The sequence below is a fragment of the Ruegeria sp. YTSC192 genome (assembly GCF_059609705.1).
Window position 1 is genome coordinate 1 of record NZ_JBXWMG010000017.1, and the last position, 50,586, is coordinate 50,586.

Annotated in this window: 42 protein-coding genes, 1 tRNA gene and 2 pseudogenes; 24 read left to right on the top strand and 21 right to left on the bottom strand. The window is 56.6% G+C overall.

From position 1 onward, the window contains the following. Both AC2FD8_RS18960 and AC2FD8_RS18965 read right to left on the bottom strand, forming a co-directional pair. Positions 1–200: formate--tetrahydrofolate ligase (locus AC2FD8_RS18960; RefSeq protein WP_496857132.1), on the bottom strand; the 200-nt coding region annotated here is incomplete at its 3' end. Positions 201–373: 173 nt separating this feature from the next. Further along, positions 374–1,309 (bottom strand): LysR substrate-binding domain-containing protein, encoded by a 936-nt coding sequence (locus AC2FD8_RS18965; RefSeq protein WP_496858795.1) that lies wholly within the window; start codon positions 1,307–1,309, stop codon positions 374–376. Between the two features lie 236 nt (positions 1,310–1,545). On the opposite strand from AC2FD8_RS18965, the gene AC2FD8_RS18970 reads away from it, so the two are divergent. The 7 genes and pseudogenes from AC2FD8_RS18970 to AC2FD8_RS19000 all read left to right on the top strand — a co-directional run. After that, on the top strand, positions 1,546–2,499 hold the full coding sequence (locus AC2FD8_RS18970; RefSeq protein WP_496858794.1) for an ABC transporter substrate-binding protein: 954 nt from the start codon (positions 1,546–1,548) through the stop codon (positions 2,497–2,499). An 81-nt stretch (positions 2,500–2,580) separates the two neighbouring features. After that, the gene (locus AC2FD8_RS18975; protein WP_496821223.1) at positions 2,581–3,609 is read left to right on the top strand and encodes a quaternary amine ABC transporter ATP-binding protein; all 1,029 of its coding nucleotides are present in this window, start codon (positions 2,581–2,583) and stop codon (positions 3,607–3,609) included. Next, entirely contained in the window at positions 3,609–5,591 is a 1,983-nt protein-coding gene (locus AC2FD8_RS18980; RefSeq protein WP_496858792.1) for an ABC transporter permease, read from the top strand. Before AC2FD8_RS18975 ends, AC2FD8_RS18980 begins: the two co-directional genes overlap by 1 nt. A gap of 1 nt (position 5,592) precedes the next feature. Beyond that, the gene (locus AC2FD8_RS18985; protein WP_496858790.1) at positions 5,593–5,964 is read left to right on the top strand and encodes a cupin domain-containing protein; all 372 of its coding nucleotides are present in this window, start codon (positions 5,593–5,595) and stop codon (positions 5,962–5,964) included. Continuing rightward, positions 5,961–8,360 carry a trimethylamine N-oxide demethylase gene (locus AC2FD8_RS18990; protein WP_496858788.1) on the top strand — a complete coding sequence of 800 codons (2,400 nt, stop codon included), beginning with the start codon at positions 5,961–5,963 and terminating at the stop codon, positions 8,358–8,360. The genes AC2FD8_RS18985 and AC2FD8_RS18990 overlap by 4 nt, the downstream gene beginning before the upstream one ends. Before the next feature lie 33 nt (positions 8,361–8,393). After that, positions 8,394–8,885: a hypothetical protein gene (locus AC2FD8_RS18995; protein WP_496858786.1), complete on the top strand. Its 492-nt coding sequence runs from the start codon at positions 8,394–8,396 to the stop codon at positions 8,883–8,885. A 90-nt stretch (positions 8,886–8,975) separates the two neighbouring features. Continuing rightward, a pseudogene (locus AC2FD8_RS19000) lies at positions 8,976–9,071 on the top strand (IS6 family transposase); the annotation flags it as partial. 249 nt (positions 9,072–9,320) lie between these two features. Here the strand turns inward: AC2FD8_RS19000 and AC2FD8_RS19005 are convergent. Next, positions 9,321–10,334 (bottom strand): AraC family transcriptional regulator, encoded by a 1,014-nt coding sequence (locus tag AC2FD8_RS19005; RefSeq protein ID WP_496858784.1) that lies wholly within the window; start codon positions 10,332–10,334, stop codon positions 9,321–9,323. A gap of 186 nt (positions 10,335–10,520) precedes the next feature. Between AC2FD8_RS19005 and AC2FD8_RS19010 the strand changes: the two genes are divergently transcribed. From AC2FD8_RS19010 to AC2FD8_RS19030, 5 genes are all read left to right on the top strand, one after another. Continuing rightward, positions 10,521–11,879: an amidohydrolase family protein gene (locus AC2FD8_RS19010; protein WP_496858782.1), complete on the top strand. Its 1,359-nt coding sequence runs from the start codon at positions 10,521–10,523 to the stop codon at positions 11,877–11,879. Between the two features lie 86 nt (positions 11,880–11,965). Then, the gene (locus tag AC2FD8_RS19015) at positions 11,966–12,670 is read left to right on the top strand and encodes a DUF3299 domain-containing protein (RefSeq protein WP_496858781.1); all 705 of its coding nucleotides are present in this window, start codon (positions 11,966–11,968) and stop codon (positions 12,668–12,670) included. Next, on the top strand, positions 12,667–13,845 hold the full coding sequence (locus AC2FD8_RS19020; RefSeq protein WP_496858779.1) for a carbohydrate porin: 1,179 nt from the start codon (positions 12,667–12,669) through the stop codon (positions 13,843–13,845). The genes AC2FD8_RS19015 and AC2FD8_RS19020 overlap by 4 nt, the downstream gene beginning before the upstream one ends. Positions 13,846–14,150: 305 nt before the next feature. Next, positions 14,151–14,408, top strand: coding sequence for a DUF3302 domain-containing protein (locus tag AC2FD8_RS19025; RefSeq protein WP_496858777.1), 258 nt, complete (start codon positions 14,151–14,153; stop codon positions 14,406–14,408). Next, a complete protein-coding gene (locus AC2FD8_RS19030) occupies positions 14,405–15,328 on the top strand; it encodes an HlyD family secretion protein (protein ID WP_496858775.1) in 924 nt (307 codons plus the stop codon). The genes AC2FD8_RS19025 and AC2FD8_RS19030 overlap by 4 nt, the downstream gene beginning before the upstream one ends. A 419-nt stretch (positions 15,329–15,747) precedes the next feature. Here AC2FD8_RS19030 and AC2FD8_RS19035 read toward each other — a convergent pair whose 3' ends face one another. From AC2FD8_RS19035 to AC2FD8_RS19075, 9 genes are all read right to left on the bottom strand, one after another. Beyond that, the gene (locus tag AC2FD8_RS19035; protein ID WP_496858773.1) at positions 15,748–17,229 is read right to left on the bottom strand and encodes a M81 family metallopeptidase; all 1,482 of its coding nucleotides are present in this window, start codon (positions 17,227–17,229) and stop codon (positions 15,748–15,750) included. A 1-nt stretch (position 17,230) separates the two neighbouring features. Next, positions 17,231–18,859: an amidohydrolase gene (locus tag AC2FD8_RS19040; protein WP_496858771.1), complete on the bottom strand. Its 1,629-nt coding sequence runs from the start codon at positions 18,857–18,859 to the stop codon at positions 17,231–17,233. A 48-nt stretch (positions 18,860–18,907) separates the two neighbouring features. Beyond that, the gene (locus AC2FD8_RS19045; protein WP_496858769.1) at positions 18,908–19,828 is read right to left on the bottom strand and encodes an oligopeptide/dipeptide ABC transporter ATP-binding protein; all 921 of its coding nucleotides are present in this window, start codon (positions 19,826–19,828) and stop codon (positions 18,908–18,910) included. Further along, complete coding sequence (locus tag AC2FD8_RS19050; RefSeq protein ID WP_496858767.1) at positions 19,825–20,805, bottom strand: ABC transporter ATP-binding protein; 981 nt, start codon at positions 20,803–20,805, stop codon at positions 19,825–19,827. Before AC2FD8_RS19050 ends, AC2FD8_RS19045 begins: the two co-directional genes overlap by 4 nt. After that, complete coding sequence (locus AC2FD8_RS19055; RefSeq protein ID WP_496858766.1) at positions 20,802–21,659, bottom strand: ABC transporter permease; 858 nt, start codon at positions 21,657–21,659, stop codon at positions 20,802–20,804. The genes AC2FD8_RS19050 and AC2FD8_RS19055 overlap by 4 nt, the downstream gene beginning before the upstream one ends. A 12-nt stretch (positions 21,660–21,671) precedes the next feature. Continuing rightward, complete coding sequence (locus AC2FD8_RS19060; protein WP_496858764.1) at positions 21,672–22,610, bottom strand: ABC transporter permease; 939 nt, start codon at positions 22,608–22,610, stop codon at positions 21,672–21,674. Positions 22,611–22,702: 92 nt separating this feature from the next. Further along, positions 22,703–24,265, bottom strand: a complete 1,563-nt coding sequence (locus tag AC2FD8_RS19065) for an ABC transporter substrate-binding protein (protein WP_496858762.1) — start codon at positions 24,263–24,265, stop codon at positions 22,703–22,705. 24 nt (positions 24,266–24,289) lie between these two features. Continuing rightward, complete coding sequence (locus AC2FD8_RS19070) at positions 24,290–26,272, bottom strand: CocE/NonD family hydrolase (RefSeq protein ID WP_496858760.1); 1,983 nt, start codon at positions 26,270–26,272, stop codon at positions 24,290–24,292. A 93-nt stretch (positions 26,273–26,365) separates the two neighbouring features. Next, entirely contained in the window at positions 26,366–26,509 is a 144-nt protein-coding gene (locus AC2FD8_RS19075) for a hypothetical protein (protein WP_496858799.1), read from the bottom strand. Between AC2FD8_RS19075 and AC2FD8_RS19080 the strand changes: the two genes are divergently transcribed. Then, a complete protein-coding gene (locus tag AC2FD8_RS19080; RefSeq protein ID WP_496874331.1) occupies positions 26,498–27,175 on the top strand; it encodes an XRE family transcriptional regulator in 678 nt (225 codons plus the stop codon). The two genes, AC2FD8_RS19075 and AC2FD8_RS19080, sit on opposite strands and share 12 nt — an antisense overlap. Positions 27,176–27,198: 23 nt before the next feature. On the opposite strand, the gene AC2FD8_RS19085 is transcribed toward AC2FD8_RS19080, so the two are convergent. After that, entirely contained in the window at positions 27,199–29,190 is a 1,992-nt protein-coding gene (locus AC2FD8_RS19085) for a CocE/NonD family hydrolase (RefSeq protein ID WP_496858758.1), read from the bottom strand. A gap of 214 nt (positions 29,191–29,404) precedes the next feature. Between AC2FD8_RS19085 and AC2FD8_RS19090 the strand changes: the two genes are divergently transcribed. The 6 genes and pseudogenes from AC2FD8_RS19090 (at position 29,405) to AC2FD8_RS19115 (ending at position 37,584) form a co-directional block, all read left to right on the top strand. After that, the gene (locus AC2FD8_RS19090; protein ID WP_496858756.1) at positions 29,405–31,450 is read left to right on the top strand and encodes an FAD-dependent oxidoreductase; all 2,046 of its coding nucleotides are present in this window, start codon (positions 29,405–29,407) and stop codon (positions 31,448–31,450) included. A gap of 519 nt (positions 31,451–31,969) precedes the next feature. After that, positions 31,970–32,135, top strand: a pseudogene (locus tag AC2FD8_RS19095) (integrase core domain-containing protein); the annotation flags it as partial. 279 nt (positions 32,136–32,414) lie between these two features. Continuing rightward, positions 32,415–33,497 (top strand): hypothetical protein, encoded by a 1,083-nt coding sequence (locus tag AC2FD8_RS19100; protein WP_496858755.1) that lies wholly within the window; start codon positions 32,415–32,417, stop codon positions 33,495–33,497. Between the two features lie 241 nt (positions 33,498–33,738). Continuing rightward, positions 33,739–35,607 carry a DUF3604 domain-containing protein gene (locus AC2FD8_RS19105; RefSeq protein WP_496858753.1) on the top strand — a complete coding sequence of 623 codons (1,869 nt, stop codon included), beginning with the start codon at positions 33,739–33,741 and terminating at the stop codon, positions 35,605–35,607. Positions 35,608–35,812: 205 nt separating this feature from the next. Continuing rightward, on the top strand, positions 35,813–36,598 hold the full coding sequence (locus tag AC2FD8_RS19110) for a peptidyl-prolyl cis-trans isomerase (RefSeq protein WP_496858751.1): 786 nt from the start codon (positions 35,813–35,815) through the stop codon (positions 36,596–36,598). A 155-nt stretch (positions 36,599–36,753) separates the two neighbouring features. Next, the gene (locus tag AC2FD8_RS19115) at positions 36,754–37,584 is read left to right on the top strand and encodes a HupE/UreJ family protein (RefSeq protein ID WP_496874330.1); all 831 of its coding nucleotides are present in this window, start codon (positions 36,754–36,756) and stop codon (positions 37,582–37,584) included. Between the two features lie 344 nt (positions 37,585–37,928). On the opposite strand, the gene AC2FD8_RS19120 is transcribed toward AC2FD8_RS19115, so the two are convergent. The 3 genes from AC2FD8_RS19120 to AC2FD8_RS19130 all read right to left on the bottom strand — a co-directional run bounded on the left by AC2FD8_RS19120 (position 37,929) and on the right by AC2FD8_RS19130 (position 39,439). After that, the gene (locus AC2FD8_RS19120) at positions 37,929–38,945 is read right to left on the bottom strand and encodes a Fe(3+) ABC transporter substrate-binding protein (protein ID WP_496858747.1); all 1,017 of its coding nucleotides are present in this window, start codon (positions 38,943–38,945) and stop codon (positions 37,929–37,931) included. Positions 38,946–39,147: 202 nt separating this feature from the next. Further along, positions 39,148–39,273 carry a type B 50S ribosomal protein L36 gene (ykgO, locus tag AC2FD8_RS19125; protein ID WP_008755722.1) on the bottom strand — a complete coding sequence of 42 codons (126 nt, stop codon included), beginning with the start codon at positions 39,271–39,273 and terminating at the stop codon, positions 39,148–39,150. 91 nt (positions 39,274–39,364) lie between these two features. Then, a tRNA-Val gene (locus AC2FD8_RS19130) sits at positions 39,365–39,439 on the bottom strand. 147 nt (positions 39,440–39,586) lie between these two features. Here AC2FD8_RS19130 and AC2FD8_RS19135 point away from each other — a divergent pair. Beyond that, on the top strand, positions 39,587–40,447 hold the full coding sequence (locus AC2FD8_RS19135) for an N-formylglutamate amidohydrolase (protein WP_496858745.1): 861 nt from the start codon (positions 39,587–39,589) through the stop codon (positions 40,445–40,447). 3 nt (positions 40,448–40,450) lie between these two features. Here AC2FD8_RS19135 and AC2FD8_RS19140 read toward each other — a convergent pair whose 3' ends face one another. Continuing rightward, a complete protein-coding gene (locus AC2FD8_RS19140) occupies positions 40,451–41,704 on the bottom strand; it encodes a DNA polymerase IV (RefSeq protein WP_496858743.1) in 1,254 nt (417 codons plus the stop codon). Between the two features lie 388 nt (positions 41,705–42,092). Then, positions 42,093–42,797, bottom strand: coding sequence for an orotidine-5'-phosphate decarboxylase (gene pyrF / locus AC2FD8_RS19145; RefSeq protein ID WP_496858741.1), 705 nt, complete (start codon positions 42,795–42,797; stop codon positions 42,093–42,095). Between the two features lie 139 nt (positions 42,798–42,936). Between pyrF and AC2FD8_RS19150 the strand changes: the two genes are divergently transcribed. Then, positions 42,937–43,254 carry a hypothetical protein gene (locus tag AC2FD8_RS19150; protein ID WP_496858739.1) on the top strand — a complete coding sequence of 106 codons (318 nt, stop codon included), beginning with the start codon at positions 42,937–42,939 and terminating at the stop codon, positions 43,252–43,254. Here AC2FD8_RS19150 and AC2FD8_RS19155 read toward each other — a convergent pair. Continuing rightward, positions 43,224–43,808, bottom strand: coding sequence for an isopropylmalate isomerase (locus AC2FD8_RS19155; protein ID WP_496858737.1), 585 nt, complete (start codon positions 43,806–43,808; stop codon positions 43,224–43,226). The genes AC2FD8_RS19150 and AC2FD8_RS19155 overlap by 31 nt on opposite strands. Before the next feature lie 194 nt (positions 43,809–44,002). Between AC2FD8_RS19155 and clpB the strand changes: the two genes are divergently transcribed. Continuing rightward, positions 44,003–46,621: an ATP-dependent chaperone ClpB gene (gene clpB / locus AC2FD8_RS19160; protein ID WP_496858736.1), complete on the top strand. Its 2,619-nt coding sequence runs from the start codon at positions 44,003–44,005 to the stop codon at positions 46,619–46,621. A 99-nt stretch (positions 46,622–46,720) separates the two neighbouring features. Here clpB and AC2FD8_RS19165 read toward each other — a convergent pair whose 3' ends face one another. Further along, the gene (locus tag AC2FD8_RS19165) at positions 46,721–47,536 is read right to left on the bottom strand and encodes a cyclase family protein (RefSeq protein ID WP_496858734.1); all 816 of its coding nucleotides are present in this window, start codon (positions 47,534–47,536) and stop codon (positions 46,721–46,723) included. Between the two features lie 129 nt (positions 47,537–47,665). Next, entirely contained in the window at positions 47,666–48,625 is a 960-nt protein-coding gene (locus tag AC2FD8_RS19170; protein ID WP_496858732.1) for a hypothetical protein, read from the bottom strand. 199 nt (positions 48,626–48,824) lie between these two features. Here AC2FD8_RS19170 and msrP point away from each other — a divergent pair, with 199 nt between their 5' ends. Both msrP and msrQ read left to right on the top strand, forming a co-directional pair. Beyond that, on the top strand, positions 48,825–49,727 hold the full coding sequence (gene msrP, locus AC2FD8_RS19175; protein WP_496858730.1) for a protein-methionine-sulfoxide reductase catalytic subunit MsrP: 903 nt from the start codon (positions 48,825–48,827) through the stop codon (positions 49,725–49,727). A 3-nt stretch (positions 49,728–49,730) separates the two neighbouring features. Next, positions 49,731–50,345, top strand: coding sequence for a protein-methionine-sulfoxide reductase heme-binding subunit MsrQ (msrQ, locus tag AC2FD8_RS19180; RefSeq protein WP_496858728.1), 615 nt, complete (start codon positions 49,731–49,733; stop codon positions 50,343–50,345). Positions 50,346–50,586: the final 241 nt, after the last annotated feature.

Sequence of the window (50,586 nt, forward strand, 5' to 3'; positions counted from 1 at the left end):
GTCGGGTTGATCGCAGTCACAAGGATCAGCTTGCCATCCTCACGGCCCTGAACCGAGTTGATGAAGTCCTGGCTGACCTTCGCCTTGTCGTGGCCATACGGCAGCAGATCCGCTGACTCGATGCCAATCTTTGCACCGATCTCCTGAATCGGCTTCTTATTCGCCTCACGCGCGATTTCGATGTCAGATTTATAGCTCATTGGGTTCTGGGCTCCGTGCAAAGTAGGTCGAACGAACTCAAACCCGCCGGTATTTGCGACCGGGGGTGGAATCGGATACTTTCTTTACGGTAAATAATTTTTCCCACTGGTCAATATCTGAATTGCAGAGACTTTGACGGAAAGGACATTTTGGGCGCGATGGCACAAAGGGCTCACGCGTAGCGTTTGCGCCCTGCGCTAAGCCCCAGCAACCAATCCTCGACGATGCGGCGTTCCGGAAATGTTTTATGTGTTGGGCTCTTCAGAAGATAATACCCCGACTGTGTTCGCACCGATATGTCCTGGATTGGTCTAACCAACGCACCGCTTTCAAGCAGCGGGTCAACAAGATGGGCCCAACCCAATGCGACGCCCAAACCATCTACTGCCGCTTGTATAGACAGCGGATAGGTGTTGAAGGCCACTGCGCGTTCCATCGATGCGGTGGGAATTCCATTGCCACTAAGCCAAGTATGCCATGTCATCCATTCCGCATGGCTGCTCGTCACTTCAATCAGATCCAACTCCGGCAGCGCAGATAGAGTTGCCGCCTCTGGATTACTTAATAGGTACTCTGGGCTACAGATCGGGAACACCGTTTCTCCGAACAAAAGCTGAGCGTCATATCCGGGCCAATCCCCATCCCCACGCAAGATTGTCAGATCCATCGAGTCAGCCAGACACTCAGCATCGCTGTCGGAAGACACCAGTGAAATACGGATGCGGCCATTGGATTTGTTGAACTTGCGCAACTGCGGCATCAACCACAGAGACGCAACAGAATTGGTCGCAGAGATCGAGACCGTGTTGGCCTGATGCTTGGCCAGCATATCGCGACTGACATCCCGCATCAGGTCCAGCGATTTTTCCACCGTGGCCAACAATATGGCACCTTGCTGCGTCAGTGAAACCGATCGATGGCCTCTGACAAACAAGGGTACGTCATAGTGTTGTTCCAACAGACGTACTTTGCGACTGATAGCGGTTTCAGATATATTCAGCACCTTGCTGGCCTGCGCAAAACTCTGCGCCTTCGCCGCGGCCTCAAAAGCCAGAAAGTAGTCGAGTGGCGGCAGAATCTTACCGGTAACTGGAGCTTTCTTAGGCATACGCGAGCTAATTCCCACTTTGGACGTCTTCACAACCAAAAACATCTACCCGCATCAGTTTGCTTCCGATCAGGCAACTGATTGTTAAAGTAGCGAAAAGTTGAATTAGCCTCAAGAAATTATAGCCAAAGCCCCGCAAATCTCTGTTCTGTGTTCGGCGCATTTCTAGGCAGAATGCACAAATTCGGGGCCGGAAGAGCCCCAAGATCAAAATGAACGTCACTCAGGGAGCAAACATGAAACTTACAAACCTACTTTCTGCTGCAACCTTGGCAGCGATAGCGGGCACCGGAGCCAATGCAGAAGACAGCAGCGATCCGATCGTCATCCCAATTCATAACTGGTCCAGCCAGATCGTGATGTCGAATGTTGTCGGCCTGATCTTCGAAGAGATGGGCAACAATGTCGAATACGTCACCACCGACAGCCAAGCGGTCTACGAGTCGGTACGACTTGGCGATGTGGCACTGGAAATGGAAGTCTGGGAAGGCGCGTTTGGTGCATCCTACCGTGCAGCACTTGAAAAGGGAGGTCTGCATGATGCGGGTGATCATGACGCGGTCACGCGCGAAGATTGGTGGTATCCAATGTGGACCAAGGAGGCCTGCCCGGGCCTGCCTGATTGGCAAGCCCTGAACGATTGTGCTCACCTGTTCGCGACAGCCGAAACAGGTGACAAGGGCCGGTATCTGGATGGTCCAGTTGACTGGTTGAAGCATGGCAAAGAAAGAGCCGAAGCCCTTGATCTGAACTTCACCGTAATCAACGCTGGCTCTGCCGCAGCCCTGTGGGCCGAGATTGGCGCAGCTGAGGCCGATAAAAAGCCGGTACTCGTATTTAACTGGACGCCAAACTTTGCCGAAGCCGTCTGGCCCGGTGAGTTTGTTGAGTTCCCGAAGTGGGAAGACGGATGCGACAAAGATCCGTCCAAGGGTCCGAATCCGGATGCCCTGTACGATTGTGGTAACCCGGCTTCCGGCTACCTGAAAAAGGCGGCTTGGGATGGCATGAAAGAAAAATGGCCAGCCGCATATTGCGCCCTGACCGAGATCTCTTTCACCAACCCTCAGATTGCTGAGATGGCGAAGCTGGTCGACACGGATGAGCTGGAGCCTGAAGAGGCAGCCGAAGAATGGCTAGACGCCAACCGTAGTGTCGTTGATCCCTGGATCAGCGCCTGCAGCTCGTAACTCGTCCAAATTCGACAATACTGGTGCGGCCTTGACCAATCCGCGATGCGAGGCCGCACTCAACAAGGAAGAAAAACAGCCATGTCAGCCACAGCGCCTGTGATATCAGCCAAAAATGTCTGGAAATTGTTCGGACCCTCGCCCGTGAGCTACCTGAACTCCCTGCCAGCAGGCCGTAGCTTTGATGAGATTCGTGCAGATGGGTACATTGCTGGGGTCAAGGACGTCTCAATCGAGGTTGGCCGTGGCGAAATGCTGGTCATCATGGGGCTTTCAGGATCAGGGAAGTCTACTTTGGTGCGGTGCTTTTCGCGCCTGCACGACATTACTGGCGGCACCATCGAAGTCGACGGGCAGGATATCATGAGCCTTAGCGAACGCGACTTGATCGAGCTACGGCGCAACAAGATGGGTATGGTGTTTCAATCCTTCGGCCTGCTGCCACATCGTACAGTTTTGGACAACGTTGCATTTCCGTTAGAGATGCGTGGTCAGGATCGTCATGACAGGCGCGAACGCGCGCTGGAGGTTGTAAAGCTGGTTGGGCTTGAGGGTCGTGAAGAATATTTCCCGCGTGAACTCAGCGGCGGGCAACAGCAGCGTGTTGGTATCGCCCGATCCCTGGCGATTGAACCGGATATCTGGTTTCTTGACGAGCCGTTCTCGGCTTTGGACCCGTTGATCCGGCGCGAAATGCAGGACGAGTTTCTGCGTCTGCAAGAAATGCTGGGAAAGACCATTGTCTTTATCACACATGATTTTGACGAAGCGCTGCGCCTGGCGGACCGGATTGCGATCATGCGAAACGGTGCGGTGGAACAGTGTGATACGCCGGATCAGATCGTCATGAACCCTGCCACGAAATACGTGGCGAAATTCACCGAGGACATCGACAAAGCCCGCGTGGTGCACGCGAAGGGACTCGCAAAGCCGGTCAATGGACACGCCTTGGAAGGCGCGCCAATCAATGGCGGTTCGACTATCCACGAATTGGCGCGGGTTCTGGTCAATGACAACCGCATCCTGTTGCCGGTCGCCGACGACAAAGGCGTTGTCACCGGCGTTCTGGAACGCGATGCCGCGTTGAACGTTCTGCTCGGGGCCGAGTGATGGCGACGCTGTCCACTGAACTGCCGGAAACTTCGGACAGACCGTGGGGACGTACCCGCGTGCTTACTGTTCTGCTGATTGCGGCATTTGCGCTAATTCTTGCCAAGGCTTTTGGTGTTCTGCCTGAATGGCTGAACCGCATCCCAGAGGCAGCAATACCGCCGACGGCAGAGGTTTTGGACTCCATTTTTAGCTTCATTCAAACCGACCTTGGCTTGATTTACGTTACCCGTTTTATCGCTGAAGGCCCGCTTGAGTTTTTGCTGGACACATCCGCAAACCTTTTGGAGGGCAAGCGTCGCTGGCCCTATCTGGGGCCAATCCCATGGTCAGCCGTCGCCGCTGTTGCAGCTGTCGTCGGATATGCTGTTGGCGGTTGGAGGTTGGCCGCTTTGGGGGCCGGAACCTTCATCTGGACCGCAGCGATCGGACAGTGGAAGATGGCCATGCAGACAATGTCCGTCATTGTGGTTGCTGCACCCCTGGCCTTTCTGCTGGGTTTGACCCTGGGTATCGCTGCTTGGAAATACGGCAGGTTCGAGCGGATGCTGAAACCTATCTTGTCCGTTCTGCAAACACTGCCGTTTTTTACATATCTATTGCCCGCCGTGATTTTCTTCAAAGTCGGGCCAACAGCCGGGGCTGTCGCGACGATTACCTTTGCCATCCCGCCGATGATTCTGATGACCACTCTGGGCCTGAAGAAAGTCAGCCCCGAAGTGATAGAAGCAGGCAAGATGTCCGGATGCACCCGCTGGCAGATGCTGCGACATGTCTATGTTCCCGCCGCGCGCACCGAGATTCTGGTTGGCGTCAACCAGGTGATCATGTTGTGCCTGGCCATGGTGGTGCTGACCGCTTTCATCGGCATGCCCGGCCTTGGTGCCAAACTGTTGGCGATGATGGGCAGTTTCAAACTCGGGCGTTCTTTTGAGATTGGTGTGACCATCGTTCTTCTGGCGGTCATGCTCGATCGGATGTCAAAGGCTTGGGTCGTCAAACAGCCCGTTCATTTCGAACGTGGTACGCCGTGGTGGAAACGGCACCAGATCTCACTGATCGCGCTGGGTCTGTTTGTTGGGTTCACTCTGCTGTCGCAGGTCTTCCCGATCCTGGCCGAAGTCGGCCGCAAGCAACATCTGAGCCAGGGCAAGGAAATCGACGTGGTGATCAAGTCGGTCCTGGCCATCGATGCTATCAAAGGGACAACCGAATGGTTGCGCTGGTTCCTGAACGTCAAGGTTCTGATCCCGTTCCGGAACACGCTGCTTGCCATTCCGACACCCGCTTTCATACTGCTGGTGGTTTCCTTTGCCTATTGGGTCGGTGGCCGCAGACCGGGCATCTATGCCGCAGTCTTCTTTACGATCGTGGCTTTCTCGGGTTGGTGGGATCGCTCCGTTATCACGCTCTACACCGTGATTTCGGCGGTTGCGCTGGCGACATTGATCGGTATCCCCCTGGGAGTTGTCGCGGCCCGATCCACCCGCTGGTCCAATAGCATTCTGCTGGCCTGCGACACCGCGCAGACCTTCCCAAGCTTCATCTACCTGATTCCTGCGATCATGTTGTTCGGCGTCAATGATGTGGCTGTTGTGTTCTCGATCCTGATCTTCGCCGCTGTACCGTTGATCCGGTACACGATTATCGGCCTCAGCAGCGTACCGCCGGAAATGACCGAAGCGGCCGACATGTCCGGCTCGACCCGCCGACAAAAGCTGATGTCGGTGCAGTTCCCACTGGCGCTGCCAACAATGGCGGTCGGGTTTAACCAGGCAATCATGTTCTCGTTCTTCATGGTCATCATCGCGGCGTTCATCGGCACGCAGGATCTGGGACAGGAATTGCAGCGGACACTGGCGGGCACCGAGTTGGGCAAGAACTTTGTCCTTGGGATGAACGTGTCGCTGATGGCGCTGACCTTTGACATGGCCATCAGCAGCTGGGCGGAACAGCGTAAAAAGCGACTAGGGCTAGACTGAGATGGCACAGCTACAAGACAGACGCAGTGTTGCCCGTTTCGACGATACAGGATTCATCCGGATGCGGATGAAGGGTCTGCCGGACGAGCAGGTTTGGTGGAAGAACGTCAGCTTTGATGAGGAAACCGGGCAAGGCAGCTATCTTATGAAGATGGCGCCGGGCACACGCTCGAACCCCCACATCCATCACGGACCAGAGGAGTTCTTTGTCCTTGAAGGCGATCTGACCGATCATGATGGGTTTTGCTATCGCAGCGGGGATTTCGTCAGCCTTGCCGCAGGATCCAGCCATTGCTCGCACACTGAGGCGGGTTGTCTTTTGGTGGTCACGCACCGCGGTGCGACGGAATCCATTCAGGAAGGTGCATTATGAATGTGAAGCCGGTTTTCGAAGTTCCATTCGAACGGAGCGGGGTACTGGCCCCTGGCCTTCCGATCCTGCCCCACGGGACAGAGCGTCACCCGGTTCCAGGAATGGGGTCGCGCGCTGTTCCGATATCCAAAGGCGATACCATCACGCTGTTGGACCGCGATGGAATGCAACCGGCCGAAATGGTCTTTTTTGCTCCTGACCGGAGTTCCGACGCAGCCATGCTGGGCGCGCAGGGGCATGGGCGACCCGAAGGGTTGATTGCAACGCTGGCAAATGGCTCCGCTTCAGGGAAAAAGGTACTGCGAGCTCTGGAAACCGCTGGTTTCGAAGTCGGAAAAGGTGACGCAATTCGTGCTTTCACAGATGGGTCTCGCCCCGGCGACATGGCGCATTACGTGGCGGAAAACGATGGCCTTTTGATCGTCGCCGCACCCGGCAAGGCGATGCGCCCCGAGGACCACAATCCGCCCACGGATATCATCTTGTATATTCAGCGCTCTGCACCTGGATTGGAAAAGCCCGATGTAGGCCCGCCTGATCCGCTGGCTGATCCTTTGAAGGACATCAACATTCAGCCCGGCAATGCCAAGTCCTATGAGGTCAAAGCCGGAGAATTCATACAGATCGTGGATATTCGCGGACGCGAGTGTTCTGATTTCCAGGCCTTCAGCCGCCGTGCGCTGGATCAAGGGGTCGAGCGCGAAATTGACCCAACAACAACCCGAAGTCTGATGGGCAGCTTGTATCCTAAACCGGGGATCTTCTCGAAATACTGGTCGGTCGATCAAGAGCCTTTGGTCGAAATCGTACAGGACACCTGCGGTCGGCATGACACGTTCGGCCTTGCCTGTACCGCGCGGTACTACGAAGACCTTGGCTATCCCGGTCACGTGAATTGTTCGGACAATATCAACAAGGATCTGGATCAGTATGGCATCAAGCCCCGCGGAGGCTGGCCGGCAATCAATTTCTTTTTCAATACAATGCTGGACGAGACCAACGCCATTGGAATGGACGATCCGTGGTCAAGACCGGGCGACTTCGTCCTGCTGCGTGCTCTGACTGATTTGGTCTGCGTCAGCACTGGATGTCCCTGCGATATCGATCCGGCGAATGGCTGGAACCCAACCGACATTCAGGTGCGAACTTACAAAGCGACCGAAGATTTCAAACGGTCCTATGGCTACAGAAAATCTGCGGAGGCGGATGTGGAAGAAACCAAAAAAACCGCGTTTCACGACTGCTTTGCGCGGCATACCCGTGATTTCGTCGAATACAATGGCTATTGGTTACCCAACACGATGACCAATCACGGCACCATTGCCGAGTACTGGGCCTGTCGAGACAAGGTTGCCGTCATGGACTTGAGTCCATTGCGGAAATACGAGGTTGTCGGACCCGACGCAGAAGAGTTGATGCAGCTTTGTGTGACCCGCAACATGAAAAAGCTGAGTGTTGGTCAGGTCGTCTATACGGCCATGTGCTATGAGCACGGCGGTATGATCGACGATGGTACAGTTTATCGTCTGGGTGAAACAAACTTCCGCTGGATTGGCGGGAATGACACCAGCGGATTGTGGCTGCAGGAGCAGGCACTCAAACGCCATATGAATGTCTGGGTGCGCAATTCGACAGACCAGTTACACAACATCGCGGTGCAAGGGCGGCACAGCCGCGACATTCTTTCCAAGATATTCTGGACGCCACCTCAACAACCGACGATCGAAGAACTGCCATGGTTCCGGCTTACCGTCGCACGTGTGGGCGATGTGCAGGGGACGTCAGTGGTTATTTCCCGGACCGGTTATTCGGGTGAACTTGGATACGAAATCTTCTGCCACCCGAAAGATGCGGTAGAAATCTTTGACCGCGTTTGGGAAGCCGGTGAGGAATATGGCATCGCACCACTCGGGCTTGCGGCACTCGACATGTTGCGGATCGAAGGTGGATTGATCTTTGCCGGGTCGGAATTCGACGATCAGACGGACCCGTTTGAAGCAGGCATCGGCTTTACTGTGCCGTTGAAAACAAAAGCCGACGATTTCATCGGACGGGCCGCGATCGAAGAACGCAAGGCACACCCGCACCGCAAATTGGTTGGTTTCGAGGTCGAAGGCGGCACGGTCCCCTCGCCGGGCGATTGCGTGCGCATTGGAAAGGCGCAGGTTGGCGAGATTACCAGCGCAATGAAATCACCAGTTCTTGGCAAAGTAATCGCATTGGGCCGGGTTTCTGTTACCCATGCTACCATTGGGTCGGACATTGAAATCGGGCAGTTGGACGGGCAGCAAAAACGGTTGAAAGCCAAGATCGTTCCATTCCCGCATTTTGATCCGACAAAGGAACGTGTGAAAGGGATATACGCAGAAGTGACGGTTTCGGACGCTGCAGAGTAGCAGCTAGGAAAGGTGACGATATTCGAGTTCATCATGACCGATCGTTGCCAAGCCTCAAGAAAGCGCTCGTCATTCGACTGTGGGATTCTGTCTAAAACGGGCATTTTCAGATTGTCGCTCTTTCAAATCACCATGGTCGCTTTACTGGCGTTGTGTTCAATACCTGGTTTAGCGGACGAATGTGATCGGATTACTATGCTGGAAAGCTACGAAACCACTGCTGTCGCTCCCGAAGGCGCAATCTGCGAAACCTTTATGGGCTTAGCTGGCACCAAGGGCATTTCATGCTTTTGGTCATTTTCGTATCGAAGCGATAACGCAGAGCTATTTTTTCGCGACGCTTGGCTTGAAGTCGTAAGTTGTCGCGAAGGTAGCAGCCCATCAGTTTCCGACCCTGTGAACCACCCCGACAGCTACAATTTGCGGGAACTGATCACAGAGCTGGGCACATACCGCGTGTCGAAGAAGGACAAGAGTCAGCAAAACCAAACTTTAGTTGTAATGGGTTTTGTAAACTACAAATAAGAAGTCCCTCTGCACGAAACGCAGTTGCGATGCCAAAAATGACCGCGGGGATGTGTCGCAAATGATTCTTTTGCCAATTTTGGATGGCGAACCCTCGACGGAATCGAAGTGGCGCACATGATCCGCAAAGGTCAAATCACGCCCGGACTCTGTCCATTTCTACAGTTCGCAGAACTGGCGGCCTAACCCATCGGCCCAAAGACGGGTTTCCGGACACCGCAAACTTTGCAACGGAACCCTGGAATGCTGCCACACAGGCCGCTTGAAGTCCGAAAACCAGGATCTCTATGTGGGTCGTGGGTTAACGTGACAACACCAAATTTCTAGTGCGCAGCCTAATCTGGCCGCTTATCATTAGTTGAAAAAATCAGTAGATTCCCATCCAATGCCGCAAATACGTTAGCGAGCCAATTCGAATTGATGCCAGAGCCACTATCAATCCTGGATATCTGCCCTACGTCGGTACTCACTGGGGCTGATGCCAGTCTGCGACCGAAAAAACCGAGTGAAATGAGCGCTATCAGAGTAGCCGAGCGAATTGCCAATCTCCGAAATTTTTCTTTCGCTCGTCGACAACGCGTCTTTGGCCTGTTCGATCTTCAAACGCTTTAATTCCTTGGAAAGCGACGTACCATTTTGTTTCAAAGCTTTCAAAAGGGGCTCAGCCTCAAGTCCCAGCAAAGCGGCGACTGCATTGGGGCTAAGGTCATCTTGCTGCAGATTACTTCGGAGTACTGATCTGAGGGCGGTCACGACACTGACAGCGGGTAAGGCTTCGGACGTTCGACCCTCGGAAACACGAGTATTGAGGTCCAGGTCGTTGAAAAGCCAATCAACGGGATAGGAAATCTGAATCCCCGGATCGCGCGAATAGGCAATTTCAACGTCCTGATAGTTTTCTGGTATGCCGCCAAGGTACTTGGATTTAAACGAAACTTTACTCGGGTCCCAGAATTGTCCAGTTACTGCTCGGATTACTCTTATGTACTGAGCGCAGCCAAATCCCGTCACTTGCGTTGGAGCGACGCCCGGGTCGCTTGTACGTGTTACTTGGTAAGTGGCTCGACCGGCTTCTACCAAAAGACTGTGCCGAACCGAGCTTGCTTCGGTGGGAACCATCTGGATGTACCGTGTTAGGAATTCGAATAGAGACTGTGAGTTTGCGGCCGCGTTCGCGAATGGCGGCCAATCGGAAAATGCGAACCCTTCGCCTACATGTAGACCCAGCAGCCGATCATTTGCCAAATCAGCGAATGCATTTGTAAGGCTGTAAAACACGTCCGCGTGAACGAAGAGGTTTTCGTCCTCAATCGCAGCTGCGTTCAAACCGTGGGATTTGAAAGCAGAATCCGGTGAGATACCACGTTCGCGCAGGAAACTCGAAAACACGGTGGCGTTCGTAAGTCGGATAAAACCGAGCGAAGGATTCGAGGTGCGATCTACAGTCAAGTGTAGCCAGTTCTGTTATGTTGTAACCATAGGAGGCTTCAATTTGCCTCTTTTGGTCAAAAAAAGTCAAATATGAAATCCAAAGTGGCAGTGCTTTTTTATTGAGACGCGCTAAAGTTTTTCAGGTGAAATGGGAGGTCGATCAAAATGTATGGACTAAACAAACAAAAACTCATTGCCAGTACGATGGCCTTCGTTCTTGCGGGTGCCCTGCCTTTATTAGCTCAGGATCAGGAAGAACCTCAAACGCTGTTTACCAACGTGCATGTCTTCGACGGTGTGAATGAACAGCGTATCGAAAATGCCAGCGTTCTGGTCGAGGGCAACCTGATCAAGGCCGTCTCAACCGATGCGATCGATGCTCCCAATGCGACGGTCATTGACGGAGAGGGGCGCACACTGTCCCCCGGGTTTATCGAATTGCACGCGCACCTCATGTTGATGGGGCCGACATTGCCCGCGATGGAGGCCAACACAACGTGGGAGGATTTTGCAATACACGGTGCGCGGATGGCCGAGATGTATTTGATGCAGGGCTTCACCACAGTCAGGGACGCAGGTGGTGCCAATGGCGGGCTGCGCCGCGCAATTGACTCAGGCCAAATTGAAGGACCGCGTTACTTTCCGTCCGGTGCATTTATCGGAACGCGCGGCGGTCACGCTGACTTCGCGAATTTCACAGCTCCACCGGGTTCAGAGACCAACATGAGCCGTCTGAATTTGGCGCAGGAGGTCAGCGGTGTCGACGACGTCTACAAGTTTGCACGCAATAATTTCCGCATGGGAGCGACGCAGTTGAAGTTCATGCAATCTGGTGGCGTCGTTTCAGCCTTCGATCCGTGGCAGTTGCTGGCTGGATCGCCCGAGGAAATCAAAGCCGCGGTACAGGTGGCAAATGAGTATGGCAGCTATGTCATGGCGCACTCTTATCGCAAAGAAGCTATCCTGAGTGCGCTTGATGCAGGTGTCATGTCCATCGAACATGGCTTCTCGTTTGATTGTGAAATTGCCCAAGTCATGAACGAAAAAGGGGCGTATATCACCACCAATCTGACGGCCTTCGATCCCGGCTTGCTTGATATTCCGGCGGTGGCCAGCGTGCCCGCAAGCCTTGCCAAAGCCAAATCTGCCTCGGCCACATTTGCAGGCTATATCGACAATATGAAAGAATGCCCGGTCAAGCGAGGGTTCCAGACCGACTGTGTTGGCTCGGTCGAGGCTTGCAATATCCAGATTGCCTACGAGAAACACCTGAACAATGAATTTTTCGGGCCCTATACGTCCATGGTCACGCTGACATCGACAGGTGGCGAGGTGGTTGCTTTGTCCGGTGACTTTATGAACCCGTATACCGCCGGAAAACTGGGCGTCATCGAGGAAGGAGCTTATGCGGATATCCTGCTGATCGACGGCAACCCACTTGAAGAGTTCTCGGTTGTTGGCACGGGTGATCAGTGGTTTGGTGCCGACCCGAGACCTGAAAGCCCAGATACGATCCGACTGATCATGAAGGACGGCGTAATTTACAAGAACACACTGGATTGACCTGACTAAACAGCCGGAGGGTAATTATGCGACATTGCTTCCGCTCCTTGGTATTCGCAGGGTTGGTTTGGTGTGCTCATCCTGCCATGGCAACGCCAGGAACCGCGTTGGACTGGTCTGAGCTGCCTGACCCGTCCGCGCAGGTCTTTGAAGACCCCTATCGCGAACTTAGCGCCGAACAATTCGACGATGTCCTTTACGTCGTACGGCTGCGCGGCAGGCTACAGCAGGATAGTGGCAGCGAAGAAGAGAGACAAAAATGGCAAGCGCTTCTGAACGAGACTGAGGATGCCTTGGCGGCTGATGGGATTGATGTCGACTGGCTACTCGACCAGCGAGAGGTCGTGACGGAACGTCGAAGAAAGGCTGGAACAAACGGAAATCCGCAATTCGATGGTCAATCAGTCACCCTGGCGGGCTTTGCCATTCCTGCTCCGAATGATCCAGACGGTCGGCCTGTCGCGTATCTAGTGCCGGAACGCGGGATGTGCAGTCACATGCCTCCACCTCCGCCCAACCAGATGATCCGTGTGCGGTTGAACGGGGACTGGGCGCCCAGCTATTTCCATGAACCCGTTCGGCTGACGGGTATGCTGACTATCGATCCTACTGTTCAGAATATGATGGTTGTGGATGGCCTCATGCCTATGAATGCGACTTTCCAGTTGGAAACGGAACGTGTCGAAACGCTGGAAACCGAGGCAGACAGGCTGGAATGGAAGCAGCGCGCGGCTGATCGCATCCGCGCGGCAGGCAACCGCAAGACCGGCGGGACAAAGGCGTCTGAATGATAAGACTTCTGGCTGCCACATTGAGTATCGCTGTTGCTGGCGCTGCCTCGGCGCAAGGACTGTCGGGGCCCTCTTCGGTCGAAGCTGATCTTCGGCCCGGAGATGGGCTCACCGACCCACAATATCGTTCCGATTTTCCACGCAACATCGCACCCGGTTGGTTTCAGTGGAAAGATCGGCTGGCTGAGGGTGGGTTTCGGTTCAATATTGATTACCTGGCGCTCGGCCAAACCACGAATGCTGATCTGGGAACCGGCGAAGCGGCCAGCGGAATTGCGCGCTTCTACGGTAGTTGGCAGGCAACTGAACGTGGTTCTCTGACATTCAAGATTGAAGACCGGCACAGCTATACGGATGTTGCCCCTCAGTTTCTTGGGCTGGATGGCGGAGCCCTTTCGATCACGGGAACAGCCTTCAACGATAACGGTTTGCTGCTGACCAACCTGTTCTGGACCCAAAGGGCCGAAAACGGTTCGTGGACGCTGCAAGTTGGCCAGATTGATGTAACGGACTTTGTGGACATTTATGGGTTGGTAAGCCCATACAGTGGTTTCCAAAACCTGTCTTTCAATACCAACCCGACACTAAACGCACCCAACCCGGGCCTTGGCATTGCGGGTGGAATCAAGCTGAGCGAGAACTTATACGCTGTTGCGAGCGTTGCAGACGCAAATGCCGATCCGTCTGATCCAAACTTTGATGTGTTCAGCGACGGCAATCTCTTCAAATCACTCGAACTTGGGTACACGTCCGGCTTTGATCGCATCTATTTCGACAATGTCCATCTGACCCTCTGGCACGCGGATGCAGCCGAAGATGGTAGCCGAGCAGAAGACTACGGCGCTGCGTTTTCTGCGGCATGGTTTATCGACAACAAATGGATGCCGTTCTTTCGGGCAGGGGCGTCAAAAGGGACCGCGGCGCTTTATGACCGGTCGGTTTCTGCCGGTCTGGGTTACTTTGGCCGCAATACCGATCTGGCCGGTCTGGGCCTAAACTGGGCCGAGGCACGAGGCATAGACGGCGACCAGTTTACGCTGGAAGCCTTCTATCGGTTTTCAATCTCACCCGGCCTGCAGATTACGCCGTCCCTACAGTACATTTCGAACCCGCTGCTGAACCCCGATCAGGATAGCATCGCGCTGTTCGGAATTCGAACGCGGATAGTGTTTTGAACACCGTGGGGTCATTATGAGCGTTGACAATAACGCGGACAATGTCTGCTTCCACATCTAAGCAATCGTTAGTGACCTATCCAGCCAAGAGACTGACGCAAGAGGAACCAACAACTAAAGCGTAGCCGCATTTCTCAAATGTAGCAAAAACGCCAAACTACCATCTCGAGATTGTAAGGAACTCAATGAAAGGATTTCATTTCACAAATTCATCCTGTCCGATCGTTCAGTCGTATCTCTGAGAAAGAAAAGTCAAAGCTGGAATAGGAAACTGTTTTGGGAAAATACCTTAAGGAGAGCAGCAGTTGACAGCACTTGAATACGTTGCGCTCGGCGTTCTGGTTTTCATCGCCGCCATTTTGGTCGGTGTTTTTGTGTTTCTTGGCGGTTGGCCGGGGCGGGTCGCAACCAAACGTCGGCATCCTTACACATCCGCGGTCTCTATCGGTGGTTGGATCACTCTAGTTGCCGGAGGTGTCCTTTACCCAATCGTTCTAATTTGGGCCTTCGCTGGTTCGACTGACGCAGAAGTCGAACAGGCCGAGATGGGAGACGCCAGATGATCCTCATCCCTATTGCCATTTGGCTTGGACTGCTTTGGGCTCTCGTAAAATTCGGTGTGCTGAAACGCTGGTATCTTTGGATGAAAATTTCGCCGCTGGTAATTTGGCTCACGGCATTGCTGGTGATTTTTGTTCCTTTGAACTGGACCAACCCCAAAGGCGATGCGCTCATCACTATTGGCTCAATTTCCGTCAAGCCCGCAGTCGAAGGCTATGTGGTCGAAGTCCCAGTGGCTTCATGGACACCAATTTCGCAGGGTGATGTTCTGTTCGAAATTGACAAAACCCGCTACGAAGCCGCCTTGGATCAAGCGCAAGCGCAACTGATCTTGGCCAAACTGCAACTGGCCCGAAACGAGGAACTACTCTCTCGTGATGCCGTTGCTGAGGCGGAGGTAGAAGCGTTTCGAACACAAGTTTCAGTTGCAGAGGCCTCCGTAAAGTCTGCGACTTTCGACCTTGAAAATACAACTGTCAAAGCACCGTTCGACGGCATTGTCCCCGCGGTGACCCTACTGCCGGGCAATTGGGTTAACAAAGGCACGCCGGTAATGGCTTTCCTCGATACAGGAAATCCAATCGTGAACATCATTCTCAAACAAAACCAACTTCGGAACGTTAAGGTTGGACAGCCAGCAGAGGCAACGTTCAAGTCGCTGCCAGGCAGAACCTTTGGTGGAACTGTGGTTGGGATATACCCGTCGTCCCCTGATGCCGAGTATCAGATAGATGGAGCCACACCAGAAGTGCCAGAAGTACTGGATACCACTTACGTGGTTACTCTAAATCTCGAATTTGACGGTGTAGATTTGCCAGCAGGCAGCTCGGGACAGGCTGCAATTTATACTGACAAAGGGCAAGACTTCAGCGTCATTCAAAAGATCACGCTGCGCATGACAGCTTGGATGAATTACTTCTAATGAAGGTCCGGGTGATATCTGGCTGGCTTGAATTCTAGCGGCTTGTTCGGGTGCGCCACGGAGAAGTCGGCTTTGGCTCGCTGCCGACTTTCTCTGCGGCTCGTATGGACTGGTGGAACGAGCCCTTACCAGACCTTCATCGAACGAACCAACCCGCTGATGCAGAATTGTGCGAACCGCCTTAACAGGACACTCACCATACAATCTGCCAATGGTTAGCCAAGAGAAGAACCAGCCGCGTGTCACATCAAACAAGGCAAAGCAGATAAAGATAACTCTACACAGGGTGACGCTGAAAGAGGTAGCAGCGGCATGGAAGGCTTGCACTCTCCTAAGTGCCTGTGATTGCTCAATTTTTGAAAACCACAGGCACGCTCTTAGGCCTGGCAGAATTCGTGTCGCAATGCTGGCGCAAACGGTCAAGTTTCTGCAGGTACAACCCTTTTTCCCATCAGGTTTTGATACGATATTTCCTCCAGATCGCAGATGAATAAACCCGGTGCAGCAATCGAGTGAATGGCGCTGGCGATCGGTTCGAAATCGGCACGGAAATGTACCGTGCTTTTGACGCAAACCACACGATAATTACGCGGGTTCAACCCCAGATGCGTAAACAGCGCCAGGTCCAGACATTGATTGCGAATGCTGGTCACGACAAGGTCAATCTGAGCCTTATGGCCAACCAGTCTGAGCGCGGCGGTGGGGCCAAGTGTTGCAACGCCACCGCCATACATTTCGCCGGTAAAGCGACACTTGCCGTCGCTCAGCGCGATGACTTCGAATTCGGCCTCTATCGGTATCTGTCCGGGTGACCGGCCGCCCAGGGCCACAGACAGACGCGCGCCCTTGCCTGCGGCATGGGCCTGGGTTGCGGTGTTGGCGTCATGGAACAGTCCCATCAACACCGATTGCGCCCCGCCCTCAATCAACGCCGCCAGCAAACCGGTTGTGTCCGACGCACCTCCTGCCCCCGGATTGTCCTGCACATCGGCCAATATCACCGGTTTTCCTTGGGCTTTATGCGCGACCGAAACGGCCTCGGAAAGCGACAGCAGCTTACGATCCACACTATGTTCCCGGACACAGAACAGATCATGGATTTGCGCCACAACGGCGTCTGCCTCCGTCCCGGTCGCGCCATAGGCCAGACAGGACGCGCCTGTATCCGGGTAATCGGCGGCAGTGAACCCAAGGGCGATATCTGCAAGAGCGCCACGTGCCTCGTATCCCGGCAACGTGCCATAGATTTCATCAAAGGGCGCAGCACCTGTGTATTGCGCATGTAACGGGATCAGATAGGGCACGCGGCGAAACGCCTTAGCCAGACGTTCGCCTTCCAGCAGGCGCTGCAAAACAGGCAAGCACCGCGCGCCGCCCTCGGCCATGTCCAGATGCGGATAGGTGCGAAAGATCGACATGTAATCTGCCAACTCGACCATCCGATCAGAGATATTGGCGTGCAGGTCTAGACTGGCCACAACAGGCACATCCGGCCCGACCGCGTTGCGGACCCGCGCCAGAATCTCGCCTTCGCCGTCGGGCAGGGTTTCGGTGACCATGGCCCCGTGCAAATCAAGATAGACGCCATCTACCGGGCCAGCCTGTGCCAGCCTGTCCAGCAGCAATCCGCAGATCGTCTCAAATGCGTGATCAGTGACATGGCCCGAAGGCTCGGCCGCGCACCAAAGCAGTGGAACGACCTCTAACCCCGCTGCCTGCGCGGCCTCGGCAAACCCGGCAATAGGCAGGTTCATTCCCCGGGTCTGGTCGATCACCTGCCCATGATGCAGCATTTCAGGCCAGGAATCGGCCATTTCAAACTCGGTCAACCCCGCTTTGGTGGGGCTGAAACAGTTGGTTTCATGCTGAAACCCAGCAATCGCAATTCTTTGGTTGGTCATTTTAGTCCCGCTGATCCTGCGCCCAAACGCTGCGTCCGCGACGAATGGTTTCGACAACCTTCACGTCCTCCAGCCGTGCCGGATCCTCCAGCGGGTTGCGGTTCAGAACAACAAGATCAGCAAGCTTTCCGGGTTCAAGCGATCCGCGCTCCTTTTCCTTGAACACCTGCCATGCCGCGTCAATCGTCTGGGCGCGCAGGGCCGACATGACGCTGATCCGCTGATCAGGTCCCAGTTGCCGCCCTTCTGACGTCAGCCGGTTTACCGCGCAATGGGCCAGATGAATCGGTCGCGTAGGGGTTACTGAGGCATCGTTGTGCAGCGTATAGCGCAGACCATATTTCTCGGCTGAGGCTGCAGGTGACAGGCGGGCGGCGCGTTCGGGCCCGAGGAAGGTGTCATAGTGACGCTCACCCCAGAAATGGATATGCGCCGAAAAGAAGCTAACGGTGATGCCAAGGTCTGCCATGCGCCCCAGCTGATCTTCGCGCAGGGTCTGGCCATGGATGATCGTATGACGATGATCGGCGCAGGGATTGTCGGCCAGCGCCGCTGCCACCGCATTGATGAACATATCCGCTCCTGCATCCCCATTGCAGTGACAATGGATCTGGTATCCCAGATCATGCAGCTTTTTGACCTGCCGCGCGTGTTCCTCGACCGCGACATAGGGCATGCCGCTGGGATGATCCGGGTCAATGGGCCGATGATACGGCGCGCTTAGATAGGCGGTTTGCAACTGAAACGCCCCATCGGTGAACAGCTTGCGGGGCCCCAGCGTGAAATGCGGGTTGCCGGGCCAATCAAGCGCATCTGGTCCGGTGCTCAACTCCGGCTCCAGCTCGCCCACGGGCAGCAGCATGATGTCATAACCCGGATCCTGATCCGCAGGGAGTGATGCAAAATGTTCCAACAGTTTCCGGTTGGTCCATGCGTTTTGGGCAAATGTCACGCCATATTCCAGATACTCATCCCGGCAGGCGTTGAAACTGTTCCAGAACCCATCACGATCAATCAGGAAATCCGTATCACCCATATCGCCCATGGCGGTGATGCCTTCGATCAGACCGGTCAGTGCGCCGGTTTCAGGATCACGCCCGAACCGCCCACCCACAGGATCAGGCGTGTCGCGATTAACCCCATGGCGCGCCAGCGCAACGGAATTGGCTACGCCATTGTGGCCCGAGGCATGCAGCACCCAAAGCGGGTGCTTGTCCGACACTGCATCCAGTTCCTGCCGCGTCGGCATGCGGCGCTCAGTAATGGCCGTGTTGTCCAACCCCACGCCCATGACCCATTCGCCCTCTGGCGTGCATGCGGCCCGCTCTGCCATCTGTTGCAGAACCCAATGGATATCTGGCTTACCGCCGGCGGCGCTGGTGCTTAGATCTACACGGAACAGTTTGATGAACCCCGGATCTGGGAAATGTCCGTGCGGATCAAGAAAGGCCGGCATCAATGTACGGTCCTGCAGGTCAACAACCTTCGTATCCGCAGGCATCAGGGCCCGCAGATCAGCCTCTTGCCCGACGGCCAGGATGGTTTCGTCTCGGGTCAGCACGGCTTCAGGCCGACTATCGGCGGCATCCATGCTCAGGATATGGCCATTTGTATAAAGTGTATGCGGCATCTTACCCACTTTGGTTCATGTTCCGGCACAGCCGTATGTGTGCCGACATCACAGCGGGGACAGGCAGCGCAACCCGTGGCCGTCCGCGACCTGCCATTCTGGCACTTGTGTACAGATGTCCTTGGCAAAGGGGCAGCGTTCGCGGAATTCGCACCCTGCGGGCCGGTTCAGCAGACTGGGCGGTTCGCCTTTGAGCGCAATGCGCTCTAGCCTTGCATCCGGATCGGGTTCCGGGTTCGCACTGAGCAAGCAGCGCGTATAGGGATGGCGTGAGCTATGGAAGATTTCCTCGGTCGTGCCTTCCTCGACCAGACGGCCCAGATACATGATGCCCATCCGGTCGGCCACGTGGCGCACAACGTTCAGGTTGTGGGTGATGATCACCATCGCCAGCCCCAGACGTTCGCGCAGGTCATTGAGCAGGTTCAGCAATTCGCCCTGCACCGACACATCCAGCCCCGCTGTGGGTTCATCCGCCAGGATCAGCCGTGGTTCCAGCGCCAGCGCCCGGGCCACGCCCACACGCCGGGCCTGACCACCCGAAATCTGGTAAGGGTAGCGATCAGCAAACTGTTCCGGCAGGTTCACCATCTGCAACAGGCGCTTGGCCTCAGCCGCCATGTCACGGTCTTTCATGCCCTGAATGCGGTAAGGTTCGGTGATCAGACTACCGATCGTCAAACGCGGGCTCAGGCTGCCGATCGGATCCTGAAACATCATGGAGATGTCCTTGCGCAGTGGTCTGAGCGCGCGTTCGGGCAGGCCCCGGATTTCCTGACCATCGTATTTGACCGATCCCGCCTGCGCGGGCGCCAGCCCGGCAATGGCCCGGATCACCGTGGTCTTGCCCGAACCGCTTTCCCCGACCAGCGCATAGGTTTCGCCCGCTTCCACCTTGAAGCTGACACCGGCCAGCACATTGGCCGGGCCGTAGCTTGTTTGCAGGTCTTTGACGTCCAGCAGGCTCATGCGGTGGCCTCCTCATGGTTCAACCAACAGGCCGCGCGATGGCCTTCTTTCAGCGTTTCAAGCGGGGGTACATCGCTGGCGCAGCGCGCCATGGCCTTGTCGCAGCGGTCCCGGAATATGCAGCCGCCGGGCAATGCTGCCAGATCAGGCACTTCGCCGGGGATCGTGGGCAGCACACGGGCGCGTTCCTTGATATGGCCCGGATCGCATTCGATCAGACGGCGGGTATAGGGATGCTTGGGATTGTGAAAAATCTCGCGCACATCGCCGCTTTCGACCACAGCGCCCGCATACATCACCACCACGCGATCACAGAGTTCCGCAATCACACCCAGATGGTGCGAGATGAACATGATCGCGCAGTTCATCTGGCTTTGCAGATCCTTCAGGCGTTCGATGATCTGTACCTCAAGCGTGGCGTCCAGCGCGGTTGTGGGTTCATCCGCGATCAGCAAATCAGGTTCGCTCATCAACGCCATGGCGATGGCGATCCGCTGACGCATCCCGCCCGAAAACTCATGCGGGAACTGCTTCAGTCGCGCCTCGGGGTCAGGTATGCCCACTGCGCCCAGCATCTTGACCGCGTGGGCGCGTTTTTCCGCGACAGACGCCTTGGAGCGGTGCTGGATATCCACCATCTGCTGGCCGATTGAAATTACCGGGTTATGCGTCTGCATCGGATCTTGAAACACGATTGAGATATCCGCACCGCGCAGATCGCGCATATGCTTGTTGGGCGCCGTCAGCAGGTTGGTGCCCTTGAACCGCACCTCGCCATTGCGAAACCGCATATTGGGCGCGGTCAGCCGCAGGATTGAAGAAATCAGCGTGGATTTTCCACAGCCCGATTCCCCCACGATACCGACGATCTCACCCGGGCGGATATCAAAGGAGATGTCGCGCAGCGCCTTCAGATCCCCCCGCGCGGTTTCGTAGTCAACGCTGAGGTTGTCGATTTCAAGCAAAGTCTCGGTCATCGGTTCTTCCTCAGTTTCGGGTCAACCACATCACGCAGGCTTTCGCCCAGGAAGGTAAAACCAAGTGTCGCCAGAATGATCGGCAGGCCGCCACCGACAACCAACCACGGCGTCTGGCGGATCAGCGCATAGCCATCCTTGAGTAGCGCACCCCAGCTGGGTGTGGGCGGTTTTACCCCCAGCCCAAGAAAGGACAGCCCGGCCTCAAGCGCGATCACGGTGGGGATATCCATCGCAGCAAGCACCGCCAGAACGCCGATGATGTTTGGCAACATATGCACGCCCAGAATACGCGCCATGCTGGCCCCCATGGACCGTTCCGCCAGAATGAATTCTGAATTGCGCAGGGTCAGGGTTTGGGTGCGCGCCACCCGACCATAGGTGGGGATCGAGGTCGCCATGACCACCAGGACCACCGTTTGCAGGCTAGGCCCAACCAGCGCCACCACCGCCAGTGCAAACATGACTGTCGGGAACGAGCGGATGGTGTCAAACAGCAGCATCAGAAAGTTATCAAGCCATTTGGGCCCGTACCCCGCCAGCATACCCAGCGTCAGGCCGATGGCCATCGCGCCAAAAACGGCGGGCAGCGCCACTTTCAGCGCAACCTGCCCCCCCATGATTACACGGCTGAACGTATCCCGGCCCAGCTGATCGGTACCCAGCAGGTGCGCCGCCGAGGGGCCTTGCATCCGGTCCTTGATGTTCATCTCTATGGGGTCATAGGGCACGATCCAATTGGCCAGCAGCGCGCTGACGACGATCAGACCCACGATAATCAGCCCGGCCAGACCCAATGGGTCCTTGGCCACGCCGCGAATGATAGTTCCCAATTCAGATTGCGATTTCGCCATGTTCCTGCCTCCTTAAACCGAGTCACGCGCTCGGGGGTCGAGCCAGGCGTTGATCAGGTCGGCCAGCGCAGTCGACACAACGAACAGTCCGGTCGAAACCAGTACAGAGCCCATGACAATCGGGTAATTTCGGGTGGTGATACTGTCGATCACCAGTTTGCCCAGACCCGGCCGTGCAAAGACGATCTCGGCGAAGACTGCGGCACTGAGCAGGAAGCCAATGCCGACACCGATCACGGTCACAACCGGCAGGATCGCGATGCGAAGGGCATAAACCATGACGATGCGCCTTTCGCTCAAGCCAAAGGCGCGGGCGGTGCGGATATGGTTTTCGCCCATCACCTCAAGCATCGAGGCGCGTACAAGCCGGGCGATATAGCCCACCCAGCTCAGCCCGATAGCAAAGGCGGGCAGCACCAGATGGTACAGCCTGCCCCAGAACCCTTCGCCCACACCGATGGCGGGGAACCATTTCAGTTGCACCGCAAAGACCAGCAGCGACAAAAGCGCCACCACAAAGGCTGGTGCAGCCACGAAACTGACCGAAAGTGCCGCTGCAAACCGGTCAATTGCCGTATTCGGATGGGCCGCAGCATAAGCCCCCAGCCCGATGCCCAGAATGGCCGACCACAAGATGGCGGCAAAGATCAGTTGCAGCGTATATGGCAGTTGCTGGAACACAATTTCGGTAACAGGGCGTTCTGAAAAGACGTCGATCCCCAGATCGCCTTGCAGCATGTTGCCGTAAAAGATCACCAATTGCCGCCAGATTGGCTGATCCAGCGCCAGCTTGGCCGTCAGCGCCGCCTGCAATTCGGGTGTGGCACGCGGCCCCAGCATGATCTGCACCGGATCGCCGGGCACGGCACGGATCATCAGGAACATTGTTGTCACAGCGACAAACAGGATCAGTGCCGCCAACGCAAAACGTTTTATGGCGTATTTCAACATGTCGGCGGGCCCCCTTGTCCGAGCTGGCTGCAAGTCGTTCTTGATTGTCCGGCGATCCGTGCCGCCGGACAGGAGTGTGGTTCAGATGGCGATCACGCCTTGCCGAAGTACCGCAGCAAAGGCAGCCCGTCAGGCCGCAACGCCGGGGCCACACGAGACGAGTGCACAACCGGTGTCGCCTCATGCGTGATAAAGCGATAGGCACCGCTTTGTTCCATCAGGTCCTGTGCCTTCTGGTACAGAACGGCGCGCTCTGCCGGGTCCGAGATTTGCGAGGCCTGCGAATGCAGCTTGTCGAACTCTTCGTTGCGGAAGCGCTCCCAGTTCCAGACGCCGGCCTGCTCGGTTGTGAACCAGGCAGTAGCGTAGGACGGATCTGCCGCCATCGAATAGCGGTTCAGAACCATCTGCAGGTTCTCATTGTCACCGCTGGCCCAGAACGCGCCCGATTCAAGCACGTTGATTTCCAGCGTGATCCCGATTTGCGCCAGTTGCGCCTGAATAACCTGCGCCATGGTGGTGTAGGTCGTCTTGTTCAGGATATCGAGCGTCAGAGACACGTTGCTTTCGCCGGATTCCGCCAACAGGGCCATGGCTTTTTCAATGTTGGCCTCTGCCGGAACCAGACCTGCTTCGCGGTTGCCGGGCAGACCCGGTGCGATGATGCCAGTCGATGGATCGGCCGCCCCGAAATAGGATGCCTCAAGCAGGGTCGGCACGTCGATTGCGTGCTGAATGGCCTGACGCAGTTTCTGGTTCTGCAGTTTGGGGTGGTCCAGGTTCATGCCCAGCCAGACATAGAACAGCGAAGGGTATTCCAGCAGCGTGCCGCCATTGGGCACACCATCACGATAGCGCGCAACCGAGCCCAGCGACACACGGCTGAAATCCAGCTCGCCTGCCTCAAACGCGATCTCGGCGGTGTTTTCATCGTCGATCGGGTAAACTTCGATCGTATCCCATGCCGGTGCGTCGCCCTTCCAGTCGGGGTTCCGTTTGAGAACGGTCTTTTCCTTGGCATTCCAGCTGTCGCGCAGATAGGGTCCGGATTCTGCAACGGGGTTGCTGCCGATACGTCCACCTGCGGCCTCAACCGCCTTTTTCGAAACGATGTTTCCCACCGAATAGGTCAGCGCGATCGAGAAGAGTGGCGCGTATGGTTCGTTCAGCACGATTGTGCCTTCGCGCTCACCGGTCACTTCCACATGGCTGAGCGGGCCCATATCGGGCTTGAGCGGCGATTCCAGGGCCGGGTCGATCACACGTTCGAACGAGAATTTCACATCCTCGGCCGTCATCGCGCCAAAACCGTTGGTAAAGCCAACGTCATCGCGCAGGGCGAATTTCACGTGGGTTTCGTCGACCTGTTCGACCATTGCCGCTGCATCGAGCTGATAATCCCATTCGCGACCCGGCTTGTACTGAACCAATTTGCTGTAGATCGAGCTGTGGATTTCTTCTTCGACAACGCCAACACTGTGGGCGGGGTCCATGTTGGGGGCGTCGCCATAGGTGCGCACGCGCAGCGGGCCGTCATCTGCGGCAAAGGCGCGTGTGGCCATACCCGCAGGCAGGGCCGATGCAGCGCCCAGAGCCGTTGCCCCTTTCAGAAAGTTCCGGCGCCCCATCGGTGCCTTGATCCATTCAAGTTTCATCTCTGTCTCCCTTTGCTTGGATATTCATAGAAGCCCGCGAGGAACGGTTTCCCGCCACTCCTTCGTCAGGACTTCGGATTGCTCTTCGCCTTCAGTGGCGCTGAGTTTGCGCCGAAGATAGAAGTTATCCTCATCGCAGGTCATTTCGTTTTCAGTATCAATCGATACCTGCCAGCCGTCGCGTTCAAAGGTGAAATTCCACTGTGTGCGGAATGTGGCCGAGGTCGGATCGTCCGGGTGGATGCCATAATGCATCTTTACGTGGCTGCCCGAGATCAGCCCGTGATAAGGATCGCGCGTCTTGCCATAATCGTCAAAAGTATCAAGCGTGACCGTGCCATCAGCCTGCACCAGCATCTCTGACGTATCATCGGTTGCACGCAACTCTTCCGCCTGCAAAACCGGATAGGCCATCGCCGGGCCCGGATTGCAGGGCACGGGCTCCTCCGTCACATTGCGCACCGGCAGATGCAGCGCGCTGCCCGCACCATGCAATGTGATGGTCACCGGTTTGGGGGTTGGCCAAACAATCGGCCAATAGGATGTCGAGAGCGCCAGCCGCAGCACATGACCCGCGCGCAGGTGGTGGGCACAGGCGTTCATCTCGAACTCGGCCTCGTACACTTGTCCGGGCACCAGGGCCTCGGGTGTTTCGTGGCTGCGATAATGGGTCAGGTTCAGCGGGCGATAGCTGATCCGCTGCGACACAGCTTCGGGCGACACATCACACAGCCGCGCTACGATCTGGGCAACTGGCTGATCCACGCTGAAGGCAATCTTCAACCGGGGGCGCCCCATCAGTTCCAGCGGCGCGTCAATGGCCAGTTCAAAACAGGCGGATAGCGCATCATCCCCTGCCTGATCCCCGGGCAGTTCATTATCTACCCGCATTCCTGCGCAGAAATACCCACTTGCCTGCCCGATATGCGCAGGGCTGGAGATGGCGACCTGCACGTCACTGACGGTTTTGCCAAGCGACCCGTCACCAAGGTACAGGGTTTCTTCCCGAATATTGGGCGACGGCCATTGTTCCTCTGCGATCCAGCGACCCTGCCGTGGGCCGTTCTGAGGCGTGGGATTGAAATGTTCCTGCATGAAGGCGCGATAATCGGGCAGATCTTCTGCGCCGTTTTCCTCGCCTTTGAGCCAGCGATCAAACCAGCCGATGACTTCCGAGTGGAAATCCGACGGATCCAGCTTGGAGATATGCGGATAGCGGTGTTCCCACGGGCCGACCAATGCCTTGGCAGGGCTTTGCAGGTTTTCGACCAGCGCTTGCGGCGTGTTCACATAGGCATCCGCCCAGCCGGTAATGGCCAGCACTGGCACTTTTATCCGTGACCAGTCCTCGCAGACCGATCCATGTTTCCACTGCTGATCCCGCGTCGGATGTTTCAGCCAGTCCAACGCCATGAAGGGCAGGGTTTCCATGCGCTGTACCCAATCTTCGCGCCAATCGGCGCGCAGCTCGGGGTCGGCTGGGCGCGACAGATAGGCAAACATCTGGCTGGCCCAGTTCACATTGTCGCTCAGCAAACAGCCACCCATAAAGTGGATGTCATCTGCATAGCGATCCGTGGTCGAGGCCACCGATACCACCGCTTTGAGCGATTCAGGTTGGCGATAGGCCAGTTGCAGCCCGTTGAACCCACCCCAGGATATACCGATCATGCCGATCTTGCCGTCGCACCAGTCCTGCGCTGCGATCCAGGCCAGAACATTCTCGCCGTCGCTCAGCTCCTGTTCGGAATATTCGTCGTCAAAGATGCCCTCACTGTCACCGGTGCCTGCAATGTCGACCCGCACGCAGACATATCCTGCATCGGCAAAAACACGGTGCGTGGTTTCATCACGTGGGGCTGTGCCATCGCGTTTTCGATACGGCAGATATTCCAGAATGGCCGGAAACGGCCCCTGCCCCGCAGGCATCCAGATCCGCGCCGCCAAACGCCGCTGATCGGGCAGGGTGATCCATTCATTTTCTATGACTGTTTGCTGATTCGACATGCTTCCTCCCGAAGAACGCCAGTATTCTCCGAGATTTGAGAAACGCGAAGTAAGCGAAAGTAAGCGACTTTATACATAAGTTTGCTATCTGGCTTACAAGTGTTTACGAACCGCACTATGAATGAACATTTTTTCAGGAATCTCCGCAGTCTTTGTGCGCAGACCGGCAGCTTTGCCCAGATTTGCCGTGACATCGGCATCAACCGCCAACAGTTCAACCGGTATATCAACGGTCATGGAATGCCATCGGCGCATAACCTGCATCGCATCACGCGGTATTTCGACGTGACCGAACATGACCTGATGGCGGATCATGAGGATTTTCTGGAGCGGTTCGTTCATTCAAAGCCCGAAGTGAACCTTGGCCCTGCCTCTATCGTCACCAAGATGTTTCGCAATCAGGCAAATCCATTGCGCCGGTTTCTGGGCAGCTATCACGCCTATTTCCGAACACCGTCCTGGCCTGATCAGATTTTCCGCTCGCTTGTGCGATTGACCGAGGATCAGGGCTATGTGGTTTCGCATTCATTTGAACGTGCCACCAATCAGGACGGCACAATCCGCACGCGTACCCGTTATGCCGGGCTTGTGGCGTTCAAGGCGAACCGCATTTATCACATCGAACAGGCCTATAGCGACGATGGCGCAATTTCGGAATCCATCCTGTTTCAGGCGCATCGCCAGCAGATCCGGTTTTTGAAAGGTCAGGTCATGGGTGTGGCCGCCCGCCCTCGCTTCGCGCCTTATTCCTCGCCGTTGATCTGGAAACGCATCCCGGAAAGCGTATCAGCCCGCGAGGCTCTGCAAGTGACCGGCGCGTTGCCCATGAATTCCGACAAGATCGATCCGGTGGTGCGCAAATACATGGCGACGTATCAACCCGTGGTCGGCGAAAACAACTGAGGGCCGGGATCAGATCCAGATCATCAGGCCAATGCCCGGGGCACCTGCATGGCCCAGTCATGGGTTTTCAGAACCTCCCCCTCCCATGTTGCGCTGAAATGCGCCGTGATGTGATAGGCACCTTCATCACTGCTTAGCCGAACCTGACAGGCGACTTTGGCCGTGCCATCGGGGCGGATGAACTGCATGGAATGGTCGAACAGACACCAGGCCGACAAGGGATCATCCGGGCGGATTCCATATGTCGCCTGGGTTTCATAACCAAAACCGGTGTCGATCTCGTGATAATGAACCTCGTTATAGGGCTGATACCAGCCCGAACGCAGCTCTGCGCCCTGCATCGCGGGGATGGTTCGTTCAATCTGTGCGGCACGGGTCACGATAAAAGATTTCTCCACGGGCAAATCCTCGGGCCCGGGCAGTTCGGCACTTAGTGGGGCCAGTTCCTGCGCTGTTACCGGCACGCTTAAACACCCGGCCAACAGTTTCACCCCACCCAGGGCCGGAGGGGTCCAGACCATAGGCCAATAGCTTTCGGATATGGCCAGCCGCAGGCGATGTCCCGGCTTCAAACGGTACGCCATGGTTGGAAACTTCACCTCCACCTGCCTCTGCCCGTCCGGCAGATCCGCCGGGGCATCCAGCGCATCATCCAGCATCAGATTGCGCAGGGCCCAGGTGATCCGCGAAGACGTGCCATCAGGGGCCACATCACACAGACGCACGCACAGCTGCCGGCGTGGTGCCGTGGTTTCCAGTGTAAGCGTCAGCTCGGACGCACCGTATATCACGCAGTCCTGCGTCAGAGGCGCAGTGTCAAAGACAAGCGAGGCAGCATCATCCTCCCGCTGATCCGACGGCAGACCGCCAAAGCGCCCGAAATATCCGGTATCCGCCCCCGCCGACCCAACAGTCAAGTCCGAAGGAACTGTCAGATCAATCTTTGCCTGCTCGTGCGACAGGTCATCGTTTGAGAGATGCCATTCAACCGAGCGCGTCGTCTGCGTCGGGCTGTCACTTTGAATCCAACTTCCGGCGCGTTGCTCAATGGCGTCAGCAGGGGTTTCAAACTCACGCACCCAGGTTCGCAACCTTGGCCAGTGCAATGCATCGGGTTCATCGGTGAACAGCCAATGCCGCCACCAGTCAAGCATCACGGGTTGAAAGCCGATGCCCGGGGCCGGGTGACCATGATCCGGATAGTGGTGCCCCCAAGGGCCAACGATGCCCCAGGCCAGATCAGGACGGGCGTTGACAAGTGACATGACCGAGTTGGAATACCGATCCGCCCAGCCACCCACAGCCAGTATTGGAGCGGTCAGACGGTCAGCCTGATGGATAACTGAACCATGGCGCCAGAAGGCGCCGCGATCCTCATTCGCCAGCCAGGGTTCCAGTGGAAATGTCAGCTTATCCAGCCGATCCTGCCACAGCGCCTGCCAGTCATCGCCCACATTGGGCGTGGGCGGCGCGCCCAGAATAGTCGGCAGCGTTGTACCCCATTCCACACTGTCTGCCAGTACACAGCCGCCCATGTGGTGAATGTCATCCTCATATCGGTCATGAGTGGCGCAAACAGCGACAATCGCCTTGAGGGCATCGGGTGCATCAATATTGGCCTGAAGGCTGGCAGTGCCCCCCCAGGACGTGCCAAACATGCCCACCCTGCCATTGCACCACAGCTGATCCGCCAGCCAGTTGATCACGTGGCGGGCATCGCCCAGCTCGTCGCTGCTATACATATCGGGCATATGCCCTTCGCTATCGCCCGATCCGCGCATATCGACGCGAATGGCCGCAATACCATGGGCCGCCAGATAGGGGTGATTGCGTTCATCCCGGGCGCGCACCATATCGACCTTGCGATAGGGAATATATTCAAACACCGCCGGAACCGGCTGTGTTTCAGCAGTGACAGGCAGCCAGATCCGCGCAGCAAGACGCACGCCATCAGGCATGTCGATCCAGCAATGTTCAATAGTCCGATAGCTCTGGTTCGCCAGTTGCTCACTCATGACCTCTCCCGCTGGCCTCGAAACTTGGTCCAGCAGTATTTTGAAACCATGCCTTGCGCAATATGGCGCCTATGACGGAGGGTTTGAAATCTGAACATACGCCAGCCTCTCACACAGAATATCGCCTTTTGATTCCGATCATTTCTTAGGTCGCCCTTCCCGAAAATCTGCAATACTGTCCGGCGCAAACACGCAATGCCAGAGGAGTCGAGCCATGAGCCAAGACCCACTACTCCAGCCCTATCAGCTCAAGCATCTGACACTGAAAAACCGCATCATGACCACCAGCCATGAACCGGCTTACCCCGAGGACGGGATGCCGAAAGCGCGCTATGCTGCGTATCATGCTGAACGGGCCAAGGCGGGTGTTGCGCTGACTATGACTGCAGGTTCGGCGGCAGTCTCCAAAGACTCTCCACCCGTTTTCAACAACATTCTTGCGTATAAAGATGAGGTCGTTCCGTGGATCAAAGATCTGACGGATGCCTGCCACGAACACGGTAGCGCCGTGATGATCCAGCTGACCCATCTGGGCCGCCGCACCGGCTGGAACAAGGGGGATTGGCTGCCGTCGGTTTCATCGTCCAAACACCGTGAACCCGCCCATCGTGCCTATCCGAAACTGGCCGAAGATTGGGACATCGCGCGGATCATCACAGATTTCGCGGATGCCACCGAACGGATGAAGGCAGGCGGCATGGATGGGGTCGAGCTGCAGGTCTATGGCCATCTTATGGATCAGTTCTGGTCACCTCTGACCAACGATCTTGATGGTCCATATGGGGCCGGGTCACTGGAATCGCGGCTTAAATTCCCTATGGACGTGCTGCACGCGATCCGTGACCGGGTGGGTGACGAATTCATAGTCGGGCTGCGCTATACTGCGGATGAAGCCGAGGCAGGCGGCATCACACCCGAAGAAGGCATCGAGATTTCCAAACACCTGGCCGGCTGCGGGATGGTCGATTTTCTGAACGTGATCCGGGGGCGTATTCACACAGACCCGGCGATGACGGATGTGATCCCCGTTCAGGGCATGAGAAGCGCACCGCATCTGGATTTCGCAGGCGAGGTAAAAAAGGCCACCGGCATGCCGACCTTTCACGCCGCACGCATTCCCGATGTGGCCACCGCCCGGCACGCCGTATCAGCCGGGCTTCTGGATATGGTCGGCATGACCCGCGCGCATATGGCCGATCCACACATCGTCAAGAAAATCATCGAAGGGCGCGAAGATGACATTCGTCCCTGCGTCGGTGCCACCTATTGTCTGGACCGGATCTATCAGGCGGGTGAGGCGCTGTGCATCCACAACCCCGCCACGGGGCGCGAACTGAGTATGCCCCATGATATCGAGCCAGCCGAAACGCGGCGCAAGGTCGTTGTCGTGGGGGCCGGACCGGCCGGGCTTGAGGCCGCGCGCGTTGCCGCTGAACGGGGCCATCACGTGACCGTTTTCGAAGCTCAGCCCGACCCGGGCGGCCAGATCCGCCTGACCGCACAGAACAAGCGACGCGCCGAAATGATCGGCATCATTGACTGGCGCATGACCCAATGCGCGGCCCGTGATGTGGTGTTTCATTTCAACACCTTCGCTGACGCCGCGGATGTCACGGCGCTTGATCCCGATGTTGTCATCATCGCAACGGGCGGGTTGCCGAATATGGAGCTGTTTGAAACGGGCAAGGAACAGTCCCTTGCCATCAGCGCCTGGGATCTGATTGCAGGCGATGTAAAGCCAGCCGACCACGTGCTGATTTACGACGAAACCGGGGATCACCCCGCCCTGATGGCCGCAGAAGTAGCTGCCAATGCAGGTTCAAAGGTCGAAGTGATGACCCCGGACCGGACTTTTGCCCCTGACATTATGGGGATGAATCTGGTGCCCTATATGCGCAGTTTGCAGGACAAGGACACGACATTCACAGTCGCGCGCCGCCTGTTGGACATTGATCAGAGCGGTAACAAACTGAAGGCCACGATCGGTACGGATTACAGCGCCCACAAACGCGAACAGCATTATGATCAGATCGTAGTGAACTATGGCACCCTGCCGTTGGACGATCTCTATTTCGAGCTGAAACCGCTATCGACCAACGGGGGGGCTGTGGATTATGACGCGCTGACTGCCGGACGTCAGCAGACCGTGATCAGCAATCCCGACGGAACATTTCAACTGTTCCGCATCGGCGATGCTGTCAGTGCACGCAACACACATGCTGCAATCTACGATGCGCTCAGGCTCGGAAAAGATATTTGAGTTGAAACCTTAGGCGATCAGAGACCAAACCATGATACCATCGCGAAAATCCAATCGCATTTAATGGTGGCAAATTTCGGAAACAGCCAGTGCTCCGAATGTAATGATTGCCGATTTTGCTTTGTGACTCGATTGTCGAAGCAGCCCTCAGCGAAAGAGCGGTTGGAAATTTGCCAGAATTGGCATTTTTGAAGGTTTGGTCCGAGGGAATTCCTGCCTCGCTGAGGATCTATCTATCGCAACCGCGAACGGATGCTGCGTTGGCATTCACCCAGAGGGCAATGGCCGGTTGGGGCTCTGACCGCCAGTCGGTGCGAGCCGCAGAGAACGGCGGTAGAGAGCCCAACTTGCGAATTGGGTTTTCATGCTGCGTGTACCGTACTTGGTAAACCATGTTCTGATAGGAGTAGCGCAATTCAATGAAGTTTCACTCAGATTGGAAGTTTACCCTACCACGACGCTTTCAGCGTTCTCGGGACATTCGTGTCACTTGGTGATTCAGGTCAAACCCGCAACGCTTTAGAACGCCAGATCAGCGCCTTCGTCGATCACTACAACAACCATCGCTACCACGAGAGCCTAGCCAACCTGACACCCGCCGACGTCTATCATGAAGATGAGAGGGGAGATCAAGAAACAAACAATCCGAAAACGCCGGTTGCAGCACCAAGCCGCGGCTGCCTAAACTCAAACAGAAACCGAACCAGAGCCTCCGCTACAAAAACGCCTCAGCTCTCCGAAAAGCCCTGACGACGGACACCAACCGCAATTGACTTTTTGTCCTGTTGGTCGACGACGCAAAACCGAAACCATCGCACCTATCCCGTCACTGGACGTTCTCCGACGAGGCCACCGTTTCAAATACCCGGCACTTATATGCAGAAAATTGACTGTGTAGTGAATTGGATGTTTCTGATATCGTGTCGTTGTTGAAGCTTGTTTTTCAGCATGACGAAGAAGTCTAATGCGCCAGATAATTGGGAAACTACTAGTCATTCTCGCTTGTTTCGTTGGGCTGATGACGCCACGAGCGTCGCACGCGTGCGCGGTTTGCGTGGAGTTGCCGGAGGCCTCACTTGCAGATCACATCCTTTCGGCCGAAGTCGTTGTGTTGGCTGGGGAGGCACCGGATAATCCGTTTAGATTCTCGGTACAGAAAATCCTGAGAGGCACCGAAGACCAACTCCAAACAATACCGGATATCCCGTTTCTGATTGATAGCGTTACGAGGCGTGCGTTTCACTCTGATCCAGCGAAAACTGTTCTTCTGACTTATGGTGCAAGCTACAAGGACAGTGCCGGACGTAGCTTCTCGAAGGGTTGGAAACGAATTTTCACAATGAACTCTGATAGAAATGAGTTTGTTGAAAGACTGAGATTTCTGGGCGTGCATTGGGTATTTGGAGCGACTGACGCCCCTGATAGGGTCTCCTTCTTCGCGGAATATCTTTGGCACCCGGATCACGTTCTGCACAACACAGCAATGATTGAAATTGGTCGTGCACCTTATGAACTCGTGCGCCCGATAGGAGGGCACGTTTCAACCAGCCAGATTATGGAGGAAATCAATAACCTGAACCGGTTTAGGTACGTGCCCGTCGCAATTCGTTTGCTCGGCTTGCAAGCCAACCCACAGGCAGCCTCGATCGTGCGTTCACGATTTACCGAGATCTTGCAATCTGGAACCGCAAATACCTTTGAGTGGGCTTTGGCTGGTATAGAAACAGACCGAGCGTCCGCGATCAGCGCAATTAATCGCGTCATTCGAGATCCTGAAACGAAGCTGGAACGCAAGCGGTTGTTTATACGCGCTTTGTCGGAAGCCGGAACGTCCCACCCAGAACTTCGAGACGAGATACTCGGGGTATTTTCTGAAGCGCTTGAAAGCGACCCCGGCTTGGCAATTCCAATCGCCGTTGCAGCGCGAAGTTGGGGCCGAACCCAATTGCACCCGCAGTTTGAGGCCATAGTCGCCGAAAACAAGGTGGACCCTGCAACATTGTTCGTTCTCAACGTGGTCTTGGGTTCGCAAAGCAGCCTCGACTGACCTATTTTGTATTGCGACTGAGAAATCTGTTTTACCGAGCCCAAGCTTTGCCGACAGCAACAAAGCAGTGAGTTGGGAAAATTTTCTCAGAAAACGATTTAAGTTGATATAAAATAATCTGAATATAAAGTTGTTTACTATATAATCCTATTGTCACAGCTGAGTATTGTTGATTTGGGAGGTCACAATGTTTCGGATATCTGCTTGTTTACTTTCACTGGTATTGTTTCCTACGGCTGTCTTGGCAGACGCTGTTCCGAGCGAAGAGGCTGCTGAGGGGCTGTTTCCAGAACAACCCTATTCCCCATATGCCAATCGTGAATTCCCGGAACGCCCGCTATGGGGGGACTCTCATCTTCACACCGGACTTTCCTTGGACGCCGGGGCCTTTGGAAACACCTTGTTGCCGGATGATGCCTGGCGGTTTGCCAAGGGTGAGCAGGTAATCTCATCCACCGGCCAACCTGTGAGGCTGGCACGGCCATTGGATTGGATGGTCCTTACGGATCACACGGATCTGATGGGGTTCGCCCCGGATCTTCAGGCCGGAAAGCCCGGCATTCTGGCCGACCCAAAAGGTTTGGAATGGTATGAGGGGTATAAGGCAGGTGGCGAAGAGGCCGGCAAAACAGCCTTCGACATCATAACCAATTTTTCGCAAATGACCCTGCCGGAGATCTTGCTGGAGTCCTACAGCCCCGGCGCGGACGCCTTTTCCTTTACCTGGGAACATATTGTTCAGGCCGCGGAACGGCACAACGACCCCGGAACATTTACCGCCTTCATCGGGTTCGAGTGGACCTCGGTCCCGAAGGGTTTCAATCTGCACCGTAATGTCATGCTGCGTGACGGGCCAATCAGAGCCCTTCAGATGGTGCCCCCGGTCACGCAGCCTCCCTTCGGCGACACGGACCCAAAGGCGCTTTACGCATGGCTTGAAGAGTATCAGGAGACAACTGGCGGACGCGCATTTGCCTTTGCCCATAACGGCAACCTGTCGAATGGATGGATGTTCCCAACTGAAGACACCTATCACGGCGGCAAGGTCGACGCGGACTACGTGGCCGCTCGTGCGAAATGGGAGCCCCACTATGAGATCACGCAAATCAAAGGTGACGGCGAAGCACACCCGTTCCTGAGCCCGGATGATGAGTTTGCGGATTACGAAAATTGGGACGTTGGCAACCTCGACATTACCGAACTGAAATCCGAGGATATGCTAGCTGGTGAATATGCCAGAGAAGCACTGAAGCGCGGCTTGATGCTGGAAGAAAAGTTCGGTGTGAACCCGTACAAGTTCGGCTTGGGTGGGGCAACTGACAGCCATACGTCCTTGGCCACAGCTGAAGAAGACAACTTTTTCGGAAAATCCGTCAGTGTCGAGCCGTCGGCCACGCGGATCAAACATCCTTTCATTGCCAATGATCTCGGCGAGATTCCGGGCGACCTTCTTGTCGCATCTGGATACACTGCCGTCTGGGCGACCGAGAATTCGCGCGCTGCGATCTTCGATGCGTTCAAACGGCGCGAGACCTATGCGACCACCGGCCCCCGGATCGGGCTGCGGTTCTTTGGTGGGTGGGATTTCAATGACGCTGATGTTGAAACGCGATTCCTTGCAGATGTGGGCTATACCAAGGGTGTTCCCATGGGCTCGGACTTGCGTCCTCGCGAAAGTGAAGGGGCGCCGTCCTTCCTGATCGCTGCGTTGCGCGATCCGGTTGGCGCCAACCTGGACCGCGTACAGGTGGTAAAAGGATGGCTCGATTCCGAAGGCGAATTGCACGAGAAAGTCTATGATGTGGCATGGTCGGATGACCGGGTCGCTGATCAGAACGGTAAGATCCCGGCGGTTGGAAACACAGTGGATGTTGATACTGCCAGCTGGACCAACACAATTGGTACGGCCGAACTTGTAACGGTTTGGACTGACCCGGAATTCGATCCGGATGCACGGGCATTCTACTATGTGCGTGCCATTGAAATCCCGACCCCGCGCTGGGTGCTGTACGACAAGCTGAGATTTGGTGCTGAATTGCCCGAAGACGCGGTCCTTACACATCAGGAACGCGCTTATTCCTCGCCCATCTGGTACACGCCGTCCGAGTGACATCAGGCTGCAAGGATCATTCAGACGCCGGGATGGATGTATCTGTCCCGGCACATAAGTCAGATGTCGGAAAATTGCCGAGTATGCGGGATCTTGCCAAACCTCATCGGCCATGTGCCTTGATTCAAAGAACTGGTATACTTTTCACGCGAGAGTCCTCATGCGATTTTTGAAAGAACCTTTGTTCCATTTCTTTCTGATCGGAATGGCTATTTTCATTTTGTTTCATATTGTTGCGCCAGAAAACAAGACCGCTGAAGCCCTCGAGACGATCATGATCAACGAAAACGACGTTGCGCGTTTGGTGGCCGGGTTTGAAGCACGGCGGAACCGCCAACCGAGCGAGGCCGAACTGAAGGCTCTGGTCGACGCCACAGTTCGCGAAGAGGTTCTGGTCAGAGAGGCGAGAAAGCTGGGCCTGGATCGCGGAGATACGGTGATCAGGTCACGACTAAGTCAAAAGATGGACTTTCTGACCAAAGCGATTGCGGCATCAGTTACCCCGCAAGACGAGGATCTGGAGGCTTTCCTTAAGCAAAACCCGGAACGCTACGCTACACCCGTCAAAATGGCCTTCAATCAAGTCTTTCTGGGTGAGGAACCAAGTGAAGACGAAATTGAGCAAATACTGGCAGCATTGCGCGCCGGGCGACCCCCGCCAGATTTGGGGGGCTCGTCATTGCTTCCTGCATCAATGCCTCTGACCACCAAAAGAGTGATCGATTCCGTCTTTGGCGTCGGGTTCTCTGATGACATCGAAAATCTGAAAGAGGGTGAGTGGGAAGGGCCGATCCAATCGGGCTACGGAAAGCACTTAATTCAGATTCTGGCCGTCGAACCCGGTCGATTGCCGCCTCTGAATGACATTCGCAGTGCGGTGTTGCAGGATTGGCAGCGCGCGATGGGTGAAGATCTGGCACAGGCGCAATATCAGACACTCGCCGACAACTACACGATTGAAACCCCATATCTCTCGGGTCAGATCAAATGAGGGCGATGTATTGCCTTTTGCTTGCCCTGCTTTGCATGTGGCCAGCAGGTAGTGTTACGGCCCACGCGCTTGACCCGGGCTATTTGGACGTTCACCAAATTGAATCCGATACGTGGAGCGTTCATTGGCGAAAACCTGATGTGAATGGTCAACCGATGGCGATTGATGCAGTATTGCCGAGTAGTTGCACTCCGGCCCGTGGCCCCGACCCGGCTGCGGAAAATCGGGCTTGGGTTTCATCCTGGGTGGCGGTGTGCAGCGCGAACATCGCGGGCCAATCCATCATGATTGAGGGATTGGAGGCCCAGAAGAACGATGTACTGATGCGTGTGCAGGCTTTGGGATCAGACCCTGCAACGCTCCGTTTCACGCCGGATGTGGTGGTTCAGAAAATACCTTTCGAACAGACAACCTGGGCTGTTTTTGGTGCGTATTTCCTGTTGGGATTTGAGCACATACTGGAAGGCTGGGATCACCTGCTGTTTGTTTTCGCGCTGTTTATGCTTGTCCGTGACACTCGGAGGTTGGTGGGTGCGGTAACCGCATTCACTCTGGCACATTCAATAACTCTGGCGCTGGCTACGCTTGGGGTTTTGAATATCCCCGGCCCACCGGTCGAGGCCATAATCGCCCTTTCAATCGTTTTTCTGGCGATCGAGATCGTCAAGGATGACGAAGGCCAGCTGCGACTTTCAAAGCGGCAACCTTGGATATTCTGTTTCGGGTTTGGGCTTTTGCACGGCCTTGGATTTGCAGGCGCTCTGTCTGATATTGGGCTGCCCCCGAACGATATTCCAGCGGCATTGCTGGCATTCAACCTCGGCGTCGAAGCCGGTCAGCTGTGTTTTATCGGTTTTTTGGCTGTCCTGGTTATGATCTGGCGTTTTTTTACCCTTCCGATCAGTCAAGTGACAACGCTGGTTACCGCTTATGGCATCGGTTCGGTGTCGATGTACTGGCTCATTGATCGTGTAGGTGGGTTTTGAAGCATCGTGGCGCTAAAAGTACTGCTGGCAGTACTTCCTTGAAGCACTGTTTATTAACTTCAGTTGTCGCAGTTGATTTAAGAGAAAAAATAGAGGTTTGGATATAGCCAAAGCAACGAAGGTCTTTCACAAGCTGAAACATCAGTTACCTATCGTCGAGTTTACACAAGGGCTCCGCTCAGCAGGCTTTGACCACAACCTAATCACGAGAAAGAAACAGGAACGGATTCTACATCCAAACGGTCCGGATCAAGGGGCTGGCTTACGCTCTAAATAGAATATTGCAAAAGAAAAAGGGCGCGGAATTAATCGCGCCCTTCGTAATTTGGGAGGAGGGAGAAAGCTTACTTCCAACCAACCTCGTTGAAGGTTTTCTGCGCTTCGGGCAGGTTTTTGGCGACGGCAGACAGATTGACCTCGTCTGCTTTGAAATCGCCCAGCTCGGCCACGGAATCGGAAATGGCGACGCCCTCAACCGTTGGGTATTCGTCGTTGCCGGCCGAGAAATACTGCTGCGCCTGATCGCTTGCTAGATATTCCAGGAACTTGACGGCGTTGTCCTTGTGCGGTGCATTGGCGGCAACACCGCCACCCGACAGGTTCACATGCGCGCCATTGCCGTCCTGATCCGGGAACAACCAACCGATCACGTCACGCTCGGCCGAGACGCCATCGACGTCTTTCCGGATCGCGCGGGCAAAGTAGTAGGTGTTGGCCACGGCAAGGTCACACTCACCCGAGACAACACCGCGCAGTTGGTCGGTGTCGCCGCCTTGCGGGTCACGCGCCATGTTTGCCACTACGCCTTCGGCCCAGGTTTTGGCGGCTTCGGATCCGGCGTTTTCGATGATCGATGCCAGCAGGGTCTGGTTGTAGACATTGGTGCTGGAGCGGATGCACAGCTGACCCTTGTATTTGGGGTCTGCCAGATCAGCGTAGGTTTGCGGCGGCTCGGAGACTGCGTTTTTGTTGTAAAAAATAATGCGCGCGCGCTGCGAGAAACCGAACCACTGGTTGTCGCTGTCCTGAAGGTTCGACGGGATACGCTCTTCCAGAACGGCGCTGTCGATCGTCTGCAGCACGCCCGCGTTCTTCGCGCGCTCAAGCCGCGAGGTGTCGACGGTCAGAAGAATATCGGCAGGGGAGTTCACGCCCTCGGCTTCCATACGCGCGATCAGCTCGTCTGCCTTGCCTTCGATACGATTGATGGTGATGCCGGTTGCATCCTCGAAATCCGAATAGAGGCGCTCGTCGGTGTCGTAGTGACGCGACGAATAGATGTTCAGTTCGCCCTCTGCTGCGGCAGATGTGGCGACCATGGCTGCAAGGCCAGCCGCGATACAGGTCGTGGATTTAAACATGATTGCTCCCAACATTGAGTATTCCACCGGGGTAAACCCGAGTTAAACACTCAATTAAAGCATTGAGTTTGGTTTGCAAGCAAAACCCGACAAAAATTGTGCGACATATCGGGCGCCTTGAGCAGCGACCCTGAACGAAGCACGTAGGCACAAAAAAACCGCACCCAAGGGCGCGGTTCTTTCGAATAGGTATGTGCAGTTCTTAGCCCTGGCGAGCTTTGAACTTGCGCTGCGTCTTGTTGATCACGTAGACGCGGCCTTTGCGACGCACAATACGGCAATCACGGTGCCGATTCTTGAGCGAGCGGAGCGAGTTCTTGACCTTCATGGGTCTGTCTCCAATCTGCGGCGCCTTCATCAAAGACGTGGCCAGCGCCTGGGTTTGTCGGGTGCCCCGGCAAGCCGAAGCAGTGAAAAAATGGTGGGCGGTACAAGGATCGAACTTGTGACCCCTTCGATGTCAACGAAGTGCTCTACCGCTGAGCTAACCGCCCATGTCCCATTGCGTGCACTGCCCCATAACGAAATGGGGCGCGGATACCCGCGCCGGTAGCGGGGTCTATAAAAGGAGTCGCAAAGGGGTTCAAGGGGTTTGGAAGAACTATTTTCCAGTCTATGTTAATCCCGAACACGGAGAGACCATGAAGAATCCTTCTTATTTTCTGGATATGCCCGAAAACCGCAGTTCATGCGTGGTTTTTTCATCGCCGCATAGTGGCCGTGACTATCCGGAGGCGCTTCTTAAAAGCTCGGTTCTGGGGTCTGATATGATTCGATCCTCGGAAGATGCTTTTGTAGATCAACTCTTTGCATCGGCCACGGATTTCGGGGCACCGCTGATCAAGGCGGCGATGCCGCGGGCTTACCTGGACCTCAACCGCAGCGCGGATGAGCTGGACCCGGCCCTGATTCAAGGCGCAAAACGGCAAGGGCACAACCCGCGCGTGGCCTCGGGGCTTGGAGTGATTCCCCGCGTGGTGGCAAATGGGCGGGCGATTTATCGCGGGAAGTTGACCATGGATGAGGCGCGCTTGCGCATCGATACCTACTGGCGGCCCTATCACAGCCGTCTCAAGGCCTTGCTGGCGGAGTCACATGCGACATTCGGGCAGGCGATTCTGGTCGATTGCCATTCGATGCCGCATGAGGCGGTGGCGATGGCCAGCACCGGGCGTAGCTCACGCCCCGAGATTGTGCTGGGCGATCGTTTCGGCGCTTCGGCGTCAACCGCGATCGTGGATCGAATCGAATCTGCCTTTGCGTCGGCCGGGTTGGTCGTGGCGCGGAATGCGCCTTTTGCAGGGGCCTATGTGACCCAAACCTATGGTCGCCCCGGTCGGCAGCAACATGCCATTCAGGTTGAGATCGACCGCGCCATCTACATGAACGAAGATACGATCTCGCCCAATGCCAACTTCATGGCTTTCTCCAAGATACTGCGGCAAGTGATCGCCGAGATTGCCGAGATCGGTTCCCAACCGCGGCGGCTGGCCGCGGAATAGGCGTCACCGCAGGGCGCGGCCTTTCACGATTGCATCACTTCCGAACCGTTTGCGAATCTCATCCGTGGCGCGCTCGGCCTGAGACCTGCGTGTCGCGTTAGGGTCCAGCAGGTCGCCCGAGATATCCGCCTGATCCGCCGGGCACAGATCGGACAACCCGCATCCCAACAAACGATAGGGACCCTGATCCCCCACCTGATCGAACAGCCCGCGCGCGGTTCTGTAGATGCGATCCGCGATCTGAGTCGCATCGCGCAGCGAAACGCGGCGCGTGATGATCTTGTGATTGGCCTTCTTCAGTTTCAGCGTCACCACCCGGCCCGCCATATCCTTGGCCTTTGCCCGGTCCGAAACCTTCAGCGCCATGCGCCACAGATGCCCATCCAGAATCTCGAGGTTCGCGGTGTCTTCAAAAAACGTGGTTTCGTTGCTGATCGACTTCATCGGTTCATGGGCCGAGACCCGGCGCTTGTCCTGGCCGCGTGCCAGATGCCACAGGCGATACCCCATCGATCCGAACCGGACGGTCAGCGCCTCTTGATCCCAGCGCAGCAGGTCCGAGAAGGTACGGATCCCCGCGCGCTCCAACGACTCTTGCGCTGCCGGGCCGATGCCCCAGATCAACCTGACGGGCCTGTCGTGCAGGAAGTCAGATGTCTCGGCCTTCCCGATCACGGAAAACCCCCGCGGCTTGTCCAGGTCCGAGGCGACCTTGGCCAGAAACTTGTTGTGGCTTAACCCGATGGAGCCGGTCAGCCCCAATTCATCCTTCATGCGCTTGACCAGACGCGCCAACATCACTGCAGGCGGCGCGCCATGCAGACGTTCGGTGCCGGACAGATCCAGGAAAGCTTCGTCCAGCGATAGGGGTTCTACCTTGGGCGTCAGCTCATCCATCATCGCGCGGATCTGACGGGAGACCTCGGCGTAGACCGACATGCGCGGCTTGATCACCACAGCGTCCGGACACAGCTGCAGCGCCTTGAACATCGGCATGGCCGAGCGCACCCCTCGGATGCGGGCCACGTAGCAAGCGGTTGAAACGACCCCGCGTCGCCCGCCGCCCACAATCACTGCCTTGTCCGCCAATTCAGGATTGTCGCGCTTTTCAACCGAGGCATAGAACGCATCGCAATCCATATGCGCAATCGACAGGTCAAACAGCTCAGGGTGTGATTTCAGCCGCGGGCTACCGCAGGACGGGCAGCGCGGCGCGTCCGGGAAACTGGTCAGGCAATCGCGGCAGATCGTGGGCATGGCTACTTTTCCCGACCCGAAAGGGGGCTCTGGGTGTTCGAAGCTATAGTGTCTAACGGCTTTTGCATGAACGCAACAGAAGCATTGCCAGCAGTTCAGAAATCGGGCTGTCAGAAGCAAGATACTGGCCGACAAGAAAACCCCCCGCTTGGGGCGGGGGGAAGGTAACGAACCACAGGAAGAGGCGGTCCGTTGGGGAGTAACTCCGCCCCAGAATCGCTCAAAGCGCTATATTTAGATAGGTGACAGGGTCATTCCCCAAAACTTGCACCGGGTTTGTGTGGTTTCGGGCACAGGGGGAAAACAGGGGAATATTCCCCCCTGCTGACCTAAGGTAAAGATATCGCTGCCGTTTCGCGGGTCTGAGGCGTTGAATGCCCGTCTGCGATCAGTGCCGTGTCAATGATTTTAACTCGGCCAGAACGGCCTCGGCTGCGGCCTTCGGGTCATCGGCCTGATAGATCGGACGCCCAACGACAATATGATCCGCCCCGTCGCCGATCGCACTGGCAGGCGTTGCCACGCGTTTCTGATCGCCCAGAGCAGCCCCGGCAGGGCGGACGCCCGGTGTCACGATCAAGCGGCCCTTGGCCTGGGGCAGGGCGCGGATCAGCGCCGCCTCTTGCGGGCTGGCGATCACACCATCGGCCCCGGCCTCCAGCGCTTTGGCCGCGCGCTCAACCACCAGATCCTGCACGTCGCCTGCCTTCAACAGGCTGGCATCCAGATCATCGCGGTTCAGCGAGGTCAGGATCGTCACCGCGAGGATTTTAAGGTCTTTGCCGGATGCACCTTCTTTCGCCGCGCGCACCACATGTGGGTCACCATGGACGGTCAGGAAATCCAGATCGAACTGCGCCAGACCCCGCACCGCGTTTTCCACCGTGTTGCCGATGTCGAACAGCTTCATGTCCAGAAAGATGCGCTTGCCATGGTCCTGTTTCAGTTCATTCGCCAAAGCCAGACCGCCGCCTGTCAGCATTCCCAGCCCGATCTTGTAGAACGACACCGCATCACCCAATCGTTCGGCCATCGCCAAACCTTGCAGAGCGTTCGGGACGTCAAGGGCTACGATCAGGCGGTCATCGGACATGTTGGGTCTCCTTGCTGGCAAACGTCAGCCTCCTAGCGGGTTCGGGCGCAACTGTCCATGCTGGCCCGCCCGAACGCGAAAGGATGATCTGTGCTACAGTGGATCAATTCGATCAATAGGTCACATGAAGGGACAGAAGATGAGAAAGCTTGTCTTGCTGGGAGTGGCGCTGATGGTTGGCGCCTGCGATGATCCCGCCTCAGGCACATCTGACACAGGTGCGGCGCCCGCGCCAACCAATGACAACCTTCCCCTGGTTCGCGGCTACCGATCCGAGGATGATTGGTGCCAGCTAACCGGTGAAAGCGCCTTTACCGGCGAATTTCTGGATCACACGGCTGATCTTGTCTCGTGCCCGACCGGCAGCAGTGCCGAGCAATCCTTGGTCGAGACGTATACGTTGGAAAAGATGGCGGAAACCGGTGGCTATTCGGTGTATTCCATACCGCGCGGCTGAACGCGTCTGGCCACCCATGCTGCATTCGTAGCGATCAGGGCGATTCCGGACAGCTCCAGTAGCCAGTTCATTCGGATCGACATGATCTCGACACCCAGAAACGCATCGAAGTCATGAAACCCGGCGGCGCGGATCAGTACAAAACAGATCAGGGTGACGAAACCGATCAGGGCGATGCCGACTTCTCGCAAATGTCTGCGCAGCAACCAGAGGCTGACAAGCGCGATCCAGAAGCCACTGAACACGACCACAAGAATAAAGCCGATCTGGACAGACCTTCGATCCTCGTACCAACCTTGCATCTGCGACAGGCAGCGGGCGCTGGCCGTAAGCGCAGATTGCAGATCCAGTTGTTTGTTGATCATCAAAGCAAACAACAGCAGCGCAAGGATCAGCCAGAACCATCGGACGTGAGAATTGCGCCTTGCGCGCAGGCACAGGAGCGCGGCGATGCCGTATGCGGCAACCGTGAGCCAGCCGATCACGCTTGGGTCGCCAATGGTGGGCGACCATTGTTCTGCAATGCAACTGCGTAGCGCAGTGGCTGAGATCATCGCGGGGCGCTCCTATGGCGGTTTTTCTCGGGAATTGACCGAGATCATTCAGCTTCTCAGCATGCATCATGTTATTCTGCCATGACAATCTTGAATACGCGCCGACATTACCCAAATTGAATGTGAGGCCCAGACCGACGCGTGCCGCCAAGCGGGCGCATCAAAACGGGGCGCTTGGACAAAGGAGATAACTCATGGACTTGAACAAGTTCACCGAGCGGGCACGGGGATTCGTGCAAGCCGCGCAGACGATTGCATTGCGCGAAGGGCACCAGAGGCTGGAGCCCACACATATACTCAAGGCATTGATGGACGATGATCAGGGGCTGGCGAGCAACCTGATCACCCGCGCGGGCGGAGCGCCGAACCGCGTGGTCGAGGCGTTGGATGCTGCGATGGGGAAAATCCCGAAGGTCAGCGGTGACGCGAGCCAGATTTACATGGATGGCCAGACCGCCAAGGTTTTGGACGAGGCGGGGAAACTTGCCACCAAAGCGGGCGACAGCTTTGTCCCCGTCGAACGGGTGTTGATGGCGCTCTGCATGGTCAAATCCAAAGCCAAGGACGCTTTGGAGGCCGGGGCCGTTTCTGCTCAGAAACTGAACGAAGCCATCAATGATATCCGTAAGGGCCGCACCGCGGACACCGCGTCGGCGGAAGAGGGCTATGACGCGCTGAAGAAATATGCGCGGGATCTGACCGAGGCAGCGGCCGAGGGCAAGATTGACCCGATCATCGGGCGGGATGAGGAAATCCGCCGCTCGATGCAGGTTCTGTCGCGCCGGACCAAGAACAACCCGGTTCTGATCGGGGAACCCGGCGTCGGTAAAACCGCGATTGCCGAGGGCATGGCCCTGCGCATCATCAACGGCGACGTGCCGGAATCGCTGAAAGACAAGAAACTGCTCGCGCTCGACATGGGTGCGCTGATCGCAGGTGCAAAATACCGCGGTGAGTTCGAAGAACGCCTCAAGGCCGTTTTGACCGAGGTGACTGAGGCTGCTGGTGAAATCATCCTGTTCATCGATGAGATGCACACGTTGGTGGGTGCCGGCAAATCCGACGGCGCGATGGATGCCGCCAACCTGATCAAGCCCGCACTTGCCCGGGGTGAGCTGCATTGTATCGGCGCCACTACGCTGGATGAGTATCGCAAATACGTCGAAAAAGACGCGGCTTTGGCCCGCCGGTTCCAGCCCGTTGTTGTGGCTGAACCGACAGTCGAGGACACGATCAGCATCCTGCGCGGCATCAAGGAAAAGTACGAGCTGCACCACGGCGTGCGTATTTCGGATTCCGCATTGGTGTCGGCGGCGACCCTGTCGCATCGCTATATCACCGACCGGTTCCTGCCCGACAAGGCCATCGATCTTGTTGATGAAGCGGCGTCGCGGTTGCGGATGGAGGTGGACTCCAAGCCGGAAGAACTCGATCAACTCGACCGCCAGATCCTGCAGATGCAGATCGAGGAAGAGGCGCTTAAGCTTGAGGATGATGCGGCATCGAAGGATCGTCTGGAAACCTTGCAAAAGGATCTGGCCGATCTGCAGGAGCAATCTGCCGAGATGACTGCCCAATGGCAGGCTGAACGCGATAAGCTGGCCGGTGCGCGGGATCTGAAAGAACAGCTCGACAAAGCGCGCGCTGATCTGGAGATTGCCAAACGCGAAGGTAATCTGGCGAAGGCCGGTGAACTGTCCTATGGCGTCATCCCCGAGCTTGAGAAAAAGCTGACCGAGGCCGAAAACGCCGAAAGCAACGCCATGATGGCCGAGGAAACGGTGCGCCCGACCCAGATCGCCAGCGTTGTCGAACGTTGGACCGGAATCCCGACCTCGAAAATGCTGGAAGGGGAACGCGAGAAGCTGCTGCGGATGGAAGACGATCTGCATTCCCGCGTGATCGGTCAGGATGCGGCGGTGACTGCCGTCTCCAATGCCGTGCGCCGTGCGCGTGCGGGCCTGAATGACGAAGGCCGTCCTCTGGGGTCCTTCCTGTTCCTCGGGCCGACCGGCGTGGGCAAGACCGAGCTGACCAAGGCCGTGGCGAATTTCCTGTTCGACGACGACAACGCGATGGTGCGCATCGACATGTCCGAGTTCATGGAGAAACACGCCGTCGCCCGTCTGATTGGTGCCCCTCCGGGCTATGTCGGCTATGACGAAGGCGGTGTGTTGACCGAAGCCGTGCGGCGCAGACCCTATCAGGTCGTGCTGTTTGACGAGGTCGAGAAAGCGCATCCGGATGTGTTCAACGTGTTGTTGCAGGTTCTCGATGACGGTGTGCTGACCGACGGTCAGGGCCGGACTGTGGATTTCAAGCAGACGCTGATCATCCTGACGTCTAACCTTGGGTCTCAGGCACTAAGCCAACTGCCCGAAGGTGCTGACAGCGCGCAGGCGCGGCGGGATGTGATGGACGCGGTCCGGGCGCATTTCCGGCCGGAGTTCCTGAACCGTCTGGACGAGACGATCATCTTTGACCGGCTCAAGCGGGCCGACATGGATGGCATCGTCGATATCCAAATGGCGCGTCTGCAGAAACGTCTGGCCGCCCGCAAGATCGAGCTTGTTCTGGACGAGGGCGCAAAACAGTGGCTTGCCGATGAAGGCTATGACCCGGTCTTCGGTGCGCGCCCGCTGAAGCGCGTGATCCAGCGCGCGTTGCAGAACCCTCTGGCCGAGGCGCTGCTGGCCGGTGAGATCAAGGATGGCGAGACCGTCCCCGTCACCGCTGGCGCTGAGGGCTTGATCATCGGCGACAGGCTGGGTACCTCAGACCGTCCCCGTCCGGATGATGCTGTTGTGCATTGATCAATCGACCCTGGAGACTAGCTGGAAAAACCCGCCAAAATGGCGGGTTTTTTGTACGCGGGATCGAAGTTTTTTAAGGTGAACGTCAATAGCCCTGGATCACACCAGCGCAAAAATACGTGCTGGCCCTCCGGTGCCGCCTTTATGTTTGGGCGCTCCGATCACGAGGGTGGCCCCGGCGGCTGGGACGCGGTCGAGATTGGCCAGACACTCGATTCCGAACCGACCCGAGGGCAGCCAGGCGTAGTGGGTGGCGAAATCGGCGGACATGCCGTGGTCCAGCGACAGCGTATCGACCGCCATGGATCGCGCGCTTGTTTCCTCCATCAGCATCTGTGCGGCCTCGACGTGGAAGCCGGGATAATGCTGCGCTTCTCCGTCGAAATTGCGGAACGCATCGGTGGCGGTTTTGCCGCCCCAGCCGGAATGCATGGCGACACAGGCCCCGTCGGGGATCTCTCCGTTCGCGGCGATCCACGCCTTGAGGTCATCGGGCGTCACGCGGGTATCTGCGTCTTCGGCGGCGCGGGCGGCGATATCCACGACGCAGAGCGGTGCAACCAGATCGGTTACCGGGATCTCATCCACCGAGGCCCCGTCGGCCGAGAAATGCAGGGGCGCGTCGATATGGGTGCCGGTATGTTCGTTGATCGACAGGTTGAACAGGTTGAACCCGTGATCCGCAAAGTTGAACGCCTGTTCGGCAGAGATGCCCGGTTCACCTCCCCATGTCGGAAACTCGGGGCTGAGGGTGTGGGTCATGTCCTCGACCCCGCCATGCCCTGCGGCCAATGCCGCCGGAGCATGCGCGCCCGTTGCGGCGGCTGCCACGCCAGTGGCCGCGGCGGCTTTGAAGAAGCTTCGCCGGGACAGCATCTTGTCTTTGACGGCATTCATTACGCAGATATCACACATTCGGTATCCTCCCTGATGGGGGGGCAGGGTCGGGCGACCGGTGTCGCGGACCGTACCACCTGTCAGGCAGAGTGCCGCGCTGACCCCTCTCGTGTAAAGGGTACTGTCTGTTAAGATGCGCTGGGCGTCCTAGCGGAACTCACGGCTTTTGCGCAGGGCGCGCAGCTCTTCCGAACTCATTTTTGGGCCTGAGTTGGTCGTGGGCTGCGGTGCGGGTTGAATCAATGTCTCAGTGCTTGGGGTCTTGCGCACGGCACCACCGCTGAGGCGCAGATAAGCCAGAACCCCGCCGGCGCATTGATAGCTGAAGGCCCAGCTGGCCAGAAGGGTATAGGCCACGACGGTCGCGATCATCGGCGCAGTGACGGAAAACGGAGCCGCTCCAGTCGTCATCTCGCCGAATAATTGAACATCGTCGACCAAGGTGCTCGGACCGTAGATTGCAGTAAGTCCGACGACAAACAGCGCAAAGAAGAAGATAGCACCGACAAAGCTGATCGCCACCACGGCAAAAAGCTGCAGAAAGAAAGCACCGAAATGGTTGAATGGCGTATAAGGGCGGTCATTGGGGTCCCGCCCGATCGAGGCCGCCGCAATCGGCACCAGAAACCCGGCCCTTAGCGCGCAGATCGCCGCAAAGAGCAGGATCACAACACCCGAGAACATCATGATATGCACGGGCGTCAGGGTCGCGAAGAACGCGGTCGGATCCTCGGGAACGCCGCCCCCTACGCTGACAGCACCGACGGCGAGCGCGGCGATCAGGGCTGCGGCCACACTGATGCCTATGGCTTCGACAGCGCCGTAGATAACCGCTGGAAAAACGAACTGGCGGTAACTGTTACTGGGAGAAACCTCGCAGGCCTGCAGGCCCAAACGGCTGCCGACCAGCATCGGGATGACGCCCGAGGATGCGCCCACAAAAAATGAGATCAGAATCGACAGGCCCGGAATAAGCAGCCCGATCAGCGCGCTCAGTATCCCACCTATCAACCCGTAGACGACAAGCGCGACCAGCAGGACGGGAAAGACAATAATATAGCGCCACAATATGGACAGCGAAAAAGGAAAGGCCTGAAATACCAGCACGGGACCAACTCTGCTCAACTATCGGATGATTCCCGCATACCGAAACGAGATTACAAGGACCAGCTACCAAATGTGACTTTGCGGTTGGCTGACGCAGTTGCGTTACAGTCCGTTCGCTCAATCGTGACGCTTGTTTCCTTGGCTCTGTGCTATCAGCAGACTACCTCACCTTTGAGGCAGATTCACTACGGAGACCCAAATGGCGCATCGCTGGACCAACACTTTGACACATGCCGACGTCACCCCAAGGGCGGCGTTCCTGAACCGGCGGCAGGTAATGGCCGGGCTGGCAGGTGTCGGGCTGACCGCGATGGCCCGCCCCGCTGCCGCGCAAGAAGCGCTGGAGCCGAACAGCTGGGAAGAGATCACCAGCTACAACAATTTCTATGAGTTTGGTACCGGCAAGGACGACCCGGCCAAATACGCCCATACCCTCGTGACCGAACCCTGGAGCATCCAGATCGACGGTCTGGTGGATCGTCCCGGCGAATATAGTTTCCAGGACATCATGTCCGAAATGACCATCGAGGAGCGCATCTACCGTTTCCGCTGTGTCGAGGCCTGGTCGATGGTGGTTCCGTGGAACGGGTTTGAACTGGCTGATCTGCTCAATATGGCGGGTGTGCAGGAAGGCGCAAAATTCGTGGCCTTTGAAACCGCCTACCGTCCCGATGAGATGCCCGGCACGCGCTTCCCGATTCTGGAATGGCCCTACCGCGAAGGTCTGCGTCTGGATGAGGCGATGCACCCGCTCACCATCATGGCGACTGGCATCTATGACCGCCCGATCCCCAACCAGAACGGCGCTCCGCTACGGTTGGTGGTGCCGTGGAAATACGGGTTCAAGTCGATCAAGTCGATCGTGAAGATCACCCTGACCGACGATGAGCCGCCCACCAGCTGGAACATGTCTGCACCGCGCGAGTATGGCTTCTATAGTAATGTGAACCCGAATGTGAACCATCCGCGCTGGTCTCAGGCGTCCGAGCGCCAGATCGGAGGCGGTCTTTTCGCCAAGCGTGTCCCGACCCTCATGTTCAATGGCTATGAACAAGAGGTCGCCAGCCTGTATGACGGTATGGACCTCAAGGAATTCTTTTGAGCGATGCAAGCGGTGAATCAGGCCATACGCAAGATCCCCGTTTGGGCGGTCTATCTGGCTGGGGCCCTTCCGGCCCCTTGGTTCCTGTATCTTGCGCTGACGGGGGGGCTTGGGGTCGAGCCGATCACGGCGCTTGAACATAAGTTGGGCGAGCTGGCCCTGCAGCTGCTCATCCTTGGGCTGGCGGTGACCCCGATGCGCCAGCATCTTGGCTTGAACCTTATGAAGTTCCGCCGAGCAATCGGGGTGCTGGCCTTTTCCTATGTCGCGCTGCACCTGCTGGTCTGGTTGGTTCTGGACGTTCAGCTGCTTGGCCAGATTTGGGCTGATATCCTCAAGCGACCCTATATCACTGTCGGCATGGCGGGGTTCATACTGTTGCTGCCTTTGGCCGTGACATCGAACAACTGGTCGGTGCGCAGACTTGGCCCGCGTTGGCGCAAGCTGCACAGGCTGGTCTACCCGGCCGTTCTGCTTGGCGGGGTCCATTATGTGATGCTGGCCAAAGGATTCCAGCTCGAGCCGCTTCTCTATCTTGCTGCGATCATCGTGCTGTTGCTGGCGCGTCTACCGATTCCCGGCCTGCTGACTCGGCTGAGGCAGGTCGATTCCGCGTAAGCTTTGACCGAGTCTGTGAGTAATTGTGTGGATAATGATCTGAAGGCGGTGATTCCGGTTGATCGGGGCGGTGGTTGGGGGCGTCTGCACGGTACTTACTTTGCTTAAATAATTGTTTTTATGAGATAAAATAGGCGTTTCGAATTTTTCTCCACTTTTTCGCTTTTTCTGCTTGCGGCCTTCTGCGCTAAACCTTAGAACCCCCTTCACCGGCGCTGCTGAGGCGCTGGAGACGCACTGG

Bases quoted from the DNA above. Each gene is read 5' to 3' on its own strand.
- AC2FD8_RS18965 (WP_496858795.1), bottom strand. From the start codon at position 1,309: ATGCCTAAGAAAGCTCCAGTTACCGGTAAGATTCTGCCGCCACTCGAC.
- AC2FD8_RS18970 (WP_496858794.1), top strand. From the start codon at position 1,546: ATGAAACTTACAAACCTACTTTCTGCTGCAACCTTGGCAGCGATAGCG.
- AC2FD8_RS18975 (WP_496821223.1), top strand. From the start codon at position 2,581: ATGTCAGCCACAGCGCCTGTGATATCAGCCAAAAATGTCTGGAAATTG.
- AC2FD8_RS18980 (WP_496858792.1), top strand. From the start codon at position 3,609: ATGGCGACGCTGTCCACTGAACTGCCGGAAACTTCGGACAGACCGTGG.
- AC2FD8_RS18985 (WP_496858790.1), top strand. From the start codon at position 5,593: ATGGCACAGCTACAAGACAGACGCAGTGTTGCCCGTTTCGACGATACA.
- AC2FD8_RS18990 (WP_496858788.1), top strand. From the start codon at position 5,961: ATGAATGTGAAGCCGGTTTTCGAAGTTCCATTCGAACGGAGCGGGGTA.
- AC2FD8_RS18995 (WP_496858786.1), top strand. From the start codon at position 8,394: ATGACCGATCGTTGCCAAGCCTCAAGAAAGCGCTCGTCATTCGACTGT.
- AC2FD8_RS19010 (WP_496858782.1), top strand. From the start codon at position 10,521: ATGGCCTTCGTTCTTGCGGGTGCCCTGCCTTTATTAGCTCAGGATCAG.
- AC2FD8_RS19015 (WP_496858781.1), top strand. From the start codon at position 11,966: ATGGCAACGCCAGGAACCGCGTTGGACTGGTCTGAGCTGCCTGACCCG.
- AC2FD8_RS19020 (WP_496858779.1), top strand. From the start codon at position 12,667: ATGATAAGACTTCTGGCTGCCACATTGAGTATCGCTGTTGCTGGCGCT.
- AC2FD8_RS19030 (WP_496858775.1), top strand. From the start codon at position 14,405: ATGATCCTCATCCCTATTGCCATTTGGCTTGGACTGCTTTGGGCTCTC.
- AC2FD8_RS19035 (WP_496858773.1), bottom strand. From the start codon at position 17,229: ATGACCAACCAAAGAATTGCGATTGCTGGGTTTCAGCATGAAACCAAC.
- AC2FD8_RS19040 (WP_496858771.1), bottom strand. From the start codon at position 18,859: ATGCCGCATACACTTTATACAAATGGCCATATCCTGAGCATGGATGCC.
- AC2FD8_RS19045 (WP_496858769.1), bottom strand. From the start codon at position 19,828: ATGAGCCTGCTGGACGTCAAAGACCTGCAAACAAGCTACGGCCCGGCC.
- AC2FD8_RS19050 (WP_496858767.1), bottom strand. From the start codon at position 20,805: ATGACCGAGACTTTGCTTGAAATCGACAACCTCAGCGTTGACTACGAA.
- AC2FD8_RS19055 (WP_496858766.1), bottom strand. From the start codon at position 21,659: ATGGCGAAATCGCAATCTGAATTGGGAACTATCATTCGCGGCGTGGCC.
- AC2FD8_RS19060 (WP_496858764.1), bottom strand. From the start codon at position 22,610: ATGTTGAAATACGCCATAAAACGTTTTGCGTTGGCGGCACTGATCCTG.
- AC2FD8_RS19065 (WP_496858762.1), bottom strand. From the start codon at position 24,265: ATGAAACTTGAATGGATCAAGGCACCGATGGGGCGCCGGAACTTTCTG.
- AC2FD8_RS19070 (WP_496858760.1), bottom strand. From the start codon at position 26,272: ATGTCGAATCAGCAAACAGTCATAGAAAATGAATGGATCACCCTGCCC.
- AC2FD8_RS19075 (WP_496858799.1), bottom strand. From the start codon at position 26,509: ATGACCGTTGATATACCGGTTGAACTGTTGGCGGTTGATGCCGATGTC.
- AC2FD8_RS19085 (WP_496858758.1), bottom strand. From the start codon at position 29,190: ATGAGTGAGCAACTGGCGAACCAGAGCTATCGGACTATTGAACATTGC.
- AC2FD8_RS19090 (WP_496858756.1), top strand. From the start codon at position 29,405: ATGAGCCAAGACCCACTACTCCAGCCCTATCAGCTCAAGCATCTGACA.
- AC2FD8_RS19100 (WP_496858755.1), top strand. From the start codon at position 32,415: ATGCGCCAGATAATTGGGAAACTACTAGTCATTCTCGCTTGTTTCGTT.
- AC2FD8_RS19110 (WP_496858751.1), top strand. From the start codon at position 35,813: ATGGCTATTTTCATTTTGTTTCATATTGTTGCGCCAGAAAACAAGACC.
- AC2FD8_RS19115 (WP_496874330.1), top strand. From the start codon at position 36,754: ATGGCGATTGATGCAGTATTGCCGAGTAGTTGCACTCCGGCCCGTGGC.
- AC2FD8_RS19120 (WP_496858747.1), bottom strand. From the start codon at position 38,945: ATGTTTAAATCCACGACCTGTATCGCGGCTGGCCTTGCAGCCATGGTC.
- ykgO (WP_008755722.1), bottom strand. From the start codon at position 39,273: ATGAAGGTCAAGAACTCGCTCCGCTCGCTCAAGAATCGGCACCGTGAT.
- AC2FD8_RS19135 (WP_496858745.1), top strand. From the start codon at position 39,587: ATGAAGAATCCTTCTTATTTTCTGGATATGCCCGAAAACCGCAGTTCA.
- AC2FD8_RS19140 (WP_496858743.1), bottom strand. From the start codon at position 41,704: ATGCCCACGATCTGCCGCGATTGCCTGACCAGTTTCCCGGACGCGCCG.
- pyrF (WP_496858741.1), bottom strand. From the start codon at position 42,797: ATGTCCGATGACCGCCTGATCGTAGCCCTTGACGTCCCGAACGCTCTG.
- AC2FD8_RS19150 (WP_496858739.1), top strand. From the start codon at position 42,937: ATGAGAAAGCTTGTCTTGCTGGGAGTGGCGCTGATGGTTGGCGCCTGC.
- AC2FD8_RS19155 (WP_496858737.1), bottom strand. From the start codon at position 43,808: ATGATCTCAGCCACTGCGCTACGCAGTTGCATTGCAGAACAATGGTCG.
- clpB (WP_496858736.1), top strand. From the start codon at position 44,003: ATGGACTTGAACAAGTTCACCGAGCGGGCACGGGGATTCGTGCAAGCC.
- AC2FD8_RS19165 (WP_496858734.1), bottom strand. From the start codon at position 47,536: ATGTGTGATATCTGCGTAATGAATGCCGTCAAAGACAAGATGCTGTCC.
- msrP (WP_496858730.1), top strand. From the start codon at position 48,825: ATGGCGCATCGCTGGACCAACACTTTGACACATGCCGACGTCACCCCA.
- msrQ (WP_496858728.1), top strand. From the start codon at position 49,731: ATGCAAGCGGTGAATCAGGCCATACGCAAGATCCCCGTTTGGGCGGTC.